Genomic DNA, 57671 nt, shown 5'->3' on the forward strand with positions numbered 1-57671 from the left:
AGCGAAGGGCTGCGGTGGTCGGCGATACTGTACAAAGAGTTGAACCTCTCGCTGTGCCTCTCCACGGGGGTACACACCCATCTGGATGTGCTCAAAGCGATCATGAGCGGAGCCGACGCGGTGCAGATGGCCTCGGCGCTGCTACGCCATGGAGCCGGTCATATCCGAAACGTTCTGGACGAGCTGCATGAGTGGCTGGAAAAACACGAGTACGAATCGATTGCGCAGATGAAGGGATCGCTCTCGCTCCATCACTGCCCGAACAAAGCGGCATATGAGCGGGCCAACTATATGCAGACGCTACAGGAATACCGTACCTAGCTTTCCGAATAGCTCAGTCTCAATCCGTCCTCGCTCATCACAAACCCGTGAATAGCAATTTTCCCCTCATGGACGAGCCTGTGGTGCTTTGAACACAAAGGTATTAAATTGTAACGGTGATTCATCCCAAAATGACCGATCGAACCGCCATCATCGGCGTTGGCCTGCGGGACGATATGGTGGACTTCATCAACCGCCTCTTCGCACAGGGCGCATTTGGTAAGGTAGAGCTTCGTGTTGTAGCGGCTTTTTTTCTCTCGTTTGAGCATCGAGGCTTCGTGCGTTTTGTCGGTGATCCGGCCGCGGATTTCGTACGCCTTTTTCAAGAAAGTCTCGTCCATATGGAGCGATTTGGCGAACTCCAGACCGTACAGCGTCGAACCGCTCCCGGATTTCAGTTTTCGGTCGTACACGAGACGATCGCTTGCTTCGTCGTAATAGACCCCCAGATGCAGCAGCACGATCCCCTTGGCTTTCTGGATTTCGCTTAAGTTTGAGAGCTGGTGCAGGTGCGTCGCGAAGATGAAGAGGCTGCCGATTTCGCGAAGTTTGAGGATCGCGCTGGCGACGATGGCGAGCGCCGATTCGGTTTCGGTGCCGTGGCTGATCTCGTCGCCGAGTATGAGGGTGTTTGGGGTCGCACGGTTGAAGATGTTGCGCAGTTCCAGCATCTCGACCGCAAACGTCGAAAGTCCCTTGTAGAGATTGTCTTTGGAGACGATGCGTGTCAGGAGCTTGTCGATCGGGGCGAAACGGAGGCTTGCGGCAGGGACGAAAAACCCCGCCTGTGCCATGACGACGGCAAGGCCGATGCTCTTCATCAAAGACGACTTCCCGCTTGAGTTGATCCCATAGAGCAGCACCCCTTTGACATCATCCCCGCCGCTGGCCTCGATCGTCGTGTGCTCGTCGAAATACTGGGTTCCCGCTTTGCCCAAAAAGAGGTCGTTGGGAACGAATATCCCGTTCTCCTCGCGCGATTCGATCAGCGGATGGCGCAATCCCACCGCTTCGATAAACGCCTCTTTCGCATCGGTGACGAGTTCCGGGCGGACGTAGCGGTACTGCGCAGCACATTTGGCACTGCTGAGGGCAACGTCCAGCACCGCCAAAAATCCGATCAGGTGTTCGATCGCGTGCGAAAAACGCCGTTCGATCTGCTCCAGCTGTTCAGCGTAGCGTTCCCGTACCTGTGCGAGCATCCGCGATTTGGCCCCCGCGTTCTCGATCGAGAGCTCGTCCAGCAGCGCCGAAGAGAGCTTCACCGACGTTTTGAGCTTGCGTACCTGAAAATCGCGGAAAAAATAGTGCTCCCCTTCGAGCGTGAAGAAGCTGTTGTAGAGCTGCTCTTCGACGCTCACGTAGCGGTTGCGCGTCATCAGCAGATGATACCCCTCGCTCTCGAGCCATCCGAGGGACGCATACGGTCCCCCTTCCCCTTCGAAAAAAGTGCCGATGTGCTCGATAATGGCGTGCAGTTTCGTTTCGTTGGAACGCTGCAATGCTTCGAGGGCGTCGATGGCGGGATCGATCCCTTCGTTGAACAGGTTCTCGTCCACCTGATCGCGCCGAAACTTCGCGCACGTCTCGATGGCAAATATTCGGCGCAACTCAACGCCGCACTGGACGCACTCCTGTGCGCTTGATCTGTCGTACGTAATCCCCAGTTTTTTCGCCTCATCGAACAACGCTTCGGCGGCACTGAGCGATGCATGAAAATAGGCCAACTCGTAGGGATGCAGTTTCCCCAGCTTCAGCCGCCGCAGTATCCGCTCGAGGTCGTACACCTCTTTGAGTTTCGTCTCCAGCGGCGCGATGTGCAACTGCATCTTTTCGATCAGGTCATAACGCTCTTCGAGCAGTTTGGGATCGCAGACGGGATTGAGCAGCCGTTCGCGCAGCAACCGTTTTCCCATCGCCGTGGAGGTTTTGTCGATGAGTTTGAGCACCGTCATCTCGTCCGCGTCGCGGGATATGATCCCGAGCTGTTCGGCCGCGTTGTTCCCCAGATACATATAACGCGCCGTCCCCAGAAACGTCGGGCGGTTCATCTTCTCGATGATCGCGCTGTCGTGATCGATGATCACGTTGATCAGCACCCCCAGCGATTCGGAAGCGTACGGGAAACGCTCCAGATCCAGATACTCGATAGGGCTGAGGAGAGAGCGGATCTGGTAGATACGCCCGAAAAGCTCGTTTTGATAGTCGATACGAAGCCGTTTGTCGTTGAGACTTGCGCGATGGTGCGCATTGATCTCCAGATAGCGCATCACTTCGTCCGTATCGATCATCGCGTCGCAAAACGTCACAACGACTTCGGAGGTCTGATAGCTTTGCAGGAGGGTAAACACTTCATCCAAGGCGTACGTTTTGTCCTCACGCGTACCGTGTATCTCGTTGATGAGTGTTTTGCCCGTACCAACGTCAATGGCGGCGTATCCGACCGAATAAACGCCGTGGTTTTGGTCGATCAGGAGTGAGGCGATGTAGTTTTCGCTTGCTTCGGCGATGTAGTCGAAGTTCGTCCCCGGAGAGATGATGTTGGAGATATAGCGGCGGATGTGCGGCGGTTCGCCCTGCTGGCGCACCAGAACGATCGTGTATTTTTTCGACTGCACGAGGCGGCTGAGATAGCGCTCGATCGATACGGTCGGAACCCCCGCAAGCAGCGGGTTTTGGATGGAATTTTCAAGAATGGCTTTGTTTTTACGGGTGAGCTGGATATTGAGAAATTCGGCAACTTCTTTCGCCTTGCCGATCTTCATCGCTTCGTTGTTGACCTCGTACACCTCGAAAAACGATCCCACTTCGATAATCACGAGGGTATCGGGGCCGTATTTGGCTTCGCACGCCGCCTGCAGGTCGAAATAGATTTCGGAGAGGAGTTTGGATTTATCCTGTAACAGCGCTCCGATCTCTTCCGTACTCATCCAGACTCCGCGTAAAAAAGTATTCTATTATAACGGAACGGGGCTAAAAGGTCTCTAATGGATAAAAAAAGTATGCGGGGATTCCCGCCAAAGCGGGAAAAGAAGATTTTAGAAGAGAATCGTCATATTGACGGTTGCAGTCCCGCCGTTTGCCGGATCGGCACTTGGCCACTGTGCAGTAGCATCTGTCAATGCGGTATCCGTCGCAGTAGTCCGTCGTGCATCACCGAGACCTGCATCAGCAGTGCCGTCAACCATCGTGTCGATAGCAACCGCTACATCTGTAGGTACGGCTATCAGCTGAAATACATTACGATTATTGCCGTTGATACTCTGAGCACGCAAGGTCGCGGTGGTTGGGGATGTGACATATTTCCCTTCAACACTGTAAGAGCCTGAATTTCCCGTATTCGTAACCGGAACATCCAGACCGATTTGTGCCAATCGAGTTTGGACGGTTGTTGTCGTCGAAAGATCAATCGTCTCACGGAGTCCATCTGCTGTTCCGGCACTACCGTTGTTAGCGCCATCACCCAATATCTGTCCGGTTCTGTCCTGATACTGGTTCGCAGCTACCTGCCATGTTTTTACAAACGTATTGTAAAACTTCTTTTGCTTGGCGCTGTTGATCAAATCCGTCCCTTTAAGAACGCCTCCGATGATAAGCCCGATGATGATCAATACGATCGATAATTCTACAAGTGTAAAACCTTTTCTGTTCATGAATATCCTTTCATTACTGTATATTTTTTATTATATCGAGTATTTTCTTTTTTTTTCAAGCAACCGGGGTGAAAATCATTGATTTCCCATGGCCCCGATCAGATCGTACATCGGCCCCATCAGGCCGATCATCACCAGCGCCATAAATCCGCCCACCAGTATGAGAACGACCGGTTCGATCACCTTGCCGATATTTTCGGCGTAATAGTCGACTTTTTCCTGATAATGATCGGCAACGAGTTCGAGCTGGGAATCAAGATTGCCCGACACTTCCCCCACTCCCATCATCCGGATCATGAAAGGGCTGAAAAGAGAGGTATTTTTAAACGCAACGGAAAGCTGCAATCCGCGCGAAACATCATCATGAGCCCGCTGAAGCGCTTCTTGAAAGACTTCGTTTTTAACGTTGTTTTTGAGAATTTCCAATGCGTTAAACAGCGGAACCCCCGAAACCAGAGACAAACGGAGATATTCGGCGACAAAAGCCATATTGAATCCCGAAATGATTTGCTTGATCACCGGGATTTTCAGAATATAGCGATCGGTATGAAACCTGACTTTTTGATATTTTGCGTGTATGACTTTAAAAAGGATGACCAGAACGATCAATGCGCCAAAAAGATACCCAAGATAGTTGGAAAGAAAATCCGATGAGGCGATCAAAGCAAGTGTCAACGGAGGAAGAACGACGTTCATCTGCTTGAACAGATCGGTCATTTGCGGCAGAACATAAAGCATCCACACGAGCATCGCCGCGGAAACGGTGGCAAATGCGAATGAGGGGTAGATAAGGGCCTGTTTTGCTTTTTTCTTCAAGCTCAGCGTCCGCTTTAAAAATTTCCCTCCGCGCGCGAGAGTCGCTTCGAGCTGTCCGGTCTCTTCACCGATTTGAATCAGATTGACGATCATCGTTCCCAGCGTTTTTTCATACGGCCTGAAGGCGGATGAGAGCGATTTCCCGCTTTGTATCTCTTCGCCGACCGCAATCATCATTTTTTTAAAATTCGGGTTACTGGCATCTTCGGCCAAATCCATCAATCCGTTATACAAAGGAAGGCCGGATTTAACCACAAGATGGAGGCTCTCGATCAGTTCAATCACCTCTTCGGCGGTAATTTTAACCTTTGCTTCGGGGATAAAACGGGCTAAAAAAGAGGGAACCTTGCGAATACGCAGCGGAACGATCTGTTGGGTAGCAAGATGTTTCAACAGCAGGCTTGTGTTATCGGCCTTAAAAAGACCGTAAGAACGTCGATGATCGCTATTGAGACTTTCCACCAAAAAAAGCATTACAATACGACCCGATCCACTTCTTTAAAAGTCGAAATCCCTTGAAGGACTTTGATATGACCGTCATCGCGCATGGTGGCCATGCCATAATTACGGGCCGCTTTCAAAAGGCTTTGGGTAGTCGCACCATCAACGATCATCGATTCGATTTCATCGTTAATCTCCAGAATCTCGATAATTGCCTGACGACCGGAATAACCCGTGTGGTGACATCGTTCACATCCGACAGCTTCATATACGTGCTGGGCAGGATACGCATGAATCAGCGCGGTAGCAACACCTTTGGCTGCTAAATCTTCTTCGCTGACTTCGATAGGCGTTTTACAATACGGGCAAAGTTTTCGTATCAAACGCTGAGCGATAATCGCCAGAAGTCCGGAGCCGATCAGATAATTCGGGACGCCCAAATCGGATAATCTGGGAATGGCCCCCACGGCGTCGTTGGTATGCAAGGTTGAGAGGACAAGGTGCCCGGTGATGGAAGCGCGGATGGCAAGCGCCGCCGTTTCCGTATCCCGGATTTCCCCGACCAGCATGACGTCGGGGTCTTGTCGCATAAAAGAGCGCAGCGCCGTATCGAACAGGTACCCCGCTTTGCGGTTAACCTGCGTCTGTTTGACGAAACTGAATCGATATTCGATCGGGTCTTCAACGGTCAGGACATTTTTTTGCAGCGGATTGATTTTGCGAAGGGCCGAATAAAGGGTCGTCGTCTTACCGCTTCCGGTAGGTCCCACGACCAAAATAACGCCGTAAGGTTTCGAAAAATGGTGCCCGATTTTCTCGACGTTTTGTGCCGTAAATCCCAACTGAGAGAGTGAAAACAACGAGCTGTTGCGCCCCAACAAACGCATGACAATGTTTTCCCCGAAATTGGTAGGCATCGTCGAAACGCGCAAATCAAATTTTTCACTTAGAAAATCGTACGAAAACGCACCGTCTTGCGGACGGCGCTGTTCCGAGATATCGAGTTCAGCCATGATTTTGACCCGTGCGGCAATTTGGTGATGTACCTCGATCGGTATGGAAAAATAATGACGCATTACCCCGTCAATCCGATAAAAGACGTGCGTCGCCGCCCCTTCCGGCGTAATATGGATGTCGGTAGTCCGCTCTTTGACGGCATTGTTAAGCAGCAAATCGACAAGCCGCACAATATCGATCGTCAGTTTGTCCGCGGCTTTTTTGGCGAGGGATTGGATTTCGGCTTCGATCGGATGGGAAAGCTCTTGATAATACAATTGGGCGAAACGGGAAATCTTGTTTTTGTCGGCAATGACATAACGTATCTGCTTGCGTGTCTCTTTGCGCAGATAATCGAGAGTCATCAAGTCGTTGACATCCTGCGTTGCGACGACAAGCGTCTCTCCTTCCAGATAAAGAGGCAGTATAAAACGCGTCTGGGCAATGTTTTGAGGGACCATAGCAATCGCTTCGAGGGTCGGAGAAATCGTATCCAGATCGATAAATTCGAGTTTGCTTTGGATAGCGATCGCTTCGCCGATTTCATTTTGGGTGACGAAATCGAGGTCGACGAGGATTTCTCCCAAAAATTTAGGATTGACTTTTTGGACGTCAAGGGCGACGTTGATCTGCTCGTCGGTGATAAAGCCGAGTTCTTGGAGGAGAATTCCGATGGGTTTATTAGGCTGCATTATTTTATCCTATTTCTTTGGACATGATCGTTCGCATCTTTTTATTTGGCTGCGACTTCCGCCCGCCGCGGCACAGGCATCGAGACATTCTTGCCGCGTAACCGTTCCCGAACCGCCGCCCCCGCCGCTGCCGCTGCCGACCGGCGCACTGATGACAAGCAAAAGGGATTTTGTGTCGGTCGCGGTACCGTTCGTAGCGGTAAACGTTAGCAGATAATTATTGGCTGACGTAGGCGTACCTGAAACGGCGTTGGTCGCAGCGTTATAAGAGAGTCCGCTTCCTGCCAGACCGCTGACGGTATAGGCACACGGAGCTACGGGCGGAGTTGTACACGCGGGGGTTCCTCCGGTTGTCACAACGGTGGGATTCAGGGCGTAGGACGTTCCTACGGTTCCTACCGGCAGCGTCGTGTTGATAATCTGGAATCTGTTGGTCTGACAATCCGTCAGTGATTGCAATTCTCCCAGCGTCACGGAAAGATACAAGTCATCATACGGCTCCGGACGATTTAAAACCGTCGTTTCATCATCGATGTTTTGGGTATTCCATTGATGAAACGTGATCACATCTCCGGTTCGTCCCGTCTGAACGTTAAAATTTTCGCCGGCTACGGCAAGCACAAAGCCGATATTGGCGGTGGTGACCCCGTTGGCATCGACTGTCGACAACGGCGTTGTTGGCGTATCGCACAGAGCCGTTTGCAACTGCGCGTCGGAGTTGTAAAACATGGGGATATTTCCTGGCCCCATGAGATTCATATTCGTGAATTCGGCATCTGTCGGAAGACGGCTGTTGTTGATGGCAAAAGCGATAATGGCCTCTTTTGCCGACTGCAGCGTATCTTTGGCTTGGGTGGCGCGGGCTTTTTCATTCATCATTTTGAGCACCTGAAACGCTCCTCCCGTGAGCAACCCGATAATAATCAGCACGATTGAGAGTTCTATGAGAGTAAAACCTTTTTTCATTGTCATCTCCTTAGGGTTTGGATGCGCGTTTGCGCGATGAGCCGCAGTGATTCGAATTCGCTTCCCAGCTCGGCAAGCTGCGTGTAGAGATAGAGCGCCTGGTCTCTCTCCCCCCGTATATCGGCACTGCGGGCATAGGCATAAAGAATATGGGGATTGGACGGAGCCGCATTGTAGGCCATTTTATAAAACGTATGCGCCCGTTCGAGGTTTTTCTCCTGTTCGAAGAAATAGCCGCAAACCATTGCCAGACGGCCGCTTTTATCATACATCAGATGCGGAGACAAAGAGGTGTAAAGGTCGCTGCGCCCTGCTTCCAGTGCCCCTATGCCGTACGCGTATAGGTAATCGTCGACCCCCCGTTTCCCCTCGATCTTTTTTTCCAGCAAGGCAAAAGAGCCTTCGCGCCCGTACAGATACGCGAGGTTGAGAAGTATCTGGCGATCTTTCAGCCCCGCGGCATCCATCATTTCGTAATACACCGTTGCTTGGGTGAAATCCCGCTGTTCGTAGGCCCTTTGGGCATCCAGGATCAGACGGGTCTGATCGTGTCGGCTCAACGTCGGTACGGCTTCGCTGATGTTCGCACGTACGGGTACGCTCGGCTCTTCTTTTTTCAAAGGCATCGAGGGTGAGGGCGCGGCAGCGGCAGCAAGTTGAATCGGTTCGGCGGTCGTCGAAGGGACGATAAAGGCGTCTTTAAATCCCGCTTTTTTAAAATCACGGCTGATCCACGGGAGAATGCGTGGAAATTTGTCATTTTGGTAGCGGACGACATAACGCTCTTCATTTTGGTAAATGCCGACATGATGACGATAATAGGCGGGTACTTTTTGAAGCACGGCAAGAGCGGCCTCCATCGTTTGGGTCACACTGAGCTGAAGCGATTGGTAAGAGCTGGGAGACGACTGCGTGCTTGCATCCTTGGAACCGAACGCGAGAGTATCGGCTCCCAGCGAAGTGATGAGGGCGAAGCTCAGCAGGATGAAACGTTTCATTGCTCTACCATAGTGAGCTTAAGTAAAATAACGAGTTCGCGCTTTTCGTCTTTTTGATACGTACGCGAAAAAAGAGCTCCGAGATAGGGAACTTCTCCCAAAAGGGGGATGCTCTCGCGTTGATCTTTTTTGATCGTATTCATCAGACCTCCGATAAGAACCAAATCGTTATTGCGGGCATAGATAATCGTCCCGGCTTCTTTGATGCTGAGGATAGGTGCATTCGCCACTTCTTCAGGGACGGTATCGATCGTTCGGGTAATCGTTTTTTCGCCCTCTATCGTAGAGGTAACCGGAACGATGTTGAGGATGATCTGCCCTTCTTCGGTAATATTGGCGGTAACACCGAGCGACAGCCCGTCCAGAACGTCACGACGTGTGTATTCGTAAATAGCGGGGGTGATGGTGGTGCCGGTGGTGGTCGAAGGGGTCACTTCCAAATCCCAGAACGGAACAAGTTTTCCCGAGGTAAACAGGGCGGATTGGCCGCTGGAGACTTTGATACGGGGGTTCGAAAGCGTTTCCACATCTCCGGCGGTATCGAGTGCGTGCATGACGGCATTGAGATGTTTGTCGCTGTACGAAAAGGTACCCGCTACCGCTTTAGACAGCCCCAATGTCTGAGAAAGGGTAAAATCGCCGATGGCTCCGGGAAGCGTATTCCAGTCAACCCCCAGTTCATGTTCGTCATTCAAGACCACTTCAAGAATTTTAGCTTCAATGAGCACCTGCCGGGAAGCGCTTTTTTTGATTCTTTTAAGCATGCTGTCGATGTTGTCCAGCGATTTTTTGGTATCGGTAACGATGAGGGTTCCGGTAAATTTATTGAGGGTGTATTTACCGTTTGGAGAGAGGGTTTCTTTGACATTGGCTTCGATCTGCTTGTAAAAATCGTTGGCTTCGATCGGATTTTTATAGTTTAGGGCAAATTTTCCGCTCACCCCCGATGCTTTGGCATTTTGACCCAGTATATCTCCCCCGAGTGTCGAATCAAACGAACTTTGGGTATGGATATAAGGGATGGAAAACGTTCGCTGAGTGTATTGTTGGACATAAAGCATATTGTTTTTCAGGGTATACGAACATCCCGACAGCTCCATCACGGTATCCAGCGCGTCTTCAATCGGCGCCTTGTCCAAGGTCAGGGTGATGGTCGTGTTGGCATCGACGTCACTGTTAATGATCAGATTGAGACCAGCATTTTGTGCAATGATATAAAGGACTTGTCGAAGATTGGCATTTTCCGCCCCCATCGAGATAGTTTTTCCGCTGAAGGGGGAAATGCTATGGTATACGCTGGGCAGTACCATCGGCGGCGGCGGGATATTTTTAGCCTGTTCGTTAAAAAATTTAATCTCGGACGAAGCCGAAGCCTTCTGAGCCGTTTCCGAAAGTTTGTCCGGATGCGTCGGCGGTGACTTTGTATAGCATCCTGCCAGAAAAACACTCAAAAGCAATCCGATGCTTAGTGAAATAATTTTATCCATTGTATACCTTTATCAGTTTGGATGCTCACGCTGTCTTTTTTTACATGAAGTAATTTTACCCCATTGATGCTTTCGCCAACGTGCATAATTTGATTGTTGATAATGGCCGTCTGCTGGTCGGGGAGTATCATCTGAACACTCCATTTCACAGCCGCCAGAGCCTTGAAATCCCCACCGCTTGCAGGAAGCAGCGGCGGCGGCAAAAGCGGCAATGACGATTCCGATGGAACAGACGGCGAGGAGGAGAGTGGCTCGGCAAACGGCACAAACAAACGTTCACTGATCCAAAACCGGTTTTCATTCCGAATTTGAATCTGCTTCAGAAGAGAAGCGTATTCATTTCGATGCTCGGTCAAATAGCGATACCGCTCCCCTTTTTCCTGCAGTATTTTTGTCGATTGTTGTCGGGCCGGCTCAAAAAAATGCTCGAGGGATGCTATAAGCGAATCGCTGAACAGCCATACACCGCTTGCGACGACAAAAGGAGAAACAAGGAGTACAAACGATTTAGTGTCCAGATGCATTCGCTTCTCCCTGTATCGGCTGGATAATCGTCAGTATGCCGTGGATCGTTCCCTCTTCGATATTGAACTCTTTAATCTGTATGAAGCCGCGATCATATCGAAGCGCTAAAAAACGGTCAATATCGTCTTGATTATTCGGGGTAAAGTCAAAACTGACATCCATTTTGGCAGATGTATCGTAATAAATAAATTGAGAGACGCCGAAATTGTATCGTTGTGCATACTGATCGTAAAAACGGATCATATCAAGTTCGGCGTCGCGTTTAGTGAGCGGCATGGACGAAAAATAGGGAATGACCACATTCTTCAGCCATTTATTGGTGTCGTTCATGTTTTGCAGCTCGCGGATATGATCTCTGTAGACTCCGGTAATCTGTTCCGCTTGAAGGCGCTTGGCCTCAAACCATTCGACGGAAGCCGATGACAATACGGCAATGACGAGCAAGACGAATGTTAAAAGCCATCGCGTGATCATCGGGACACACCTTGAGCTTTTTCACCGATTTCAAGCGTCGATTCGAAGACAAGCGCGTTGTAATCTGTTTTATACAAAGAGGTGAACTGCGCATTTTTGATCGCACTGACTTCATGTTTGAATTTTTTTTCAAACAAATACAGATCCATCAGACTCTTGCTTTTATGTTTAAAATTCAATACAAGAATCCCGCTGCCGTTATTTTCATTATACGTCAGAGTATTCGGTTTGAGCAGATTCAAGACATTTTCCAAAGGGAGCAGATCATCGATGAAATGCTCATGCAGCGGCGTCAGACTTTTGAGTTGTTCGGTTATCTCATCGAGCTGCCGTTCATTCAGCGTCTCGGTGTTCCGAAGTGTTTGCGACAGTCTGGATTCAGTAAGTTTGTATTGATCGAAACTCTCCTGATAGCCATGATAAGCACTCAATCCCTGAAACAGCGCATACAGCATAAAGACGAAAGCGACCCCTGCGGCAATAAGGCCCCCCGTATAAAATTCGTGAGCTGCTTTGACCCGATCCGGGAGAAAATTCATCGATTTTGGAAGGTAAAGACTCCCTATTTCAAGAATTGCATTTTGGGCATTGTATTTGTCCAATCCCCGAACCATCAACGTCGGAGCTAAAACCGTCACGTTCAAGCGCGTCGCCATTTGGAGCTGGACGGTTGCCGCTTTTGCATCGGCAATCGTACCGGACAGAGCAATAAACTCAAAATTGACTTCACGAAACTGTTGATGGGCGTAGGCAACCGTTCTACTGATGTCACGGATTTGCTCCGCAACCCGGTCGATTTCATTCTCAACGGCAATCACCCCTGTCCGGTAAAAAAGAAGCACTCCGTCGTCTACGGCGACAATAAGATTCTTTTGCTCGCTCGTATACACGCAAAGGTAGCTTCTGCCTTGAAATATCTGCTCAGAGAGGGCAAAAAGGGCGTAAGGCTCCGTGGTAATCTGTTGAAGGTATTCGAGGTTGGGTATGGCGGCAATAGCAGAAAGAACTTCGTGTTCATAGAGTCCTTCGTACCGATGGGTAGCACTCTCGCCCGTAGCATCCGTCGATGTACCCAGGCACTTCAAGATAAGTTTGTCGTGGATGCCGCGTTCGTCCTGAATTCGTGCATTGAGCGCGCTTTCAATCGTCGCTTCGTTCGTGATCACCGAAGGCAGCGTCACCGATTCTTCAACGACATTATCGTTTGAAAAGAGGAAATAAATCTTTTTTTTCTTGGTTAAATAAAGAGCCAATTCACCGGGTTCGGCAAATTGTCTGGGCGGCTGAAACGTGACTCCCCCCCGTTTTTCGTACACATCAAAAACCTGAATGAGATCATCAACGGGACGAACAACGGTCAGTCTATTCACACGGTTCCTTTATAGGGTAGCACAGCATAGTTGTTTGTAGTTGTTTTGATCATTTATTATACCGTATAAGGGGAATGATTTCTACAAGTACACTCTATTACTGAAATATAAAAGTTAGCCAGAGAGTTTAATGCATTGTCAAAATATGATAGAAAACGATAATGGTTTTCCCCTGCGCTTAGGCAGAGGAAGAGAATGGAGATTAAATACGTGCGTACGAAACGCTGATGCAGGCATTGAGTGCAGAAAGCTCTTTGAGGGTTTTGTCGTTGACGGCGGAGTCAACGATGATGACCGCCAACGCTTCGCCGCTTTTGTTGCGCCCGAGGCGGAAGTCGGCGATGTTGACATTGTGTGCGCCGAGCAAGGTTCCCACTTGGCCGATAACCCCAGGAACATCGGTGTTTTTGAAGAGGATCATGTTCCCGGTCGGTTCGACGTCGACGCCGAAACCGTTGATATCGACGATACGTTGTACGTCGTCATTGAACATCGTCGCGCTGATCTCGATCGCTTCTTTGTCCGTTGTAATTTTAACGGTGACAAGGTTTTTATACACCGGGCTTTCGGCAAGTTCTTCGGTCTCGATTTTGATACCGCGTTCTTTGGCGATAAAATCGGCATTGACGTAATTGATCGTTTCGCCCGACGTTTCGGCCAATGCACCGACGGTGACGAAAGTAGCCAAAGACGAACGGTATTCGGCGATTTCGCCGCGGCCGCTGACTTTGATCGATACGATCGGCGCTTTGTTCATTTGTGATGCGAGGAAACCGATTTTTTGAACCATTTCAAGGAACGGTTTGACAAAAGACGGGATTTTGGTCTCGTCGATCGGCAGGTTCAGAGCGTGCGGGTAAGCAATCCCTTTGGCCGCTTCAATCGCGTGCTGCGCCGCTTCGACGGCAATATTGTACTGTGATTCGAACGTATTGGCACCGAGGTGCGGAGAAACACAGATGTTGTCCAGATCAAGCAGTTTGTGATCCGTTGCCGGCTCTTTGTTGAACACGTCGATCCCTGCGAAACGGATTTTCCCCGATTTGAGACCGTCGTAGAGGGCGTCTTCGTCGTACAGTCCGCCGCGTGCGCAGTTGATAAGAACGACGCCGTCTTTCATTTTGGCGATTTCGTCCGCACCGATCATTCCGACGGTCTCTTTGTTTTTAGGCGTGTGGATCGTAATAATGTCGCAGCTGAGAATATCTTCGAAATTCGTCGTATATTTGACTCCGACATCGGTCGCTTTGGACGGGTGGATATACGGATCATATGCGATGACGTCCATTTCGAACGCTTTGGAGCGAATACCGACGCGGCTACCGATGTTACCGAAACCGATAACTCCGAGTTTTTTCCCTTTCAGCTCATACCCGTACCATTTTTCGCGTTTCCAGATACGCTGATTTTTGAGGTGGTCGTGAGAGTACGGAAACATACGCATGCATGAGAGCATGTGCGTCATTGTAAGCTCCACCGCAGCAATCGTGTTGGCGGTAGGGACATTCATGACGATAATCCCTTCTTTGGAACATCCCGGAATATCGACATTATCGACTCCTACGCCGGCACGGACAACTGCTTTGAGTTTCCCTTTCACGGCGTTAATAAATTTGTCGTCAACATCGGTAGAGCTACGCGTAATAGCTACATCGGCATCTTTAATAACGTCCAACAAGGCCGTTTTATCCATGTCGGCAGCGAAAATCATTTCGACCTGATCGTCGCGGCGAAGAATATTCAGCCCTTCTTCATGGATATGGTCACATACGACAATTTTATATTTTTCCATTACTTTTCCTCTGTATAAGGCGACAGCGTCGCCGTGATTTGGTAGGTTTTTAGTTTTGTTACAAGAGATGCGAGTGTGTTCTGGTCGTTCGAATCGACCAAGAGGGTCATCGCGTCACCCTCTCTTTGGAGAAAATAGGGAAGCGCTTTGTTATGAAGCTCCTGCTTGACGCAAAACAGCTCATATGAATCTTTAAGCGGTACCGTAAGACGGTAATTTGGAACCGAAGGAGTTTCTCCGGCATCAAGTACCAAATGCACTTCGTTCACCGGATAAAAATATCCTTTCTCCTTACTTTGGGAGAAACGTTCCAGCCAGCTTGATTCTTCTGCTCCGGCATTGCCGAAGGATACATCTTTCCCTTCCGCCGAAAAACGTTCCGATAAAGGAACGGACGGATTGATTTGAACCATAAAAATGACAATAAACGCGGCTACCGCTGCTGCTATTAGAGGAAACAGCCAGTAGGTAAACCGTCGCATCGTACTTATTTCAATTGGTCTTTGATCAAGTCACCAAGACTGTTCGACTCGTCATCGTTGATTTCGTTGAGCATTTCCTGGTCTTTGATACGCTCAAGTTTTTTGACCGAAAGACGGATACGATCGCGTTTTGCATCGATTACCAAAATCGCCGCTTCGATGGTTTGACCGATTTGAAGCTCTTCGGGATTAAGCGGATAGAGGTCTTCGTTACGGATCAACGCATCTACTCCGCCTTCGAGAGAAACGAATACGCCGAAATCTTTGACATCACGGACCGTTGCGTTGACGACGTCGTTCATTTTGTGTTTCATGGCAAACTGATCGATCGGGCTCTCTTCAAGCGATTTACGGTTCAAAGAGATTTTTTCGTCTTCGGCATTGATTTTCGCGATTTTGACTTCGATCTCGTCACCGATTTTCAACGTCTCTTTGCATTTGACGTTTTTATCCCATGAAAGATCTTGATTGTGCAGAAGTCCTTCGACTCCTCCCACTTTGACAAACGCACCAAAGTCGGTCAATGACGTAACAGTCCCTTTGACGACGTCGCCTTCTTTGCATTTTTTCATGAACTCTTCAAACGGTTTAGGCTGAAGGCGTTTGTACGAAACGCGCAATTTATGCGTTTTCGAGTTGATTTCGATAACCTCTACGTCGATTTCCTGACCGAGAGTCAAATAATCTTTCGGGTGTTTGATGTTTTTATCCCACGTGATTTCGGAGATATGCAAGAACCCTTCGATGTCGTTTCCTAGGTCAACGAACACACCGTACGGCTCGATATTGCTGACGGTAACGGTAATGGTATCGCCCTCATCCAGCGCTTCTTCGACTTCTTTCCACGGATCAGGCTGAACCGCTTTGATCGACAATGAAAGGTGGCGTTTGTCTTTATCGTACGCAATCGCTTTAACCGTTACTTCATCACCCTCTTTATAAAGTTTTGAAGGGTTAACCGGTCCTTTGTAGCTGATCTCGTTGTAATGAACCAGCCCGTCGATCCCGCCGACATCGACGAACATCCCGTAACTGGTGATCTTTTTGACGGTCCCCTGGATGATTTTGCCCTCTTCCATCAATGCGTCAATCACTTCTTTTTTGCGTTTGCGCTCATCGTTGAACAGTTTGCGGCGTGAAACGACGATTGACGCTTCTGCAGGATCGATTTTGACGACCTGTGCTTTGACCATTTTGCCGATGACGTTATCCGTCTCTTTAAACGCCGCCAATGAACGAGGAAGGAAGAAATGGACATCGTCCGCTTCAAGAAGATATCCCCCCTTATTTTTCTTGGTCACGATTGCATCGACGATGACCGATTCGAAATCTTCTTTGTGCGCATTGATGAATGCAAGAGTTTTCTCTTGTTCAAGCACTTTTTTATACGAAATTTTCGGACGCTCGTTGTAGTGTCCTGTAATCATTACCGTAATTTTTTCACCGACGTTGAAAAGAAGTTTTCCTTCTGTATCGCGGATCTCGTCCAATGAAAGAATCCCTTCGAGTTTTTCGCCGACGCCTACCAACGCGCGGTTGTCACTCTCCTGGATTTCTACAATTTCACCTTCTGTGATGCGAGTCGATTCTTGCTCTTTGAAAGACGCCTCTAACATCTCGGCAAAATTTTCTTCTTCGAATGCTTCGTTATCGAAAGCCATACCTAATCCCTTGTAACTAAAAATTGGCTGATTATAGCGAAAAAATGCTTGGATTGAGTTTAGAGAAAGAAGCTGAAAGGCTAGGCATTTGCCAGAAGATTGATTTTTTTGACAACGTCGTCAATGATCCAGTCGGGAGTTGACGCTCCGGCACTGATGCCGCAAAGCTCTTTTCCCGCGAACCAATCGCTTTGAAGATCGTCTTGGCTTTCGATGTGGTAACTGTCGGGGCAGAACTCTTTGGCAATAGCATGAAGCTGCTTGGTATTGGAAGAATTTTTTCCCCCGATGACGATCATCACATCCGCTTTTTTGGCCAGTTTTCGTACCGCATCCTGATTGTCGAACGTTGCATTGCAGATCGTATTAAAAACACGTACCTCTTTATGCGTAGCCATCAGTTTTCCGACAATTAGCTGGTAATCTTCGATTTTCCGGGTTGTCTGCGCGACGACCGCCACTTTTTCGCGCAATCGGAGAGCATCGATTTCATCGGGGCTGTTGACGACAAAAACGTTACCGACGGCGTAACTTTTAACCCCTTTGATCTCCGGATGCGTTTCATCGCCGAAAATGACGATATCGTACCCCTGCGCGCTCATCTCTTCGCAAATCTGCTGAGGCTTGGTAACGTAAGGACACGTGGCATCGACCACGTTGACATTGCGTTCGTTGAGCACTGTCAGTTCCTGCTTCGGGATGCCGTGCGTACGAATAACGGCGGTATCCCCCGCTCTAAACGTATCAAGATTTTCACTCAAAGCGACATTGAAATCGTTTTTCAGACGATCAATCTCGTTGGCATTATGGATCAGCGGTCCGTAGGTGGCCGAATTGCGGTTATCTTCGGCGATTTTGATCGCCCGTTTCACTCCGAAACAAAATCCGTAACTCTCGGCCAGTTCTATTTTCATCGTTCACATTTCCCGCATTGGCTTAACAGTTCAAAAAAATTGGGAAACGAGGTATTGATGCAGTCAACATCTTCGACCTCCATCCCGCATTTCAGCCCGGCAATCAAAAAACTCATCGCGATACGGTGGTCTCCGTAGCTGTTGACGACAGCGCCTGCAAGTTTTCCGCCGATGACGGCGTAACCGTCGGGATACTCTTCGGTTGCGATGCCGCAGAGGTTGAGATTGTCGACGACCGTTTTGATCCGATCGGATTCTTTGACCCGCAGTTCTTCAGCGTTTTTGACAACGCTTTTCCCCTCGGCACAGGCCATGGCGATGGAAAGAGCGGGAAGCTCGTCGATCAGCCAGGCGATGTTCTCTTCGACCGTGACCGCTTTGAGCGGCGCGTATTCGACGCGGATATTTCCGATCGGCTCATAGCGCTCGTCCGTCAAATCGTAACTGATCTTGGCACCCATTTTTTCCAGCACTTTAAACGCTTCGATACGGGTCGGATTGAGTGTCACCCCCTCGATCAGCGCGCTTGATCCCGGGATAATCGCCGCAGAAACCGCAAAGAAAAAAGCGCTCGAAGGATCTGCCGGAACGCGGATATCAAGCGGACTTAGAGGTTTTTCGAGAGGCCATATCTTCGTCTCAAGACCGTTAATCTCGATGCGTGCTCCCATTCCCCGAAGCATCCGCTCGGTGTGGTCGCGGCTAAGTTCGCTCTCGCGGAACGTACATACGCCGTCCGATCTCAGAGCCGCCAGCATCATCGCACTTTTCACCTGTGCGGATGCAACAGAAGAAACATAATCAAATGCTTTAAGCGACGCCCCCCGGATCGAGAGAGGGGCGAGATCGCCGTTATTACGCCCGTCAAGTTTCGCACCGATAGAGCGCAGCGGCTGTGTCACCCGTTTCATCGGGCGACGCTTGAGATATTCGTCTCCCGTCAAGACAAAATGCCCCTCGGCAGATGACAAAAGACCGCAAAAAAGTCGCATTCCCGTCCCGGAGTTACCGCAATCAAGGATTTCAGAAGTCTCTTTGATCCCGTTTGACCGGACACGGATAATTGATCCGTCATCGTGGATTTCAGCTCCAAGATGACCGACGATTTTGAGCGTATTGAGGGTATCCTCGGCCCGCAAAAAATTGTCGATCCGGCTTTCTCCCTCGGCTAAAACGGCAAACATCGCACACCGGTGAGAAATTGATTTGTCAGGAGCAATCGCATTGCTGGAAAAAGCAAAGGATCGAGCGGGATAGACTTTTGCTTTTGTCATCGCAAACTTACTCCGAGTTCTTCATTCAGGCCGTTCAGAACCCATTCCATCGCGGCGGTAATATCCTCTTCTTCGAGGGTTTTTTCGTCCGACTGGAGCACGAAGCGCAGCGTCAAACTCATTTGATCGCCCAGAGCTTCAGAGACATAGCGGTCTACAGGGTAAAATCGGCGCACCTGTTGGGATGCATGTTTCTCGATCACCGATTTGATTGTCTCATACGATATGCTTTTCGAAACAAGCAAACTCAAATCACGGGAAGATGCCTGATATTTCGAATACGGCTGTGCCTGTACCAAGCCATACGGAAGACTATCGGTGTTCAGCTCGCACACAAACGTTTGAGCAAGGTCAAACTCTTGTTCGATATTCGGATGGATACGGAATAATTCTCCCGCTTCCCGGCCATCGATCATCACCTTTGCGCACATATAAGGATGCGCCAGAGCATGCGTCGGCGTATGCGGCAGAAGTTCAAACGAACCCGCCACATTTGAAATCAACTGGACGAATGAAGCAAAATCCGTATTTGAGGGTTTGCCTGCATTAGAGACTTTTTCTCCTTCCATGGCTCCCGAAACGATAAAACCGAGGCGCTTGGATTCGTTGCGCCGCGGGTCAAAAACCATCCCTGTTTCAAACAACGCGATTTTTTTCTGATTTACTTTCACGTTTGCCGATGCCGAGTTCAAAAGTCCGAGCAACAATGTCGGACGAAGAGTATCGAACGTTGCCGTAATCGGATTGAGCAGCTCTTTATCCTCTTCCGTACAGACAAAGCCGTATTTTTCAAGTTGAGCCCGCTCGTTGAATACAAAATGAACGGACTCATAAAAACCGCTTTGAGCGGCACGGTGACGATACATTCGTGTTTTACGGTATTCGTTCAGATCCTCTCCCATGCGGTTCGCTTCAGAAAAATGAAGCGGTTTGGACGGGATATTGTCGATACCCACCATGCGGACGATCTCTTCGACAATGTCTTGTTTGTTAATGATGTCATGACGAAACTGCGGGATTGAAATGGCAAACGTCGATCCCTTTGGTTTTCCGATCTGCATTCCCAGATTTTTGAAAATCTGGGTAATCGTCGTTTTGTCTACGTTCATGCCGATAAACGCTGAGATTTCTTCCTCGCTCATGCTGACGATACGCGGTTCGTAGCTTGAAAGCAGCTCGATATTTCCGCCGTACACCTGCGAAGACGAAAACTTCTCAAGCAAACTCATCGCATAGCCGATCCCCATATCGATTTTCGGTTCGCTTCCCCGAGACGTGCGATAGTAATGAGGACAGCTCGGAACTTTTTTCTCACCCATTTTTTTGGAAACGATATCGGGAGCAATGTAACTGGCTTCGATAATCGCCAGTCCTTCATTCTGCGTGAAATGGGCCTCTTTTTCCTGAGAGACACCGATAACGGAGACTTTTTCTTTCCCGTACAGCGCCGCATAGCCGTTTTCATCGGTATCAAGCGTAATCATCCCTTTGGATTCCTGATCGCCGAATTTTTCAAACGGATAGGCGCGTAAAATAACGCCGGTGCTGTGCGTCGCATAAAGCAATACCGCATCGACCGCGGTTGCATACGCCCCCTCGATCAAAGCCAACCGAAGCGTCAATAAAAACGGAACGGGGAAATCTTTGACATCTACCGCACCGAAAAGTAGATCTGCTTCAAACGTTTCGTTGTGATGCAGCTGCAAAATACGCCCGATTCCCAAACGATCCTGATTTTCGTTTTTTGCACACTCGCGCAACGGGCGGTTCAATGCCGCGCGAAGATCACGGGCAATACCGCGGATGCTGAGACAATCGCCGCGGTTAGCGGTCAATTCGATCTCGATCAAATCATCATTGAACAGAGGATATTCATTAAGGTTTTTGCCCAATTCCAATTCCCCGATGCTCGCATCAAGGATCATGATCCCCTCACCCGTTGAGGGCAGTCCCACCTCTTTGCTTGAACAAATCATCCCTTCCGAGGCAACGCCGCGAAGTTTGGCTGCTTTGATTTTCAGGCCGCCGGGAAGTTCCGCGCCGACCGTTGCCAAAGCGATATGGATTCCGGCCCGTACATTGGACGCGCCGCAAACGATTTGGCGGATACCCGAACCGATGTTAACCTGGCATACGCTTAGTTTGTCCGCATCGGGATGGCGTTCGCATGTTTCGACGTAGCCGATTACAACACCGTTAGGAACGAAAAGAACCTCATGACGGTCTACTTCAAGCCCGATGGAGTTGAATGTTTTCAGCAGCTGATCGGTCGTTACGCCTCCCAGATCAATCCATTCGTTTAACCAATTTTTTGTAACGATCATCTAAACTGCTCCAATAATCTCGTATCTCCTTCAAACAAGGAGCGCAAATCACCGATCCGATGGATCAGCATCGCGAACCGCTCGACACCAAGGCCGAATGCGTAGCCGCTGACGTTCTCATAACCGACCGCTTTAAAAACGTTCGGATCGACAATGCCGCACCCGAGGACTTCAAGCCAGCCTGTTTTCGAACAGACACGGCACCCTTCCCCGCCGCAGAAAATACAGCTGATGTCCACTTCGGCCGAAGGCTCCGTGAATGGGAAAAAGCTCGGACGGAAACGGACTTCTACATCCCCGAACATCGTCTTGAGGAAATCTTCGAGAATGAATTTGAGATTAGCAAACGACACTTTTCCGGCCTCTTCGACGACAAGTCCTTCGACCTGATGGAACATCGGCGTATGGGTCAAATCGTAATCGCGGCGGAATACGGCACCCGGAGCGATCATGCGGATCGGCGGTTTTTGCGAAAGCATCGTACGGATTTGAACCGGAGAGGTATGGGTACGCAGCAGCATCGAATCTTTGAAGTAAAACGTATCCTGCATATCACGTGCCGGATGATACTTCGGAAGATTCAACGCTTCGAAATTATGGAAATCGTCTTCCACCATCGGGCCGGTCTGAACCGAAAAGTTCATCGCCAGAAAATATTCCACGATCCGGTCCATCGTCTCCATCACCGGATGAAGCGACCCGCGCTCGCTGGAAGGCGAGTAAAGACTTACGTCAATGGCTTCCGCTTTCATCGATGCTTCGAGGTGTTCCATCGCCAAAAAAAGCTTCCGGTCGAGCAACAATGCGTTCAGTGCCTCTTTGTGGATATTTAATTCTTTGGCAAAAGATCCTTTTTCCGCATCGGAAAGATCTTTCATCCGGGCGAACTCGGCGTTCATAACCCCTTTTTTCCCGAAAACGGCAATCCGAATCTCTTCGATTTTATCAATCGTATCGGCCGATTTTATCGCGTCATACCACTCTTGCAAAGCAGTGTCTCCATCCGTAAGTGAATTCTAAAAACAATCAATCATAACCATTTTGAAAAAAAATGGGCAATTTTTAGAGATATTGTAATCTAATCTCTTTTATAAACAGCTTCAAAGCGGGATTCATCTCGGAAACTTGTGCTACAATGAGAAGAAAAAAAGAGGCTTTAATATGTGCATTTTTTGCAAAATCAGCAACAAAGAGATCCCCTCCAATCCGGTAGCCGAAAACGAAGAATTTTACGCGTTTCATGACATTAATCCCAAAGCTCCTGTCCATGTGCTGGCTATCCCGAAAGCCCATTATGACAGTTTTAAAGAGATACCGGGGGACGTTATGGGAAGAATGGCGACCTTTATGCAAGACGTTGCCAAAACGGTCGGAATTGATGAGAGCGGCTACCGCATCATCAGCAACATCGGAGACAACGGCGGGCAAGAAGTCAAACATCTCCATTTCCATATCCTTGGCGGTGCGAAACTCAAATGGGGCCATTTCGCCGACGCCGATCCGAAAGACTTCTTTTAACCCTTGTTCCCGGCCGTTTCCAAACGGCCTTTCAAAAGACAATTGACCGCATTTTCAAGCTGTACGCGGAGTTCAGGATTCGTGATCGTTCCCGAGATTTCATCAAAATTTTCCATAAAACTCGGAACAGACACGCTCGCTTTAACGCAGCCGCCGAAATGGGGAGCCGATGCGGTAGCTATGCCGAGCACCGTCGATGCCCCTCGAGCACCGGGCGAAGTGGCCAATAAAACCATCGGCTTGTTTTGAAACACTTTCGAGTCAATACGCGAACACCAATCGAATAGATTTTTGTATGCTGCGGTATAGGCACCGTTATGCTCGGCAAAAGAGATAATAAGTCCATCGCTTTGGGTGATTTTGTCAAAAAAGTCTTTTGCCAGCGGCGGGTGACCCAGCTGCACTTCCCGATCCACGCTGAAAAGCGGAAGTTCGTAATCGTTAAGGTCCAGAATCTCGACTTCGACATTGCGAAGCAAACCGGCCGCATACGTTACTAACTTTTTATTGATCGAGTTTTTACTGCTGCTGGCCGCAAATGCGACTACTTTCATCGATTCTCCTTTGGAAGAGATACCATCAAGTCAAGCTTAAGCGTTACATCCTTGAAGCGAACCGAAATCAACGCTGCTCCCGCCGCCGCTGATCATCTTCTCGTTTTCGCGGATCGTCTTGCCGTTATGTTTGATCGTGTACGTGATGACGACACTGTCGCGAATCGTGTTGATTGTCGAGCAATACGTTTCCAGACTCGCCATGACCCAGCGCGCTGCAAGGGTATCGTCGGCATTGGAATCGAAACGGTATTCGAGGTGCAGGGTATTGAATTTACGCGGTGCCGTCTCATTGCGCACGACTTCGCCGTCCACTTCGAGATTTTTGACTTCATACCCCTGCTTTTGCGGCAGCATGACGACGTCGGTGGCGCTGCAGGAAATAATGCCGCTCAGAAAATATTCGATCGGCGAAATTTGAGGGCAGTCGATGATAAAACTGCTTTTTTCTGTTTTCGCTTCAAAACGCATCGCATCCTGATGTGAAACGGTTATTTTCATTTAACATCCTTCAAAAAATGATCAAAATACATGATCTGCTCGAGTGTACGGACTTCCGCCGTTCCGCCTTGCGACGTTCGGGCGTTCATCGAATGCTCGATGGACAGATACCCGCACACATCGTCTTTGATACGGTTATCGATCGCATAAAGCTCTTCGTACGCGATTTCGCTCAGATCGATTCCCAGAGCTTCGGCACGGGCGACGGCGCGTCCGGTGATATGATGCGCTTCGCGGAAAGGAACGTCGCAATGCTCGACTAGGTAATCGGCCAGATCGGTCGCAGAAAGATGTCCAAGCTTGCACGCACGGGCCATATTCTGAGGTTTGACCGTCATCGTGCGAAGCGCTTCGCGAAGGATTTCAAGGGAGATTTCGATCGTCTCGACGCTGTCGAATACCCCTTCTTTATCTTCTTGGGTATCTTTGTTGTACGCCAGCGGAAGCCCTTTCATGACGGTCAAAAGCCCCATCAGGTTGCCGTAAACCCGCCCCGTTTTACCGCGAAGCAGTTCGGGCACGTCAGGATTTTTTTTCTGCGGCATGATCGAACTTCCGGTCGAATACTCGTCTGAAAGTTCAACAAAACGGAATTCATAGCTCGACCAAAGAATAATCTCTTCGGCAAGACGCGAAATGTGCATCATCAACGTTGAAATGTTAAATAAGATTTCCAATGCGAAATCGCGATCGCTCACCGTGTCGAGGCAGTTAATACTGACACTGTCGAATCCAAGAGTCTGCGCGGTCATTTCGCGATTGATGTTATGAGGAGTCCCGGCTAATGCCGCACATCCGATCGGAGAGATGTTATTGCGTGCCGCACTGCTTTCGAAGCGCTCGCAGTCGCGTTTCAACATCGATGCATAGGCCATCAGATGAAAAGCAAAATTGATCGGTTGCGCGTGCTGAAGATGCGTCATTCCCGGCAGAAGCGTGGACGTGTGATCACGGGCAATGTCGACGATGACGGCCATGACCTCTTTGATCTGCTCGATGATCTCGCGGTTTTTACGCAAGACATAGCGGCGAAAATCAAGTGCAACCTGATCGTTGCGGCTCCGCGCGGTATGAAGTTTTTTTCCCGCTTCTCCGATGATTTCGGTCAACCGTTTTTCGATCGCCATATGAAGGTCTTCATCCGCAATTTTCCATTCGAACGAACCCGATTCGATTTCACTCAAAACCTGTGCCATCCCTTTTTCAATCGCCTGAAGTTCATCAGAGGTCAAAATCCCCTGCTGGGCCAGCATCTGTGCATGAGCAACGGAACCTTCGATATCTTCGCGATAGAGTTTCCGGTCAAACATGATCGACGCATTGAACTGTTCCAAAAGTTTTGACGCATCTTGTGCGAAACGTCCGGACCACATTTTTTTCATACAATCTCCGAGTCTTGATAAATAATGCGTATTTTAGCGAAGTTTGGTTTAGAAGAAAGCATGAGAGCGGGGCACTTTCGTGCCGGAAAGATTAATTACAGGCGGGAACGTTGCCGCTGTCGGATGCGTATTCCACGAGAAAATCTTCGATATGCCGGGCATTTTTTGTGAAAGCTCTGCTTTTAAAATATTCCCACGAATTCGTCGCTTTTTTTGACGAGAGATGGATATCGGCAAGTTTTTCGCCTTTATTGTCCATCAGTTTTCCCCATGTCCGCTGTTTCTTGGAACCGGCAAATTCCTGTCCTCCGCCGTGACACTCTTTGCACGATTCGATGTAAATCTTTTGCCCTTTGTAGGTGGCTGCGCTCAGAACTGTCGAACCGGCTAAAAGCATGAAAACAGCTGTAGCGTATAGTGTGCGCATCGGAATTGCTTATCCCTGTTAAAAAAGATTTAAATTAATACTACATTACTAATTATAATAGAATGCTTAGAGTTGGAACTTTTCTTCCCGTTTCGGATCAAGGTCCCATACTCCGATGGTTTTCAGCCGTTCGACAACCGAGGGAGTGCACTCGACATCACCCGGCCATTCCCGTTCAAATCCGTCAACCGCCGTTTTCGTCGTACCGTCTATCGCGACAATCGAATCGCTTCGATAGAGGTCGCGTTGCGCGTCCAAATTATTGCTCACCCTCCAGATCAGCATATAGGGATTATGGATGTCATTTTTGGCTTCATCGACAAAAACGACGATCCGCAGATAGCGTTTCAACTCCTCAAGCGCAGTGAAACATTCCCGAATCGAACGGTTGAGTTTACGGACGCTGATCACCGTGATCGGATTGGCCGTATGACGCATATACTGAGTCACGTTTACCGTTTCGGGGATCAGTGCGGAGAGTTTTTCCAGCAAGACGGCACTTTCCAGAGAATCGGGTGCTTCGATTGTAAGCGATGCGGTCAGATCGATCCCCAGTTTCCCTCCGACCAACGCTTCAGGGCTGGAGTGATCAAGCGCGTCCGTGATCCCCTCGGAGACAAACAGGCACTTAGGATGGAAACGATTAAGCGCATAGGTGACCAGCGCTTCGTAGTTGTTCAGCTTCGGGGCATCCTCCCCGAAGAAAAAGGCGTGTTTAACAAAACTCATCTGCCCCGATCCCCAGAAAATATGCATAAACTGCTTGGCGTGCCCTTTGTAAAGTGTCTTCATCTTAGCCAATATCAGATTGTGGAAAACACCGTTTTCGGGCATGTGGTAATCGATCAAATCGGCCGCATTGGTTTTCAGCAGCGGCAAAAAGATCCGTTCGGTCGCCCATCCCATGTATTTGTCTTCAAGCGGCGGTTTGCCGACGACGGTCGCCAGATAATAGGGATTTTTACGGCTGGTTATCGCACTCACGTCCAGTACCGGATAATACTCTTGGAGGGTGTAGTACCCCGTATGATCGCCGAAAGGCCCTTCCAATGCCATTTTTTCGGGATCAACCCACCCTTCGATGACGAAATCGACATCTTCGGGAACAAACAGCGGTGTCGTAATCGATTCAACCAGTTTCGGACTCTCTTTTTTGATAAGGCCGTACAGCAGCAGTTCATTTACCCCATACGGCAACGGAGCGGTTGCGCACCACGTATAGAGCGGATCGCCGCCGATGGCGATCGAAACCGGCATTTTTTTGCCGGCGCGCTGGTATTGATCGAAGAAATGGGACGAGTCTTTATGAATCTGCCAGTGCATCCCGAGACGGTGCTTATCATAAACCTGCAGTCGGTACATCCCCAAATTGACGACATCGCCGTCAAGACTTTGAGTATATACCTGCCCCATCGTGATGAACGGCCCGCCGTCTTCTTCCCATGTCGTCAATATCGGAAGATCGTACAGATTGGCGTCATCTCCCTCTTTGACAATTTCCTGACAGCTTCCCCGCTTGGGAAGTTTTTTAGGGAAGATGTCCTTCATGGCGAACAGATCGCCCAGCATTCCGACTTTTTCTTTGAAACTTTGCGGCGGCTTCATGTGCAGCAGTTTTTCGATCTCTTCGGCTACCCCTTCGACATCACGGCCAAAAAGCAGTTCCGTACGCCGATACGAACCGAACAGATTCATCACGACGGGAGTATCGAAACGTTTGCCGTTTTTACGGTCAAGCGGATGGGTGAACAGCAGCGCTTTGCCGCCGTTTTCCTTTTTCACCTCGGCATATGCCAAATGGGGGATTTCAAGGTAAATATCCATAGGCTCGCTGATGACACGAAGTTCATCGTGCGATTTGAGCAGATCGATCGTCTTTTCCAGCGTCATTGATTGGCCTCGTTTGCCATCGCTTCGGCACGTTTGAGCAATTCCAATGCCCCTTTCTCGATCAGACGCGCCGCCATTGCTTCGCCGACTCCTGCCGTTTGATCTTTGGAAATCGTGATTGTATCACCCATCGTTTCGCTTCCATCCGGCATCCCCAATGTTGAGCGGACAATCACGTTGCCATCAGCCTGCACCCGCGCGCTTACGCCGATGGGAACCTGACAGCCTCCTTGCAGCGTATCGACGAATCCGCGCTCGATGGTCGTTTCGATGCGGCTGTTCCGATCATCGAGAAAGCGGGCGATTTCAAGAACCCACGGCTCGTTTACCGTTTCGATTCCCAAAGCACCCTGCCCCATCGCCGGAAGCATCTCGTCAAGCGAAATCGGATAAAAATGGTTGACCGATTCGTGGAGGCCCAAACGGTTGATCCCCGCTGCGGCAAGGATGATCGCGTCAAATTCTCCTTCTTTCAACTTGCGGATACGGGTATCGACATTTCCGCGCAAATCTTTGATAATGAGATCAGGACGTTCCAGCGCCAGCTGCATCCGGCGACGTAACGACGAAGTTCCGACAACAGCACCTTGCGGCAATGACGCAATATCGGGATATTTTTCGCTCAGCATCGCATCACGAACATCCTCACGCACCGTAATCGCTGAAAGCAGCAATCCCTCAGGCATAACCGTGGGAACGTCTTTGAGCGAATGGACCGCCATCTGTGCTTCACCGCGGAGCATCGACTCTTCGATCTCTTTTAGAAATAACCCTTTTCCCCCAATTTTGGCCAACGGAACATCCAAAATCTTGTCACCCGAGGTGATGATGATTTTCAGTTCGACCGAAACCTCGGGAAAATTCGATTCGATGACCGATTTGATATGGTTTGATTGCCATAGGGCTAGTTTACTTCCGCGGGTCGCGATGGTCAATTTTTTCATCGATTATTTAACCTTTACTTCTTTATATTTCATTTTTTTAGGGTCTTTTTCGCCGTTAAAAAAGACGGTCGGTGTTCCGGACACGATCATATCGGCGGCAACCTTTCGGTCGAATTCAAACTGTTTGGCTACAGAAGGACGTCGGATATCGCCGGTAGAGACTTTTGCACCCGTTGCCTTGTTGAACGCATCAAGAATTTTCTGCTCGTTTTTCTCGTTTGCATCAATATCGACGGTATAAAGTTTCATGACGGCATTCTTCATCCCCTCTTCTTCCGCAACAATAGCCGCTTTGGTCAACGTAACCGCCGCAGGATGCAAACCGGCCAGCGGGAGATGATAATAATAGACGGCAAACGTTTTGGGATATTTCGCCATATACGATAGCGCTTCAGGAACATAACGGCGGCAAAACGGACACAACGGATCGGAAAAAATGGCGACTTTATGGGTGGCATTCGCGTCTCCGCTGATACGGTTTTCTTTGGTATAAAATGCCGCGTTGAAATCAGGAGTCACCGTATCGTTATAGCGCATTCCCGTTTTCAGGTTCACAAGTTCCGGCGCGATAATATCGCCGTTGACGAAATACGTGCCGTTTTGATTGATCCGGCGTTTTTCATTCCCTTGTTTGACATCGGCTTCGATGCTGATAAAATAAGCCTGCCACCCGCTCATGGAAGGGACCGGCTTTTTGCCGTTGACTTCTATGTTCAGGTTGCTAACGGCGGGATTGTTTCCGATCCCTTTTTTCAAAAAAGCAACGACTTCCGCATCGGTGGCGGCAAAAACACTAGCGGAGAGTAGGAGTATCGTCGATAATTTCGGCATCAATGACATATTCATCCTTTTGTGGTGGGGTTGGTGGCTCATATTTTCGCCCAAAACGGTTAACGAGAAACGAACCGAATAAAGAAAACAGTAATACAAGTCCGATCAGATCGCTGACAAAGCCGGGAACAATCAGTAAAAAAGCGCCCAGAAGAGTCATTATATTACGATTTGTAAATCCTTGCACGTCAATCTTACGCATCTGCAACGCATACAGGTTTTCAGCCAGCGTGTGGCGGAAGTTTAGGAGAACGAAAATGCCCACCATAGCACTCCCGACAATCTCCAAAAAGGTTGCCATCCCCCCGATGCGGGTAGCAATGTCAACCGTAACGATCACCTCTGCAAAGAGGTAGATCAAAAAATAGATCATTGTACGAGTTCCCCGATGGTATCGATTACTTTATCCGCATCCACGGTAATCATCTCGCGCGTACTGCGGATCATGATCTGCACCGAACCGTTGTCGAGTTCTTTCCCGACAATCACCGTATACGGAAAGCCGATCAGTTCGGCATCGGACATTTTGAAGCCGAAACGCTCTTTACGGTCGTCCAGAATCGTTTCAATGCCTTGTTTTTGCAAAGCCTCATACAGTGTTTCAGCGTAGGCAAGATGCGCCTCTTCTTTGACGTTCGATACCATGACATTCACCAGATACGGTGCCGTCGAAGGGGTCCAGATGCACCCGCGATCGTCGTGGTGCTGCTCGATAACGGCGGCGACCAGACGGCTCACCCCCATCCCGTACGTTCCCATGATAAACGGCTGCGAGCGGCCGTTCTCATCCAGGAATTCCGCTTTGAGCGGTGCGGAATAAACGGTCCCGAGTTTGAAGATATGACCGACTTCGATCCCTTTGGTATGAAGCAGTTTTCCGCTGCAGTTCGGACATCCGTCCCCTTCCTGCACCGCGGCGAGATCGGCGAAATGGGCCTCGTTCATGACGCCTAGATCAACGCCGACAAAATGATAATCCGCTTCGTTGGCTCCGCAAATCATTGCCGTCGCATTGCGGGTATCATTGTCCATCACGATGCGTATTTTGTCCTGATCCAGCGGCCCGATGAATCCCGGAACCAATCCGATCTCGCTTAGTTCTGCTTCGCTCGCATCGACCAGATCGATTGCCCCGACGCTGTTACGCGCTTTGACCTCCTGAAGTTCGTCGCACCCGCGAAGGAAGAAACAGACCAGTTCGCTCCCCTCGGTATAGACGGCACGCAGAACGACTGCTTTGAGGGTGTAATACGGATCCGCATGAAAAAACGCGCTCAAATCATCGATCGATTTGATCCCCGGCGTTTTAAACCGGGCGAAATCGGCTTCAGGGGCGGCAGGAATATCGGTTCGCGGTGCGCGGCGGGCCGCTTCGACATTGGCACCGTATTCGCACGTATCGCACACTGCAAGCGTATCTTCACCGCTCTGGGCCAATACCATCAGTTCTTTGGAGCCTGTCCCGCCGATGGCTCCGCTGTCGGCTTCAACAATCCGGAATTTCAGCCCCAGTCGTTCCAGAACCCTTTTGTATGCCGCTTCCATCGCGTCAAATTCACGATCAAGGTCTTCGGTGGAAGCGTGAAAACTGTACCCGTCTTTCATGACGAATTCACGAGCGCGCATCAGTCCGAATCGGGGACGTGCTTCATCACGGAATTTGGTTTTGATCTGATACACGTTCAATGGGAGCTGTTTGTAGCTGGTGACCCGGTTGCGGACGATATTGACCATCATCTCTTCGTGGGTCGGCCCCAGAACAAACAGATTTTCTTTACGGTCACGGAAACGGAGAAGTTCTTTGCCGAATTTTTCGATACGGCCGCTCTCTTCCCATAGTTCGGCCGGAGTAACGAAACTCAGATCGACTTCAAGCGCGCCGCATGCAGCCATTTCTTCATTGATAATCGTCTCGATCTTTCGAAGTACCCGTTTGCCGAGCGGCAAAAAGTTGTACAAACCGCTGGCGACCTGAGCGATAAACCCGGCGCGTGAGAGATAGATATGGCTTGGCAGCTGGGCATCTTTTGGGGATTCTTTGGTGGTTGGGATATAGGCTTTGCTAAAACGCATCATTTTCCTTTCGTGTGATAGGTGCAGGACTTACGGGAGAGATCGGATCCCTCATCGTTTTCCGTTAAAAAATTCATCGATTCGATCAGGGCGTCTACTTTTAAAGGATCGGAACCGTCGCGCATCCTCTGGGCAAACGGGTGCAAGAACCGCTTTAGCGTCTGGATCGCGGCTTTGCGGACGGCGTGTTCGTATTCTTCGGGGATATAACCGTTTTGAATGACCCTTGAGGCTTCGGCATCCGCCGCTTCTTCGGCCCGTAAATAGAGGCTTTTGATCAACGGCTCGATTGAGAGGGTTTTGAGCCATTCGAAAAACATGGCGACGTGACGGCGGATGATCACGTAGGAGACTTTGGCTTCATCTTCGCGCAATGCAATGTTCTCACTCACAATTTCCTGCAAGTCATCAACGTAATACAGAGCAATGTTCCAGTTCGAGGCTTCGCATTCGATATCGCGGGGTACGGCCATATCAAACCAGTGCCGCCGGAACGGAACGGTTTTGACCATCTCTTCGGTGATGATCGGCTGAATCGAGCCTGTCGAGGTGAAGAGCAGTTCGTATTCATTGATAGCGTATGCGATCTCCTCGAACGACCGAACGCGGGCATTGCATTCACGCGCGATCTCTTCGGCTTTTTCGAACGTCCGATTCATCATTGTCACATCCACGCCTTGCGCGCTCAAATGTTTGCAGGTGATGACCGACATTTCCCCGGACCCGATAACGAGTGCTTTTTTCCCCTCAAGATTTCCGATGCTCTCCTTTGCCTTGGCAACCGCAACGCTGGCAACCGAAACCGGTTTCGAGGAGATATTCGTAGCATTGCGTACCTCTGCGGCACATTTGAACGCAAAATTCATCGCACGGGAAATTTTTTGAGCCGAAAACCCTTTTTCGGCAGAGAGTTTAAACGCGTCTTTAAGCTGCCCGGCGATCTGTGTCTCCCCAACAACCATCGAATCCAGCGAACTCGCAACGCTGAAAAGGTGATGGATACACCCCTCGTCGTCAAAAATATCCCCCCGTTCATGAAGCTCGTCTCGGCTGAGTCCCGAACGCGCCGCAAGAAGGGAAAAAATAGCCTCCGTCGCTTCTTCGGTATTGTTACAGCTGCAGAAAATCTCCACCCGGTTACAGGTAGAGAGGAGCAGCGATTCGCTGATGGCATCGTGACGTCCCAGCACCGCCAACGCATCGAGTTGGTCGGATTCGTTGACAAATGCCAGTTTTTCCCGGATGGCGAGCGTCGAGTTTCGGTGCGAAAAGCTGACGATAAGATAGTGCATCAGTGGCTTCTTTTGAGAACGGTTTCGATGATGGCATGAAGCGGTACGTCATCGCCGACGGCCGCAATCGCTTCATCGCACAAGGTTTGAGCATAGGCATACGAACGTTCTATGACGCCGTGTTCGTTCATTTTGGAGCGGATCCACCCTTTTTCTTCATCGCCCAACACTTTCGCATGAAAGGTTTTAAGGCGTTCCTGATCCGAAACATTCAGGCTCTCGTACAAATCGATATAAGGGAGCGTCGTTTTTCCCTCCACAAAATCGTTCAATGACGGCTTGCCGAGCGTCGCCTCGTCGGCGGTAATATCAAGGATATCATCGACGATCTGAAACGCCAGCCCCAGGTTTTTTCCGTACGTTGCGTACGCTTGCGCATTCTTGTCGGCCAAAACGGCCGCCGAAAATGCGGCCGCTTCGATCAACGTCGCCGTTTTGAGATAGAGCATTTTGAGATAAAGGTCTCGGTCGGTATTAAACGCATCGGCCATCTCGACATCCATCATTTCCCCGACAGAGAGACGTGTGACCGATTCGGCAATACTGCGCGCGATAGCAGGGTCAAAAGCGGTAAGTTCGCTGAACGCTTTTGAGTAGAGGATATCTCCAAGCATAATAGCCACTTTGCTGCCGTGAGTTGCATTAACCGAAGCAACGCCGCGGCGCAGCATCGCTTCGTCAATGACATCATCATGCAGCAGGCTCGCCGCATGAATCAACTCGACAATCGCGCCCAAAAGCGGAGCGTGAGCTGCCTCGGGAGCTATCGTCAATATCAGCCGCGCACGAAGCCGTTTTCCCCCTGAAAGTTTTGCAAATAATTCAGCCGCCTTGGGATAACCGACTTCGTCGACCAGCTTGGCAATGAGTGTTTCTACCTTTTCCAACATCCTCTAAATCACTTCTCCGTTAAATACTCGAGCTCTACACGCTTCTCTTTATCGATCAGCAACAGATCCATTCGCGCCGTTTTTGCCCCTTCGTCAAACTGTTTGAACACGATAATGACGTAGGGAGCATCTCTCTCGTTTTTTTTGGCCGGGAGCAACCGTTTTCGAAAGCTTTGATTGGTATGTGACGCATACAAGATATGCTGTCCCACAAACCGATCAAAATTTTCATGAACGACCAATGCCTTATCGGTATAGAGAGTCCAGCGAAAGCTGAGAAGGCGTTCTTGCCCTTCCCCTTTCACCAGCACTTTAACCGGCTGATCCTTTTGGAGCGTAAAGCTTTTCGATTCTCTCCATGGGGCGGCATACAGCCAAATCGCCGATATCGCCAGACATGCAAAGAATTTTTTCACTGAATCTACTCGTTTTGGGTCAATACGTTTCCGACCGATTCGATGTAAAGATTTTTTGTCATGAATTCTACCTCATCGGCACGTTCGAACAAAGCACTTTTAATGACACGGTCGATTCCCTCTTCACCGTAGTGTTCCTGCATCAGCAATTCCAAAACAGCCATACGGTTCATAACACGTTCCAATTCGGCATGAACCAAATCACGATTGGCATTGAATACGATGTCCAGAAATTTGCTTTTGGGCGAACCTTGGAAAATATCGTCTTCGTCTTCGAACAAATTATACATGGTATCCTCCAAGTGCATACCGAAATTGTTTCGGTATTTGGATCGCGATTATACCACCACAATTCTTAGTTGATGCGATGGACAATACGCGACAGGGAAAATTCAGAACTGCGTATCCAAAATCTCATTTTTGTATTTGAGCGCTTCGACTTTGGCCTTGATCAGACGGTTTTCTTCCATCAGCGCGTCATGCTCGTGACTCAATGTCGATATTTCCCGGCTTTTGAAATAGATTTGGGTATTGATAAAGATTTTGGGAAATACAACAATCAGAATCAAAAATACTCCGACAAATACATTCCGCAAAAAAAGCAGCCCCATCGAATCATCCGGGGCGATGATCTCCCGCGTTTCTTCTAAAATATCGTGTTTATCGCTCATCGTTGAATCTCGAATATCCGTAGTTTTGCGCTTCGGCTTCGGGGGTTGGATCGCAATTCATCCTCTTGGGCACTCAACGGTTTTTTCGTGACAACCTTGCCGATCGCATGATTGTTTCCGCAGGTGCAGCGCATCGCTTCAGCAGGACAGATGCAGTTCTTCGACCACTTCGAAAAACGGTTTTTGACGATCCGGTCTTCCAGAGAGTGAAACGTGATAATCGCTACGCGAAGCCGACGGATTGAGGAAAGCTCGACCGCATCCAGTAGCCGTTCCAATTCCCCCAGCTCATCGTTGACTTCGATTCGAATAGCCTGCATCACCAATGTGGAAGGATGAATTTTTTTTCCCTTCGGCATCAGATGGAAAATGGCATTGGAGAGTTCTTTCGCCGATCCGAACGGCCGGCGCTGAACGATTGTTTCGGCGACGCGGCGGGCATTGCTCACTTCCCCATACTCGCGTAAAATGGTCTCAAGTTCGCTTTGCGAATAGGTATTGACCACTTCTGCCGCGCTCAGCGGTGCATCAGGGTTCATCCGCATATCTAGCGTATCGCTCTCGTACGAAAACCCCCGTTCGCGTTGATCCAGTTGAAGTGACGAAACTCCGATGTCGGCCAAAATGCCGCAGAGTTCTTCTCCCCGCTCGGCAATTACCTGTTTCGCAACGTCTGAAAAGCGGCCCCGCCGGATTTCGGCCCGTTTGCCGAAAGGCTCAAGTCTGCGCGAAGAAAATTCAATCGCCGTCGGATCCTGATCGATGCCGATCAGCGAAACCTGCGGGTAACCCTCCAGCAATAATGACGAATGGCCGCCGTACCCCATAGTGCAATCGACTATAATCCCCTTCGTGCAGGGCGCAAACGCGTCAATCACTTCACGGTACAAAACGGGGATATGGGGGATCTCCTGCACACTGCTTCCTTCGGGATTTTTTGGGCCTTATACTACCCTAAGCTCACTAACATATCGTTTAAAATCACTCATAACACGGGTGACCGTCTTTTCTTTGCGCCAAATCAGACGAAATTCCCGTTCGAACCGGTGGGCGGTGATTTGGGCCTCAAACATTTTCTTTTGCGCAAGCTCGTCGGCAACACTTAGTTTCGGCAGGCATGAGAGCGCTTCTTTATCGTGGGTCAGATACCGTTTAATCGCCTCGTTGTGTTCAAATTCCATGTCGATATTCAGCTCTTTATCGATCGGGGCGATCTGTGAGAGAAAAATTTCGCGGGTTCCCGATCCCCTCTCTCGCAATACCCAGCGTTTGGAAACCAGTTCGTCAATATAATACGCCCTTTGCCCCAAGGCGGGATCGCTCCCCACAACCACCAGCTCATCACTCATAAGACGCAGCGACTCGAGATCATTCTCTTCGAATTTTCCTTCGATAAATCCCAAATCGCAGATGCCGCTGCGCACCATCTCGATGACGTCGGTGCTGTTAGCCGTTTTAAGAGACACCTTTACCGTAGCGTTTCGGGTACGATAATCACCGATCCACTGCGGAAGCAGGTAGTTGCTGATCGTAACACTCGCTGCCAGATGCAGATGCCCTCCACTCGATTCAGCCCGAAACGTCTCAAACAGACGATGCGACTTTTCGACGATCTCTTTGGCATGATCGTAAAAATAACGCCCGCGTTCATTCAAAACCAGCCGCTTTCCGATCCGCTCGAACAGCTCTTCGCCCGAATCTTTTTCCAGTTCCCGTACCGCCATGGATACAGCCGAAGGGCTCATCGCCAGATGTTCAGCGACATCGATGACCCTTGAAGACTCGGACAAAGCCACAAAAATTTCCAGTTGGCGCAGTGTAAACATCTCTTTTGACCCCTCTATTGTGCACTATTATATGCTAAAATCCTTTTCATGGACAAACAAAACTTGAAACGCCAGCTTGCCGCATTCGCGCTATCGATGTTCCGAAAAGATTTTTTCGGCATTTATCACGGCTCTCTTTCGGCCAAGCTCGATACCAATCAATTCACGATCAATACGAAAAATGCCATTTTCGACTCCATCGGGGAAAACAGCCTCATCGATCTGTTTTACAACAAAGACTACCGCTGGAAAGACGCCAGCATCGACGCATCAATCCACCACGGTATTTACCGACAGATCTCCGACGCCAAATTCATCACCTTTACGATGCCCCCCTTTACAACCGCCTTTTCGCTTAACCACAGCATCATCATCCCCAATGATTATTTCGGCTTCAAAGAGTTTGGCAAAATCCCGATCTACGACCCTAAAAAATTCGACGACTGGTACGAACGTGCCGTCAGCGAGATTCCGCAATATTTTCAGCAAAACAATACATCGATCATGGTGATACGCGGATACGGTGTTTACGCCTTCAGCCGCGACATCCATTCAATGGTACGGCAGCTTTCCATCCTCGAGCGCAGCTGCCGCATTCTGATGCTCGATCATTCTCAAGCGCGGTTAGACATCGACTGAAACCGATGCAATCGCCCCTTCTATCGCGTCAAAAACACGTATTATTTCGCTTTCGGTAATCACATACGGGGCCATGACATAAATAACGCCCCCTAACGGCCGGATCAAAACGCCCCGATCGAGACAGAACTGGTGGATTTTCAGCCCGATCCGTTCTTTGGGGTCAAATCCTTCCAGCTCAATCGCGGCGATCATGCCGCATTGGCGTACTTCTTTGACCTGTTTGAACCGTGAAAAGCGTTTAAGCTCTTTGGCCACCAGGCCACTCATGCGGCGGTTATTTTCTATAACACCTTCCGTTTCAAAAATATCGAGCGTTGCGTTGGCAGCGGCACATGCGAGTGCATTCCCCGTATAACTGTGTGAGTGCAAAAAAGAACGGACGGGATCGTAATCACAATAAAACGCCCCGTAAACGTCATCCGTCGTCAACACGACCGATAACGGCAGGTATCCTCCGGTAAGTCCTTTGGAAAGCGCCATAAAGTCGGGGCTTATCCCTGCTTGTTCGCAGGCGAAAAGTGTCCCCGTCCGACCGAATCCGACTGCGATTTCATCGGCAATAAAATGGATGCCGTTTTCTTCGCACAGACGCTTCGCCTCGGTCAAAAAACGGGGATGATACATTTTCATCCCCCCCGCGCACTGCACCAGCGGCTCGACGATCAACGCCGAAATCTCCGATCCCCTTTCGCGCAAAAGCGCCGCGAAAGCCTCTGCCGCTTCTAGAGCCGCTTCAATGCTCTGATCCCGCGGTGTTTGGGTCTGTACGGAACGGATCAGCAGCGGCTCGTAGGTCTCTTTGTACAACGCCACATCCCCGACCGCCAACGCCCCCAGAGTCTCGCCGTGATAGCTTTCCGAAAGCGAGACAAACAAAGGGCGTTCGTCTCCCCGGTTACGGTGAAAATGGTAGCTCATTTTGAGGGCTACTTCAATGGCACTGGAACCGTTGTCCGCATAAAAACATCGCGTTAGCCCTTCGGGGGAAAGTTTGACCAGCCGCTCGGAAAGCCGCACAACCCCTTCGTGGGTAAACCCGGCCAAAATCACGTGTTCAAGCGTTTCGAGCTGTTCTTTGATTTTTTGGTTGATGTAAGGGTTGGAGTGACCGAAGAGGTTGACCCACCAACTGCTGATTGCATCGATGTAACGGTTGCCCTCGAAATCCTCCAGATACACCCCTTCCCCTTTCGCTATCGGAGTCATCGGAAGCGTTTCGTGATCTTTCATCTGCGTGCACGGATGCCACAAAACTTTCAAGTCACGTTGCGCCATTTGGATATTATTCATGGAAACCTCTCATTTTTGGGTTATAATGTGATAACACGCGTTAGCCGGAGTCTCTTTTCATCCAAGTTTAATGGTAAACGCAATAAAATATCTGAATTCTACAACAGGACTCTTTAATGATCACATGGATGCAGCGCCACCGCAAATACCTGGTCGTAACAATCTGGATTTCTACGATTGCCTTTATCGGTGCAGGGTTCGTCGGATGGGGGCAATACAGCTACGGAGACAAAGCCGGTGCGGTTGCCAAAGTCGGCGATAGAACCATCACCGCCGAAGAACTTCAGAAAAGCTACAGCAATCTTTTCAACCAATACAATCAGGTATTTCAGGGAAAGATGGATGAAAAAATGGCTCAACAGCTTGGTCTTCAGCGCCAAGCTCTGCGGCAGCTTGTCAATCAGGCCTTGGTACTCAACCTTGCCGATAGTTACGGGATGGTCGTCAGCGACAAAGAACTTTCCGATGTCATCCAATCGCAACCGATGTTTTTCAACGAAGGTTCCTTTGACAAAGCCGTGTATGAAAAAGCTCTTTCGGACAACCGTATGACCAAAAAAGAATACGAAGAGTCACTGCGCAAAGAACTGTTGATCCAAAAAACCCTCTATATGCTCGCATCCAACAGCAGAACGTATGAGACGAAAACGCTTACCAGCGCTTTAGGCGTGTCGGACAAAATCAGCTATAAATTGCTGACCCCCGAAATGGTCAATCTCACCGAGAACGAGGCAGGGCTCAAAGCCTTTTGGGAAAAACGCAAAAAAGAGTTTAAAACCGAACCTGTTTATGAAATCGCATACGTCCGTCAAGCTTCCCTTTCCCTTGCGCCCGACGAAAAACAAATCAGCGAGTATTACGAGGCGAACCGCCTGACATTCAAAGACGCGGCGGGAAAAATCATTCCCCTTGCCGATGCACGCAGTATGATCATCGCAGCATTAAATGACAAAGCGACCGAGAAAGAAGCGCTGCGCCTTTATATCGATTACAAAAAAGGTCAGCTTAATCCAGCTGTTACCCCTGAAAAAACGGCCGTTACCGCTTCGGCCTCCGCCTTCGATGCCAAATTGACGAAAGAAATCATGGCACTAACGGAACAAAAGCCGTACCTTAAGCCGCGTAAAGCAGGCAACGACTACGTCATTGCCAAACTTGAGAAGTTCATTCCCGCACGCACCAAAACATACGAAGAGGCAAAAACACAGGCTAACATTCTTTATACGGCGGAACTCAAAAAAGAGAAACTTCAAGAACTCGCCAAAAACAGCTACCGCTCGTTCAGCGGTATGACTACCGATTTTATTACCCGCGCCGACAGCTCTGCATTACCGGGTTTAACGCAGCAGGAAGCGTCTGAATTCCTCTCCAAACTCTTCACTTCCAAGCAAAAACAAGGTTTTATCACTTTGGAGAGCGGAAATGTTATAATCTATAACGTTTTGGAACAAAAGTTGCTTCAAACAAAAACAATTGCAGATGAGACAGCCGTTGCGAAACTGAAAGGGGATGTATTGGATCAAGGACTGATTAAAGTACTTGAGAACAAATACCCGGTTGAAATCTATGTGGAAGGGATCTGATTTGAAACGAACCGTTTTAGCCATCGATATCGGCTCGACAAAAGTTTGTGCCATCATCGCAGAAATCGATGATGACAACAGCGCACAAATCATCGGAGCCGGAATCGCAAAAGCACAGGGGCTGCGAAAGGGAAGCATCACAAACATCGAGCTGGCCAGCAAGTCGATCAAAAGTGCTCTCAATGATGCCAAACGTGTTGCGGGGACCGAACTGCGCAGTGCCGTTGTATCGATTTCCGGAGCGTATACCAAAAGCCTTAATTCAAGCGGTATCGTCAATATCCCAAATAAAGAAATTACCCTAAAAGAAATCAACCGTGTTATGCATACTTCATTGTATAACGCCAACATCCCTAATGAATTCGAAGTGTTGCATGCTCTTCCGTATAATTTCAAAGTAGACGACCAAGATTTCATCGAAGACCCGCTAGGGATGAATGCCGCACGGCTTGAAGTCGAAACGCACATCATCACAACCCAGAAAAGCAACCTGAACAATCTGCGCAAAGCGGTCAAAGCTGCCGGTGTCGAAGTCGAAAGTGTCGTGTTAAGCGGCTACGCATCGTCCATCGCCGTACTGAATCAGGATGAAAAAGAACTCGGTGCCGCCGTTGTCGACATGGGTGGGAATACGAGTAACATCGTCATTCATTCGGGTCATGCGATCCGTTACAACGACTTTTTGGGAGTCGGCTCAAACCACATCACCAACGATTTGTCGATGGCGTTGCATACCCCTCTTCAAACGGCCGACAACGTCAAAATCAGTTACGGTTCTTTGTACGCTCCGAGCAACGACCTGATCGAGCTTCCGGTAATCGGTGACGAGAGTGCGACGCACGAAGTCTCGCTTGAAGTGGTGCATAACGTTATTTATGCACGGGTCGAAGAAACGCTCATGATCATTGCCCAGTCGCTAGAAAAAAGCGGCCTTAGAGAGCAAATGGGAGCCGGAGTCGTCCTCACCGGCGGTTTTACGAAAATCGAAGGTCTGCGCGAACTGGCAGTCGCTATTTTCGACAACATGCCCGTACGCCTAGCTAAACCGAGCGATATGGGGGGATTATTCGACACCCTTAGAGATCCTTCCTACTCGGGTGCCGTCGGTCTGGTCAAATACATGGCCAACGGCTATACCCCATATGAAATCGACGTCAACAAACGGATGCGTCACGCAAGCGAAGAGCCTACGACTCAACCGCAGATTCAATTCCACGAAGAGGTGCCGGAATTTGACCTTCCTGCCGCCACTCCTCCTTTGCAGCCTGAACCGGCTAAGGAAGAGAAGAAGGCGGATGTGTCAAAAATGGTTAACATCGGATCCAATAAGCCGGTCCAAAACGACCAACCAAACCCGATTGCCAAGTTTTGGAATTGGGCAACTCAACTTTTTTAATCACGTCAAGGAGCAAGCATGGAACCATTTTCAATTGAAGAATCAACAACTCTCACAGGAGCCCGTATCGTAGCGGTCGGTGTCGGCGGCGGCGGCGGCAATATGATCGGCTTCATGCTCAAAGAGCAAATCCCGGGCATTGAGCTGATCATGGCCAATACCGATGCACAGGTGTTGGAGCAGGGAAGCGCGGCAAGTAAAATCCAGCTCGGTGCCAAATTGACCAAAGGTCTGGGTGCGGGAATGAAACCCGAAGTCGGCAAAGAATCGGCGCTCGAAAGCTATGAAGACATCGCTCGCGTGCTCGAAGGCGCCGATATCGTTTTCGTTGCCGCAGGCCTCGGCGGCGGTACCGGAACAGGTGCGGCTCCGATCATTGCAAAAATTGCCAAAGAAGTAGGTGCTTTGACAATCGCGGTCGTGACCAAACCGTTCTCATTCGAAGGAAAAAAACGTCTTAAACTGGCGGACGAAGGCCTCGAAGAGCTTAAAAAAGAATCCGATTCGATCGTCGTCATCCCTAACGATAAGCTTCTCTCGATCATCGATCCGAAACTCGGGATCAAAGAGAGCTTTAAAATCGTTGACAGCGTTCTTGCCCGTGCCGTAAGCGGTACATCGGGCGTCATCCTCTCCAGCGGTGACAACGATATCAACCTTGACTTTGCCGACCTTCAGACCGTCATGAGCCACCGCGGACTCGCGCTTATGGGCGTAGGCGAATACAAAGGGGACAATGCGGCCTACGAAGCAATCAAAAACGCCATCGAATCTCCGCTGCTCGACAATATGTCAATCAACGGTGCGCTGGGAGTATTGGTTCACTTCAGCATGCACCCTGAGTTTCCGTTTATGGAACTCTCTGCAGCGATGGATGTCGTCCATAACAGCGTCGATGACGGTGCAGACGTTATCTTCGGTACGACGACCGATGCCAATCTGCCGCAAGATTACATTCGCATCACTCTGGTAGCGACCGGATTCGAGAAAAAAGCTTCTGCCGGAATCAACAACTGCGAATTTGAAAACAAAGAAGCGGTTGCCGCTACCGCCGCTGTTGCCAAACCGCGTGTAGTCGCCCGCCCTGCCATGGTTGCCAACGGCGATTACAGCGAAGACTTCCTTGACGTTCCGACGTTTATGCGTCAGCAAAGAGACTAAACACTCTTTCCATGCTCTCTTTTGACAAACTCATGAAGGCCAAAACGCTCCTTGGCCTTCATGATAAAGCTACCCTCTCTGAAATAAAAACCCGCTACAAAACCATGATGCACCAATGGCATCCCGATAAACATCCCGATGATCCCGACGGCGCCCATGCCATGAGTACCCAGATCAACGAAGCCTATGCGACGCTCATAGAGTATTGCGAAAAATACGAATACAACTTTGATGAAAACTTTTTAAAAGAGCAGACCCTCACCCCGCAGGAGTGGTGGACGAAGAAATTCGGCGGACGTTAATGAAATGCGATAGGTCCCTCGGAGCGGGCGTGGATAAACTGCTGAACAACCTCGTTCGTTGAATTTTTAAACGTCTCTTTGTCTCCCGATTCGACGATTACGCCATCAAACAGCATCGCATAACGGTCTCCTGCTTTAAAACTCTCATTGACATCGTGACTGATCAGAATGGAGGTCATATTGATTTCGTCGCGCAAGCGGCAAATCATCTGCGTGATGAAATCGCTGGTTACAGGATCAAGCCCCGATGTCGGCTCGTCGTACAAAATCACTTCGGGTTCGAGCGCGAGCGTACGCGCCAGCCCGACCCGTTTGCGCATCCCTCCGCTCAGTTCTTCGGGATAGAGCGATTTGACGATTTCGGGTTTGAGCCCTACCATCGATATTTTTTCATCGATTTTATACTCAAGCTCTTTCGGGGTGAGTTTTTGGTGTTCGATCATCGGAAACGCCACGTTGTCGCGGATGTTCATGCTGTCGAATAACGCGCCGTTTTGAAACAGGAATCCGACCTTCGTCCGAACGGCACGCAAAGTCGTCTCATCGGCGTTATCCACCCGGATACCGCCGACGGTAATCATTCCGCCATCCGGCTTAAGAAGACCGACAATATGCTTGATAATCGTCGATTTACCGCCCCCGGAGACGCCGAAGATAACGGTCGTTTTGCCCTTCTCGATCTCAAGGTTGACCCCGCGCAGGATTTGGCGTTTGCCGAAGCTTTTTGTCACGTTCTCGAAACGGATCATCGCTTCACCGCCATCAGATAAGCCCGGCGTGAGAAAAGAACCAAAAGCATCAACAGAAGAATTTTAAAATCGAGTTCGCTTGCCTTGTGAAGCGCTTCGAAATTATTTTCCATCGTCGCTTCTTCGCCCATTTGCTGATATTCGAGGATTTTTGGCGTATAAACGGCACTAAAGAGCAGAAGCGTCCCGACCGATCCGAGCGCGCTCAGGATCGCGATTTTGTCAATTTGCATCACTTTGTAGCGGGAGAGTTCGTAGACAGTGATGAGCGCCGCCATGATGTAGCCCCAATAGCTAAAGCGGCGGAAAATCTCACCCATGATTTTTCCTTCTTCATAACGCGACAAAAGCGGTACGCTCAAAAAAAGTTCGGAGTGAAAAACGACAGCGGCGACGAAAATTCCCAATACGGCTACGGCACCGGCGGTCATACCGACCAGCAGCAAATAGGTAACATCTATAACAGCTTTTTTATTCATGAATCGCCTTTAGCGTAAATCCCCGGTCGAATCCGGCCAGATCGGTATAAAATTCCAATGATTGTACCGCAAAAGATTTGAGATATTCCTGCACTTTAAGCCGTTGGTCATACCCCATTTCGCAAGTAAAAATCGGAATACGGCGCTCAAATACCTCATCGAGCAATGCCCGGATGATTTCATCCCCGATTTCACCGCCGAACAGCGCGTTTTGCGGCTCATACGACAAATTGCTTTCAAGCGGCACGTCATGGGCGATATAAGGGGGATTGGAGACAAGCAGATCGATCGGTTCGTCCACACAGGAAAGCAAATTGCCTTCGCGCAGTTCAATCCTCCCGTTCAGACCGAAAGAGTCGATGTTTCTCCGTGCGACCACTAGCGCACGTGGGGAAATATCGACGGCGATAAAACGGGCTTTGGGCAGATGCAGCGCCAGAAGAATGGAGATAATTCCGCTCCCTACCCCTACTTCGACGACAGTCATTTCACTTTCGGGATCAACGCGTTTCAGCACTTCGTCAACCAAATGTTCCGTTTCGGGACGGGGGATTAAAGCCCCTTCATCAACGTAAAACTCCCGAGAGTAAAAACTGACACGGTTGCTCAGATATTCAAGGGGTACGTTACGCGAACGTTTGTCGATCCATTCGCACAGCTTCGGGTCGGTTTCGTCGATCAGATCATCTTGATGGGTAATGAAATAGAGCTGATCTTTGCACAGATAGGCCATCAACAGCAACTCCGCCTCCCGGCGGGGGGCTTCAACGACACCGCACAGCGCTTCGGTGATCTCCTCGTGAAGCTCTTTCAGTCGTTTGGACATGGATCGCTGTACCCTTCGCTTGTCTCGACGCGGATATCCGCACCCAGCGCTCTAAGCCGCTCGATAACGGGAGGATGGGTCGTATGGAAAAAGCGGTATAGAGGATGCGACAGCGGAAAACTTTTATTTTCACTGACGAGCTTTTTCAGAGCGTTGACCAGATGTTCGGCACCGCCGAGTTCCGCACCGCTGCGATCCGCCTCGTATTCGTTGTGACGGCTCATCAGACCAAATAGCGGCATGATGAAAAAGCTCACAACCGGCAACAGCAGTATAAAGAGCATCATCACAATATGCGGGCTGTGGGCGACTCCCATTTCCAGATAGAGAGATTCAGGCACGTTGCCGAACAGCGCAAACATCCCAAACAGCATCATGCCGACCATCGCAATGTTTTTGTACAGATCGCCGTGCGCGAAATGTCCCAATTCATGCCCCAAAACGGCAATCAATTCGGATTTTGAGAGTTTTTGGATGAGGGTATCGAAAAGGATGACCCGCTTGGATTTTCCCAAACCGCCGAAATAGGCATTGAGCCGTGCGTCGCGTTTGCTGGCATCGCTGATAAATACGCCGCTGCTGACAAATCCGGTTTTGGCCATCAGCTCTTCGATGCTGTTTTTGAGTTCGGGATCTTCCAACGGCGTTACCTTGTCAAAAAAGAGCGCCCGTATCGTCGGGAAAAACATATTGATCGCGATGACGACCGTCATAATAAAGGCAAAACTCCACACCCACCAGTGCTCGCTCGAACCAATGATCGATGCGACACCCCAGACGACAAGCGATCCGAAAATAATCGTCAACAAGGTACTTATCAGTGTATCCTTGATAAATTGTCTCCCGCTGGAACGGTTAAATCCGAAACGCGCGTCAATTTTGAATTTTGCATACCATCCCAACGGAAGCATTACGAGTCCGTTGATCAAAATAAGCCCCATCACGGCACCGATAGTGTGGAACGTTTCGTTCTGGCTCATCATAGCACCGTCCAGCCACGCGACCATCCCGCCGATCCAGGCCAGAAAAAGCCCATATTCGATAAAGCCTTCGAGCATTGAAAGCTTCTCTTTGGCTACCGCATACGCCGCCGCGTCACGGTATTCCTTTTCTCCCATCAGCACAGCTGCTTTGCGTTTCATCTGATTGATGTAACCGATCTGCATTACGCTGACGTAAAGCCGAACCACTATGTAAAACGTATAGATACCGATAACGGTCGAAATCATAAACTTCCTTGTTTCAAAAAAAGCAATTCTACCATTATTTCACCGGTACTTTTCCGATACTTTCCTCTACGCTTATCGTATCGTTTACATCGCCGTAATAGTATTTCGCACCGACTAAAACAACTCCGATCATCAATCCGATCACAATGACCATCCAAACAATCCGTTTTTTCTCACCTTTGAGGGTATTGTAGTCCTCAATTGAGTTGAGGGTAGGTTCATTATCTTTCATAAAACGCCTCCTTGTTGCACATAACAGATATAGTAACCATCTTACCCTACAATCAGTTAACAAACCGCTCCTAAAATGACGATTTAAGTTTTTTTATTGGTTATTTTTATCGTCACTATGTCCGCATTTTCAAAGTATAGCTCAGCGGCACGGTGATTCGAACCGATTTGGGAGGTTTAGGAAAATAGAGCGCTGTCTTGCGGATCAGCGCTACCGCATCTTCATCGAGAATCTCATACCCGGAGCTTCCCGCTATCACAATGTCTTCGACTTCTCCGTTGTGCTTGAGACGAAACGAGACTTTTACGTTCCCTTCCTGACGGAGACGTACCGCATTGTTTGGGTACTTTCGGTTTTTGACGAGAATATCGCGGATGGTTCCCAGATGATCTTCCATATATTGCTCTTCAACGTTAACAGACTTTGGGGCCGGCGGTTGAGGCTTGGGAACAACGGGTTGTTGAAGCGGAAACGGTTGATCGGCCTGCACGGCAACAACGGGCTGAACAGTCTGCACAGGGACATTATCGATGCCCGGTGCAGATTTGTGCGGGACGGATACGGGGGCCGGTTCATGAATATTCCGTGCCACAGGTTCGCCTGAGGACTGCTTAACGGTCTGTTTAAGAGCAGTTACGTTCAATGAGCGTTCTGTCGGTCGTTCAGACGTCTGTATCTCTGATAAAGTATTGAGCGAGAGTTCCAAGACAACTTCATCTTCCTTTTCCTCATCAGGCAGAATCATCAGGGCAAAAGCCGCCGTCATCAGACCTGCATGAAACAGCACCGATATCAGAAAAGAGTGTTTCAACTTCATGGTTTTCTCTTGGTAACAATGGAAATTTTCTCGATCTTTTGGAGTTTAAGTTGATCGAGAATAAAAATAAAATCATTGAAAAACGCTTTTTGATCCCCCAATACGCTTACACTCGCATCGCTGCCGAGTACGGCGATTCGGGATACCATTTCATCCTGCGATACTTCGGCCCCGTTCCAGAACATCGAACCGTTCTCATTGATTGCGATCTCGATTTTCTGCGGCTGCTGTATCGCACTTGATGCTTTGGGCAGATCGAGTTTGATCGCCCCCGAAGCGACAAACGTCGAAATGGTCAGGATAATGGCCAACAACACAAGAACGACATCGATCAAAGGAACGACATTGATCCCCTCTACCCGCTTAAGCGCGCGCATCTTCCCACGCTCCCATCAATAAATCCATCTTACGTAGACACGCACTGTAAATCATCATTGACGGAATGGCGACCAATAGCCCCAAGGCCGTTGCCTTGAGAGCCAGCGAAAGTCCGATAACGACTTGAGACGGCTCCATGCCACCGCTTTGGCCGATTTCGTAAAACACGACCATGATCCCCGCGACCGTTCCGAGAAGTCCCACATACGGAGCATTTGAACCAATGATCGAGATAGCTGTCAGATGATTAGACAATTCGGCTTCTGCACGATTTTTAGTCTCAAAACGCTCTATGTCCACCGAACGGTAATAAAAAAAACGCTCGATTCCATACGCAAATGCGACAACACTCATGATCCCCAAAATTCCCAAAGTCGAGTAATCGACTACCGCCTTCAATTCTTCCATTGTATTTTCCTTTCTTGATTTACGTATCGGCCCATGTCCGAAGGAGATTGTGATAGATGCTCGTCAGTTTGACCGTATCCTCATCATCTCCCAATCGCTCGCGAAATGCCATGATCGACATATCCAGATCAAACAGCAGCCTTCGTCGGTCGGTCTCTCGAATCATGCTCTCCAGCCAGGTAAAGCACGAAATACGTGCTCCGCGCGTGACGGGTTCAACCCGATGGACGCTAGAGGACGGATAAAGCACCATATCTCCTGCCGGAAGTTTGACGATTTGTGAACCAAATGTGTCCTCGATAACCAGTTCGCCTCCGTCATATTCGTCAGGATCGGAAAAAAAGAGGGTAAAGGACAAATCACTCCTCACCCGCTTTCCGCCGCCTCGCATTGTACGGATGGCGTTATCAACATGGTTGCCGAACGTGTTAAATTCGCCCGTGTAACAGTTAAACAACGGAGGAAAAATCTTTTTCGGCAATGCCGCAGTGAAAAACAATGCGTTATTGCTTAAAGCATCCAAAATAATCTTTTGAAGGGCAATCGCCGCATCGGAATCTTCAGGGAGCTGGAGATTGTTTTTTGCCTTTGCCGCCTGCGTGCCGCTGGTAACATTGCCGTCCACCCACGCAGAGGAAGCCAGTATCACACGGCACTGTGCAACCTGCTCCGAGGTGAGGACATTGGGTATATGGAGTAACATTGTTGTTTCCTTTGCCTAAGTTTTGATCTTGAAACATCGACAATGCTCCAAGATCAAAACTCCCCAAAAAGGGAGCCGTGATTTTTAAAAGAATTTATAATCCAATGTCATCTGAACGGTTCGCCCGGTTCCGGGGATCACAAATCCGCCGTTGATGTACGCTGATTCATAATACGTGGTATCCAAAAGGTTTTTCACGTTTAACTGGACCGAATAGTTTTTTAGAGCATATGCAATCATCGCATCGTAACGGATGTAACTCGGTGCGGTATTAGGATTAAAGACGTTGGTCGGACTTTCGTTTGCATAACTGTAAACGGCCCGATCACCCTTGCCTTCCAATCCTCCGCCGATTTTCCAGCCGCCGCCAAGTTTATAAGTTGTCCACAGATTGAAAGTATAATCCGTCGAATTCGGCGGTTTTTGACCGATGTACATATCATCTTTGCCCGGAGCGACTTCATCGACTTCCGGATCCATGAGTGCCACACCCGCGAATACATCCCAATTATCGGTGATCCGTCCTGCCGCTTCCAGCTCAATTCCATCGGTATGACGCTCTTTTGAGAGGATGGGATTGCTGGAAGCACTCATGACGTCAGTGTTGCGTTCCCACTCTTTGATCGTACGATAAAGGGCTGTACGCAGCGAGAGGTCACCGTCAAAAAGTTCAAATTTGGCACCGAGTTCATACGTTTCGCTTCGTTCAGGATCGTATTTATTTGAAAAAGAGTACAAATCTCCCGTCGTATTGAACGAATTATTCCACGCGAGGTAATAATGTTGCTGCTTACTTGGCTGATACGACAATCCGGCACGATAGCTCATCTCGTTAAAACGGAGTTCTCCGTTTTGAACCATATCCGCTCCGCTGTAGTAATCCATATTCAGCCAGTCTTTGCGGAAACCTGCCATCACTTTCCAGTTTGGTGCCACTTCGACGATATCTTGTGCATAGACCGCCAAGGTACGCCCTTTGTAGCCGCCGCTGATGTTGCGTTCTTTGTTCCCGTATATCGCTTTATACGCTTCCGGAAGCGTTGAACCCGATTCCAATGAATTCGGCAATTGAGCCGTCCATGCCCCTGTTGAACTCGTACGTGAATAGATAATCCCGTTACTTGCGACATGCCTTCCGGTAGCAGCGTCCGGTAATCCGTTCGCCGGTCCGTTTGCATCCGTAATATTCGGATAATACGATGCTAATCCGTCATGTCCCCAGCGGGTTTGCTCTTCACGCAAAAACTCAGTCCCGACCAATGCTTCATGCTCTAATCCGAATGCTTCAAATTTCGTCGTAAGATCGTTTTGCCACGTATCGGTTTTCTCTTTCGCTCCGTTGCCTTTGGAACTTCGATTGACCGAACCTGTGGCAGCATCATAGCCGCCTGGCGCTATTGCCCAGTTATCACGCAGATAATCGGCGTGTCGGACAACGGAGCGCAGCTGCGTGTCTTTGGAAAATTTGTGGGTGTAACTCGCGGTTGTGATGTTGACACGGTTGTCTTCATAATCATCCGTAAATCCGTAGAATACTTCATTTCCTACATCGGCCGGTCTTTTCGTCGCACTGTCGAACGGAACACCGTAGTCGGGAGTGATATGTGTTTTCAAATAATAATGCGACAGGCTAAACTCATTATCGGTGTTTAACCCAAACGTAATCGTCGGAGCAATACCGACGGTTTCATTATAAACATCGTTACGGGTACTGCCCGAATCCATTCCCATCGCATTGATGCGAAATGCCGTTGTGTCATTTAACATTGCATTGATATCGGTAGAAGCGCGTTTGTATTCTTCAGTGCCGACAGTAATGGAAAGCTTTGCGAAATTTTCTGCTTCCGCATCTTTGCTCACCTGATTGATAACACCGCCGGCTTGACCGCGACCGAATAGCATCGCTGCTCCGCCGCGCAGAACATCGACCGATTCAAGGTTAAACGTGTCCCGGTTGTACTGGGCTACGTCACGGATACCGTCAAGATACAAATCCCCAAAAGTATAAAACCCGCGAAGATTCATGTTGTCGCCGATACGACCTCCTTCGGCAGCATTAAATGTTAGCCCCGAAACATTACTCAGCGCCTCTTTGAGGGTAAATTCGGATTTGTCGTGCAGCAGTTCTTTGGTCACTACGGTAATCGCCTGCGGCACGTCATGTGCAAGCTGCCCTGTTTTGGCCGTTTTAGAAATTCCCGGCTGATAACGCGGCAATTCAATCTCGACGGTCTCTTGGATATCGATCGATTTGATCGTTGCGTTGGAATCGGCAGAATCTGCCAACAATGAACTCGCACTCATGCTTAGAAGCATTGCCCCGATCGGAAGAGTACGAGAAGTAAAAAAACGATTATGGTAGGCCATTGGCACTCCTTAAGTTTAGGAAGTGGCTGGCTACTGGCTTATGTGCGGTGGCTGGCTAAAATTAAAGCTTAGAAAGAATATTAATAATTACTTTCATTTTCAGAAATATAGCAAAACACCCTCTTTTTGTCAATATTAATAAGCGATATTATTTATATTAGATGCTGTTTTTCAGTTTTATTATAGATAAGGGCGATTACCAGCGCCCTTCGAGTGTGATGAGAATGTGCGGTTCAGAGTTGACACGATCCGTTTGGGTTTCCACAAGCGAGCCCGAAGCATACCGTTTCGTCGTCGTTTCAATCGTTGTTCCGGTCAGATTTTTGAGGTTCACTCCGGTTTTGAACGTCGAATCAAGCCGCTTGGTTGCATACAGATCCAAGGTTCCGTACCCTTTTTGCGATTCGGCTATGCCGTTCTCGTCCATCGGATCGTCATACCCCCCGACGTAACGGTATGCCGCTCCGTACGTGAGCCGGTAAACGCTCAAAGTATGGTCGATACCGACGTTGTAGAGATAATCGTTCGTCGCTTTGATCGGACGCTTGGAATCATTCAGAGTAAGGGAGGAATTTTGAAACGTCGCGTTCCCGAAAACTCCCAATCCGTTCACAAAGCCGCTCAACGATTTTTTCAGTTCGAGTTCAATACTCCACAATTTTGCTTCTCCCGCATTATAAGGACGTTCGACATAACGTCCGCCTTCCAGCGTGGTCAGTTTTTCAATCTTATCATCAATAACACGGTAAAATCCGCCGATGCTGACGATCCCCTTGTCCTCGAAGAAATGTTCATAACGCACTTCGTAACTGAGCGCTTTTTCTTCTTTGAGGTTGGTGTTTCCGCCAACATCGGGATGATTCAAATCATTGAGTTCCAACGAACTGTCAACAGTGTCGGAGAGTTCATCCAAACGCGGCAATTTGACCGTTTTGGCAATGCTGGCACGAATATTGTCATTCGACGTCAGCCGATAAAGCAAATGCATGGATGGGGCAAAATAATCCAGATGGGACGATGCGCCGAAATCTCGGGACACGTATTCGTATCGGATTCCCGGAGTTAAAATCGTATTCTCTCCGACACTGATCTCGTCTTGTCCGTACAGCGAACTTTTGTCCTGCCGCAGACGCTGATGCTCATTCGAGGTTTCGATGCCGCTGTTCAGGATGCGGATATCCTCTTGTTGGGTAAGACGTTTGAGTTCCGCGCCTGTTTTGATGAAATGCTCACCCTGCGCACGCGAATAACTCCCTTCCGCTCCCATAACGCGAAACAGACTCTCATCGTATTGAAGCTGGGTGCCGGAACGGTTCTCGCCGTCCGAATCGTTTTGGTGATATTTGAGCTTCCACTCCGCAAGCTCCGTCCCCGAGATATGGTGCTGACCCGAAAGTTTCGTCCAAAGCATAACCCCATCGCTCTCATCACGATTGTGGATAACATTGCCGAGGATTCCGTTCGTATAAATGCGCTCGTCGGAGGAGCTTTTAGCATCGTTTAATCCTAACGACGCATCAAACCCGTATTTTGTTTTCGCGTTCGGAGCGTAGATCAGCTTGGTGTTCAGGCTCAGCGCACGGAAACGTCCCTCTTCGTCGGTTATTTTCTCCGAAACCGATGGAGGTTCGTCAATATGCGTAGACGAATCGTCTTTGTGAGTGTTATCGGCATAGGTAGCGTTGAACAGATACGAAAGATCACCGTTTTTCCCCTCCCGTTGAGCGAATACCGAAGCCATCGGCTGTTCATTGTAGATGCCTCCGGTCACTTTTGCGATCGTTTTCCCCTCGGATGCAGGCTTTTTTAGTACGATATTAACGATCCCCCCCATCGCTTCGGCCGTGTATTCGGCCGAACCGTTGGTCATCACCTCGATCCTCTCAATCATATCGGGAGATATCTGTTCAAGCGGGCTGCCCCGCCGCTTCGAAGTAGCCGATACTTCTTCTCCGTCTACGAGGACTTTCGTGTACCCTTTGCCGGGAGAACCTTTTTTGCCTTTCCCCTCCGGGATCGTTACGCCGGGCGTACGCTTCAATACCTCAAGCGCATTCATATCGCCGTACTGGGTCAGTTCTTCGCCTTTGATAATTCGCTTTGCAATCGAGTTCTCTTTGCGTTCTTCAATGACGCTGTAGTGATCTTCGACTTCGATTTTATCGAGCTGAAGTATTTCCTGTGCGCAAATAAGTGAAAAAGTACAGGTGTAAAGGATAAGGGGACGTAGCAATAAGATTCCTTGGACACGGCACTTGCCGTGCCGTCTATTTGGTGAGGATCAGTTTATTACCCTTGGTAATTCGTAATACATAGACATCATTACCGTGGACAATTTTGATCGAGATGCTGTCTTTGAACAGCTCTTTGGACTCAATAACGATGTTATTATACTCTGTTGAGGATGAGCTTTCAGCAACCATTGAATCTCCTAACATGGGCAACCTTTACTTAGAAGGCGATGAATAAAGGTCTTGGGAGAAACAGTTTTGGGTTCATTTGTTTGCATTAGATATCTCCTGATGACTGCTTTGGTAGCTGTTGCTACGGATAATACCTTCGACCATCTGCCGGATCTGGCATTCGCTGCATCCGCTGAGCCCTTTGACGCACAAGAACGGAATGTCGCATTTTTTGGCTTCCCGTTTGAAATGGTTCATTGAATTATGTTTCAAAAAATCGGTCAGCATAACAACCATGTCCGTATTTTGAGGAAGCTGTTTATGGGATGTAGAATTTCGACGACTGTCCCAATGATGCGTTTTAGTTGCTCCCAGTGTCACTAACAATGCTTGAAGCCGCGTGATTTTATCGCCGCCTATGATAAGAACCGACATACAATGTTCCTTTATTGATAATTTATATCAAAATACTACACTTCATATCCTTAAATATTTATGATATTGATAAACAGTATCGTAAAGTATGCTTTATAATTTTTGATTTTTTCGTTATGATGATTGCACTATTCGTTTGTTTAACGCTATCTTCAAAGTTGAAGCGGAACGCGAATGCGGCTATCTGCACGGATTTGCTCCCTCTTTCGGGAATGAGGAGACAATTATGAAAGAACTCTGCAAGCTCAACAAAAACGAGCTCACCGCCCATCTCAAAAAAATTATCAAAATCACTAAAAAGCCGAAATTTATTTGTACGAAATGCGCCCGCGCGGCAAAAGAAAAAAAGTATCTGTGCAGTCCGGAAAAGATGTAGAAGAAAGGAATGTGCCCACAGACTCTTTGAAGTGTGAAAAAAAAGAAGGAGTGAGCACTGGCGGAATTATACACGATAAAACTTATCGGATAGATAAGTTTTATCTTTATTTTGGAGTCGGAAGTTCTGTTTATTTCGAAAACATCTCGTAACGGTACTGCGTCATCGGGGTCTCTTCGCGGTTACCCCACTCTTTCATCGAAGCATCGTACAATCGGACGTTTTTATACCCCAATACGCCGCTGAGGACGAAATAGTTATACGACGTCTCAAGTCCCCCGGTACAATAGACAAGCACCTCCTTGTTCTTATCGAGCTTGTACCCCTCTTTGAACACCGATTCAAGCGTCGCTTTGGGTTTGAGAAGGTAGTCTTTGTCTACCGAATAGTTCCATGAATAACTCATACCGCCTTTGATGTGGCCGTTGCGTTTTACCGTCGGGGTCGGAGTGATCCCCAGATACATATCGCTTGGACGGGCATCGATCATCGGAAGCTTTCCGAGTTTACTCTTTACATAGCCGATATCGGCGATTTTGGATGCATCGGGATTGGCCTTGAAAGCCGTAGGGGCGATCTTGCTCTCCTCGGAGGTCAGCGGCAACTGAGCATTTTTCCATGCTTTGATCCCACCGTCGAGGATTCCGACATTTTTAATACCGTGATAGTTTAAGGCCCAGTAGATGTAGCTCGTTTTGAGCAAATCTTTCGGTTCGTTGATCGGAGCGTACAAAACGACTTCCGTAGAGCTGTCGATGCCCAGACGGCGAATTTCTTTTTCGATCTCGCTTACAGGACGTATGGAAAGAAACGTTCCGTTATCAAAACGCCATGCGCCGATACTCGTGTGGGCAGCGCCGGGGATATGTTCCAGTGTATAACTGTCCCCGTCGGAGACTTCAACGACACGTACGGATGGATTATTCAGATGCGCACCGAGCCATTTGGCGTTCGTTAACGGCTCGACCGCCAACAGTGAGAGCGCAGCGGCCATCAAGGCAAACACTATTTTCATTTTTGTTCCTTTGGAAAAAATTCCTCAATAGTAGAAGCTTTTCACTTAAAGGATAATTTTTTTCCTTTGTTAATTTTCGATTCACATAATTTACTTTTCTGTTACCGAAAACGGACTATTATGACAGTATGAAACACGCGTACTTTATTTTCCTTGCATCTTTGCTGGCATTGAACAGTTGGGCGGAGGATTCCGTCTCTTTGCTTTCCGAAGAAAAACAGACAATTTTGCGTCTGCAAAAAGAGGTCTACGATGCCGAACATGAAAAACTTCGCACCAACTGGATCGCTCCGCTAAATCTGGAGGGCAGCTACAGTTTTGACAAAAGTGCGCAGGGAGATTACCGCAGTACAACCGAAAACGTCTCTGCCTCCATTAATCAGGATATTTTCCGCTCCGGCGGAATCACCTATCAGATCGCTTACGCCGATGCCAAAAAAGAGCGGGAAACTCTCTCGAGGCTTAAAGAAATCGCCAACCTCAACGAACAGCTTTTTACCGTCTTGCTGAGTTACCGAAAAACGCTTTATCAAAAAGAGCAGAGCCTGCAAAAGCTCAAAAATTACGAAATCGAAATTTTCATCAAACGCCAACTCTTTGAAGCGGGAAAAGCCGACATCACCGAACTCAATAATGCGTTGATGGACAAGAGTACCGAACTTAAAAATCTCGTCTCGCTTGAATACACGATGGCCGAACAACGCTTCGAAATTGCCAAGATCAGCGATGTGGATCCCGCATCGTTTGAGCTGCCGCGCTTTGAGCTGATCGATGAAAAATCGTATATGGACGGTCAGTTCGATCTGCGCTACACGCATGCCAACACCCGAACCCTGCGTTACTCGTACGATGTCACTACGACCGATTACCTCCCCTCCGTTGCTCTAAACGCTGCATTAGGGTACCAAAACTACGATCCGATCAACCGCGCAGGCGATTATGACGGCCGTTATTACAGTACGGGCGTATCCGTTACGCTTCCGCTGACGTACAACGCATCCGCCGCCATCCAGGAAGCAAAAGCGACCTATCTCAAAGAAGCGGCGGCAGCAGCCGACAAACAACGTGAAATCAGAGCCGGATACGCGCAATCGATAGAGAAAATCAAAAGCTACCGTTCAGCAATTGCCATCACGAACCAAAACCTCTTGCTTTATGAGGATTTGATCAAAGCGATCCGTTCGGGGGTCGATGCGGGGACAAAAACCGGATACGACCTGCAAACCCTCCAAAATTCCAAAACCATTGAGGAATACGATCTCAAGATCAATGAGATCAACATACAAATCGAACTGGCCAAACTCCATTTTTCTCTCAAACCTTCCAAGGACCTGTGATGAACCCTTCTACCGATACGATCGAAAATACCCTTGGCCTCAATGCCGCTGCCAAACGTCCGCTGAAAAAATATCTCATCGTTTTAGCGGTTATTCTGTTGCTCCTCGGGGCCGGTGTCTGGGTATGGACTCAGAACAACAGCCGATCCGAAATCGAGTACGTCACCGCACCCGTCGACATCAAAACACTGACGACAACCGTTTCGGCAACCGGGAACCTCGAGCCCACCAATACCGTCGAAGTAGGAATCGAAGTCTCCGGCACGATTGAAGACGTTTTGGTCGACTACAACGACCGGGTCAAAACAGGACAGGTCATGGCACGGCTCGATACGACAAAACTGCTCTCGGCCATGACCGGTTCCAGAGCCGCGTTAGCCCGATACCGGGCAAATATCGCCGAAGCCGAAGCATCTTATCTGAATGCCAAAAACGAATGGGAACGGGTGCGAAAAATGTCCGCAGCGACACAGGACAACTACCCTTCGCGTCAGGAAATGGACAATGCCCGCACGTCAATGGAGAAAAGCGCGGCCCAGGTTTCCGCCGCTAAAGCGCAGGCCGATCAGGCATCGGCCGAACTGAAAACCGACGAAGAGAATATCCGCAAAGCAACCGTTGTTTCCCCGGTGGACGGCATCGTATTGGAGCGCAAAGTCGAACCGGGACAAACCGTCGTAGCGTCGATGCAGACTCCGGTGCTGTTTACGATGGCCGAAGACCTGACCGTCATGCAGGCAATCGTCAGCGTCGACGAAGCCGACATTGGGGAAGTCAGAGAAAACCAGAAGGTAGAATTTTCCGTCGATGCTTACCCTAACCGTACCTTTTCAGGCACCATCACCCAGTTGCGCCTGAATTCACAAATCGTAAACGGTGTCGTCACGTACGATGCCGTTGTAACCGTCGAGAACAAAGACCTTTTGCTCCGGCCGGGAATGACGGTTACCGCACGCATTGTTACCGGCATGTACGGCAATCAGCTGAGCATTCCCAATGCCGCTTTGCGTTTTACTCCTCCCTCGGAAAAAGACAACGGCGTAAAAAAAGCGAAAACGATGACCGATAACACCCTCCGACACGTCTGGGTATTACGTGAAGGAACACCGGTAAAAATACCACTCAAAGTCTCCCGAACCGACG

57 protein-coding genes and 1 pseudogene (1 of these 58 running past the window's edge) are annotated in these 57671 nt (G+C 49.1%); 10 read left to right on the plus strand and 48 right to left on the minus strand.

What is annotated here, in order from left to right; all coding sequences use genetic code 11:
- Window positions 1-321 (plus strand): annotated as a pseudogene (locus JU82_RS10700) (dihydroorotate dehydrogenase-like protein); the annotation flags it as partial.
- On the opposite strand, the gene JU82_RS10705 reads toward JU82_RS10700, so the two are convergent.
- From JU82_RS10705 to pheS, 17 genes are all read right to left on the minus strand, one after another.
- Window positions 318-3251: an HNH endonuclease gene (locus JU82_RS10705; protein WP_037950514.1), complete on the minus strand. Its 2934-nt coding sequence runs from the start codon at window positions 3249-3251 to the stop codon at window positions 318-320. The pseudogene JU82_RS10700 and the gene JU82_RS10705 overlap by 4 nt on opposite strands.
- Before the next feature lie 108 nt (window positions 3252-3359).
- Complete coding sequence (locus tag JU82_RS10710; protein WP_294892868.1) at window positions 3360-3974, minus strand: prepilin-type N-terminal cleavage/methylation domain-containing protein; 615 nt, start codon at window positions 3972-3974, stop codon at window positions 3360-3362.
- Window positions 3975-4049: 75 nt separating this feature from the next.
- Window positions 4050-5252 carry a type II secretion system F family protein gene (locus JU82_RS10715; RefSeq protein ID WP_294892869.1) on the minus strand — a complete coding sequence of 401 codons (1203 nt, stop codon included), beginning with the start codon at window positions 5250-5252 and terminating at the stop codon, window positions 4050-4052.
- A gap of 11 nt (window positions 5253-5263) precedes the next feature.
- A complete protein-coding gene (locus JU82_RS10720) occupies window positions 5264-6919 on the minus strand; it encodes a GspE/PulE family protein (protein ID WP_037950520.1) in 1656 nt (551 codons plus the stop codon).
- A 9-nt stretch (window positions 6920-6928) separates the two neighbouring features.
- Window positions 6929-7885: a prepilin-type N-terminal cleavage/methylation domain-containing protein gene (locus JU82_RS10725; protein WP_294892871.1), complete on the minus strand. Its 957-nt coding sequence runs from the start codon at window positions 7883-7885 to the stop codon at window positions 6929-6931.
- A 2-nt stretch (window positions 7886-7887) separates the two neighbouring features.
- Entirely contained in the window at window positions 7888-8883 is a 996-nt protein-coding gene (locus JU82_RS10730) for a hypothetical protein (protein WP_037950522.1), read from the minus strand.
- Window positions 8880-10370, minus strand: coding sequence for a type II secretion system protein GspD (locus JU82_RS10735; RefSeq protein ID WP_037950523.1), 1491 nt, complete (start codon window positions 10368-10370; stop codon window positions 8880-8882). Before JU82_RS10735 ends, JU82_RS10730 begins: the two co-directional genes overlap by 4 nt.
- Window positions 10349-10894 (minus strand): hypothetical protein, encoded by a 546-nt coding sequence (locus JU82_RS10740; protein ID WP_037950525.1) that lies wholly within the window; start codon window positions 10892-10894, stop codon window positions 10349-10351. The genes JU82_RS10735 and JU82_RS10740 overlap by 22 nt, the downstream gene beginning before the upstream one ends.
- Entirely contained in the window at window positions 10878-11369 is a 492-nt protein-coding gene (locus JU82_RS10745) for a hypothetical protein (protein ID WP_037950528.1), read from the minus strand. Before JU82_RS10745 ends, JU82_RS10740 begins: the two co-directional genes overlap by 17 nt.
- Complete coding sequence (locus tag JU82_RS10750) at window positions 11366-12739, minus strand: hypothetical protein (RefSeq protein ID WP_037950530.1); 1374 nt, start codon at window positions 12737-12739, stop codon at window positions 11366-11368. The genes JU82_RS10745 and JU82_RS10750 overlap by 4 nt, the downstream gene beginning before the upstream one ends.
- Before the next feature lie 202 nt (window positions 12740-12941).
- On the minus strand, window positions 12942-14531 hold the full coding sequence (serA, locus tag JU82_RS10755; protein ID WP_037950533.1) for a phosphoglycerate dehydrogenase: 1590 nt from the start codon (window positions 14529-14531) through the stop codon (window positions 12942-12944).
- Window positions 14531-15013 (minus strand): hypothetical protein, encoded by a 483-nt coding sequence (locus tag JU82_RS10760; protein ID WP_037950536.1) that lies wholly within the window; start codon window positions 15011-15013, stop codon window positions 14531-14533. Before JU82_RS10760 ends, serA begins: the two co-directional genes overlap by 1 nt.
- Before the next feature lie 5 nt (window positions 15014-15018).
- Window positions 15019-16674 carry a 30S ribosomal protein S1 gene (locus tag JU82_RS10765; protein ID WP_037950539.1) on the minus strand — a complete coding sequence of 552 codons (1656 nt, stop codon included), beginning with the start codon at window positions 16672-16674 and terminating at the stop codon, window positions 15019-15021.
- Window positions 16675-16754: 80 nt separating this feature from the next.
- Complete coding sequence (locus JU82_RS10770; RefSeq protein ID WP_037950541.1) at window positions 16755-17588, minus strand: 4-hydroxy-3-methylbut-2-enyl diphosphate reductase; 834 nt, start codon at window positions 17586-17588, stop codon at window positions 16755-16757.
- Window positions 17585-18862 carry a 3-phosphoshikimate 1-carboxyvinyltransferase gene (gene aroA / locus JU82_RS10775; protein ID WP_037950544.1) on the minus strand — a complete coding sequence of 426 codons (1278 nt, stop codon included), beginning with the start codon at window positions 18860-18862 and terminating at the stop codon, window positions 17585-17587. The genes JU82_RS10770 and aroA overlap by 4 nt, the downstream gene beginning before the upstream one ends.
- Complete coding sequence (gene pheT / locus JU82_RS10780) at window positions 18859-21186, minus strand: phenylalanine--tRNA ligase subunit beta (protein ID WP_037950547.1); 2328 nt, start codon at window positions 21184-21186, stop codon at window positions 18859-18861. Before pheT ends, aroA begins: the two co-directional genes overlap by 4 nt.
- Entirely contained in the window at window positions 21183-22175 is a 993-nt protein-coding gene (pheS, locus tag JU82_RS10785) for a phenylalanine--tRNA ligase subunit alpha (protein ID WP_037950551.1), read from the minus strand. The genes pheT and pheS overlap by 4 nt, the downstream gene beginning before the upstream one ends.
- A gap of 172 nt (window positions 22176-22347) precedes the next feature.
- Between pheS and JU82_RS10790 the strand changes: the two genes are divergently transcribed.
- Entirely contained in the window at window positions 22348-22704 is a 357-nt protein-coding gene (locus JU82_RS10790) for a histidine triad nucleotide-binding protein (RefSeq protein WP_037950553.1), read from the plus strand.
- Here JU82_RS10790 and JU82_RS10795 read toward each other — a convergent pair.
- The 16 genes from JU82_RS10795 to JU82_RS10870 form a co-directional block, all read right to left on the minus strand.
- On the minus strand, window positions 22701-23258 hold the full coding sequence (locus JU82_RS10795; protein ID WP_037950559.1) for an NAD(P)H-dependent oxidoreductase: 558 nt from the start codon (window positions 23256-23258) through the stop codon (window positions 22701-22703). The two genes, JU82_RS10790 and JU82_RS10795, sit on opposite strands and share 4 nt — an antisense overlap.
- 36 nt (window positions 23259-23294) lie before the next feature.
- A complete protein-coding gene (locus JU82_RS10800) occupies window positions 23295-23759 on the minus strand; it encodes an OsmC family protein (RefSeq protein ID WP_037950561.1) in 465 nt (154 codons plus the stop codon).
- Window positions 23756-25141, minus strand: coding sequence for an argininosuccinate lyase (gene argH / locus JU82_RS10805; RefSeq protein WP_037950564.1), 1386 nt, complete (start codon window positions 25139-25141; stop codon window positions 23756-23758). The genes JU82_RS10800 and argH overlap by 4 nt, the downstream gene beginning before the upstream one ends.
- A 91-nt stretch (window positions 25142-25232) precedes the next feature.
- Window positions 25233-25568, minus strand: coding sequence for a cytochrome c (locus JU82_RS10810; protein ID WP_037950566.1), 336 nt, complete (start codon window positions 25566-25568; stop codon window positions 25233-25235).
- A 66-nt stretch (window positions 25569-25634) separates the two neighbouring features.
- Complete coding sequence (locus JU82_RS10815) at window positions 25635-27452, minus strand: menaquinone biosynthesis decarboxylase (protein WP_037950703.1); 1818 nt, start codon at window positions 27450-27452, stop codon at window positions 25635-25637.
- 2 nt (window positions 27453-27454) lie between these two features.
- Entirely contained in the window at window positions 27455-28402 is a 948-nt protein-coding gene (gene hemC, locus JU82_RS10820; protein WP_037950569.1) for a hydroxymethylbilane synthase, read from the minus strand.
- Window positions 28403-28405: 3 nt separating this feature from the next.
- Window positions 28406-29242, minus strand: a complete 837-nt coding sequence (locus tag JU82_RS10825; protein ID WP_037950570.1) for a DsbA family protein — start codon at window positions 29240-29242, stop codon at window positions 28406-28408.
- Complete coding sequence (locus JU82_RS10830; protein ID WP_037950572.1) at window positions 29196-29606, minus strand: FxsA family protein; 411 nt, start codon at window positions 29604-29606, stop codon at window positions 29196-29198. The genes JU82_RS10825 and JU82_RS10830 overlap by 47 nt, the downstream gene beginning before the upstream one ends.
- Window positions 29603-31306: a proline--tRNA ligase gene (locus tag JU82_RS10835; protein WP_037950574.1), complete on the minus strand. Its 1704-nt coding sequence runs from the start codon at window positions 31304-31306 to the stop codon at window positions 29603-29605. Before JU82_RS10835 ends, JU82_RS10830 begins: the two co-directional genes overlap by 4 nt.
- Window positions 31306-32598 carry a glutamyl-tRNA reductase gene (gene hemA / locus JU82_RS10840; protein ID WP_037950577.1) on the minus strand — a complete coding sequence of 431 codons (1293 nt, stop codon included), beginning with the start codon at window positions 32596-32598 and terminating at the stop codon, window positions 31306-31308. Before hemA ends, JU82_RS10835 begins: the two co-directional genes overlap by 1 nt.
- Window positions 32598-33488, minus strand: coding sequence for a polyprenyl synthetase family protein (locus tag JU82_RS10845; RefSeq protein ID WP_037950580.1), 891 nt, complete (start codon window positions 33486-33488; stop codon window positions 32598-32600). Before JU82_RS10845 ends, hemA begins: the two co-directional genes overlap by 1 nt.
- An 8-nt stretch (window positions 33489-33496) precedes the next feature.
- Window positions 33497-33904 carry a hypothetical protein gene (locus JU82_RS12130; RefSeq protein ID WP_294892881.1) on the minus strand — a complete coding sequence of 136 codons (408 nt, stop codon included), beginning with the start codon at window positions 33902-33904 and terminating at the stop codon, window positions 33497-33499.
- A gap of 5 nt (window positions 33905-33909) precedes the next feature.
- Window positions 33910-34194 carry a DUF2018 family protein gene (locus JU82_RS10855; protein WP_037950582.1) on the minus strand — a complete coding sequence of 95 codons (285 nt, stop codon included), beginning with the start codon at window positions 34192-34194 and terminating at the stop codon, window positions 33910-33912.
- Between the two features lie 102 nt (window positions 34195-34296).
- Window positions 34297-34575, minus strand: coding sequence for a hypothetical protein (locus tag JU82_RS10860; protein WP_037950585.1), 279 nt, complete (start codon window positions 34573-34575; stop codon window positions 34297-34299).
- The gene (gene rsmH, locus JU82_RS10865; protein ID WP_037950586.1) at window positions 34572-35492 is read right to left on the minus strand and encodes a 16S rRNA (cytosine(1402)-N(4))-methyltransferase RsmH; all 921 of its coding nucleotides are present in this window, start codon (window positions 35490-35492) and stop codon (window positions 34572-34574) included. Before rsmH ends, JU82_RS10860 begins: the two co-directional genes overlap by 4 nt.
- A gap of 27 nt (window positions 35493-35519) precedes the next feature.
- Window positions 35520-36401, minus strand: a complete 882-nt coding sequence (locus JU82_RS10870) for a LysR substrate-binding domain-containing protein (protein ID WP_037950588.1) — start codon at window positions 36399-36401, stop codon at window positions 35520-35522.
- 48 nt (window positions 36402-36449) lie between these two features.
- On the opposite strand from JU82_RS10870, the gene JU82_RS10875 reads away from it, so the two are divergent.
- Window positions 36450-37040: a class II aldolase and adducin N-terminal domain-containing protein gene (locus JU82_RS10875; protein ID WP_037950590.1), complete on the plus strand. Its 591-nt coding sequence runs from the start codon at window positions 36450-36452 to the stop codon at window positions 37038-37040.
- Here JU82_RS10875 and JU82_RS10880 read toward each other — a convergent pair.
- On the minus strand, window positions 37026-38333 hold the full coding sequence (locus tag JU82_RS10880) for an adenosylmethionine--8-amino-7-oxononanoate transaminase (protein WP_037950592.1): 1308 nt from the start codon (window positions 38331-38333) through the stop codon (window positions 37026-37028). The genes JU82_RS10875 and JU82_RS10880 overlap by 15 nt on opposite strands.
- 116 nt (window positions 38334-38449) lie before the next feature.
- Here JU82_RS10880 and JU82_RS10885 point away from each other — a divergent pair, with 116 nt between their 5' ends.
- From JU82_RS10885 to JU82_RS10900, 4 genes are read left to right on the plus strand one after another with little or no spacing between them, the layout of a single operon-like run.
- Complete coding sequence (locus tag JU82_RS10885) at window positions 38450-39916, plus strand: peptidylprolyl isomerase (RefSeq protein ID WP_037950595.1); 1467 nt, start codon at window positions 38450-38452, stop codon at window positions 39914-39916.
- 1 nt (window position 39917) lies between these two features.
- Window positions 39918-41312, plus strand: coding sequence for a cell division protein FtsA (gene ftsA, locus JU82_RS10890; protein WP_294892883.1), 1395 nt, complete (start codon window positions 39918-39920; stop codon window positions 41310-41312).
- Window positions 41313-41330: 18 nt separating this feature from the next.
- A complete protein-coding gene (gene ftsZ, locus JU82_RS10895) occupies window positions 41331-42473 on the plus strand; it encodes a cell division protein FtsZ (protein WP_037950600.1) in 1143 nt (380 codons plus the stop codon).
- An 11-nt stretch (window positions 42474-42484) separates the two neighbouring features.
- Window positions 42485-42775 (plus strand): J domain-containing protein, encoded by a 291-nt coding sequence (locus JU82_RS10900; RefSeq protein ID WP_037950602.1) that lies wholly within the window; start codon window positions 42485-42487, stop codon window positions 42773-42775.
- Here the strand turns inward: JU82_RS10900 and JU82_RS10905 are convergent.
- The 13 genes from JU82_RS10905 to JU82_RS10960 all read right to left on the minus strand — a co-directional run bounded on the left by JU82_RS10905 (window position 42772) and on the right by JU82_RS10960 (window position 53800).
- A complete protein-coding gene (locus JU82_RS10905) occupies window positions 42772-43524 on the minus strand; it encodes an ABC transporter ATP-binding protein (RefSeq protein WP_037950604.1) in 753 nt (250 codons plus the stop codon). The two genes, JU82_RS10900 and JU82_RS10905, sit on opposite strands and share 4 nt — an antisense overlap.
- Window positions 43521-44003, minus strand: a complete 483-nt coding sequence (locus tag JU82_RS10910) for a DUF4149 domain-containing protein (RefSeq protein ID WP_037950607.1) — start codon at window positions 44001-44003, stop codon at window positions 43521-43523. Before JU82_RS10910 ends, JU82_RS10905 begins: the two co-directional genes overlap by 4 nt.
- The gene (gene prmC / locus JU82_RS10915; protein WP_037950609.1) at window positions 43996-44829 is read right to left on the minus strand and encodes a peptide chain release factor N(5)-glutamine methyltransferase; all 834 of its coding nucleotides are present in this window, start codon (window positions 44827-44829) and stop codon (window positions 43996-43998) included. The genes JU82_RS10910 and prmC overlap by 8 nt, the downstream gene beginning before the upstream one ends.
- A complete protein-coding gene (locus JU82_RS10920) occupies window positions 44814-46058 on the minus strand; it encodes a M48 family metallopeptidase (RefSeq protein WP_037950615.1) in 1245 nt (414 codons plus the stop codon). Before JU82_RS10920 ends, prmC begins: the two co-directional genes overlap by 16 nt.
- A gap of 34 nt (window positions 46059-46092) precedes the next feature.
- Window positions 46093-46290, minus strand: a complete 198-nt coding sequence (locus JU82_RS10925; protein ID WP_037950617.1) for a hypothetical protein — start codon at window positions 46288-46290, stop codon at window positions 46093-46095.
- A 115-nt stretch (window positions 46291-46405) separates the two neighbouring features.
- Window positions 46406-47107: an energy transducer TonB gene (locus tag JU82_RS12135; RefSeq protein ID WP_294892885.1), complete on the minus strand. Its 702-nt coding sequence runs from the start codon at window positions 47105-47107 to the stop codon at window positions 46406-46408.
- Window positions 47104-47484, minus strand: a complete 381-nt coding sequence (locus JU82_RS10935; protein ID WP_037950618.1) for a biopolymer transporter ExbD — start codon at window positions 47482-47484, stop codon at window positions 47104-47106. The genes JU82_RS12135 and JU82_RS10935 overlap by 4 nt, the downstream gene beginning before the upstream one ends.
- Entirely contained in the window at window positions 47471-47893 is a 423-nt protein-coding gene (gene exbB / locus JU82_RS10940) for a TonB-system energizer ExbB (protein WP_037950621.1), read from the minus strand. The genes JU82_RS10935 and exbB overlap by 14 nt, the downstream gene beginning before the upstream one ends.
- A gap of 19 nt (window positions 47894-47912) precedes the next feature.
- Complete coding sequence (locus tag JU82_RS10945) at window positions 47913-48596, minus strand: Fe2+-dependent dioxygenase (RefSeq protein ID WP_037950624.1); 684 nt, start codon at window positions 48594-48596, stop codon at window positions 47913-47915.
- Window positions 48597-48680: 84 nt separating this feature from the next.
- Complete coding sequence (locus JU82_RS10950; protein WP_294892887.1) at window positions 48681-50963, minus strand: TonB-dependent siderophore receptor; 2283 nt, start codon at window positions 50961-50963, stop codon at window positions 48681-48683.
- A gap of 196 nt (window positions 50964-51159) precedes the next feature.
- Window positions 51160-53196 carry a TonB-dependent receptor gene (locus JU82_RS10955; protein ID WP_037950626.1) on the minus strand — a complete coding sequence of 679 codons (2037 nt, stop codon included), beginning with the start codon at window positions 53194-53196 and terminating at the stop codon, window positions 51160-51162.
- A 34-nt stretch (window positions 53197-53230) separates the two neighbouring features.
- A complete protein-coding gene (locus tag JU82_RS12140; RefSeq protein ID WP_294892890.1) occupies window positions 53231-53386 on the minus strand; it encodes a hemin uptake protein HemP in 156 nt (51 codons plus the stop codon).
- A gap of 72 nt (window positions 53387-53458) precedes the next feature.
- Window positions 53459-53800 (minus strand): DUF2325 domain-containing protein, encoded by a 342-nt coding sequence (locus tag JU82_RS10960; protein ID WP_037950629.1) that lies wholly within the window; start codon window positions 53798-53800, stop codon window positions 53459-53461.
- Between the two features lie 136 nt (window positions 53801-53936).
- Here JU82_RS10960 and JU82_RS10965 point away from each other — a divergent pair, with 136 nt between their 5' ends.
- Window positions 53937-54176 carry a hypothetical protein gene (locus tag JU82_RS10965; protein WP_037950632.1) on the plus strand — a complete coding sequence of 80 codons (240 nt, stop codon included), beginning with the start codon at window positions 53937-53939 and terminating at the stop codon, window positions 54174-54176.
- A gap of 130 nt (window positions 54177-54306) precedes the next feature.
- Here the strand turns inward: JU82_RS10965 and JU82_RS10970 are convergent, their stop codons facing one another.
- Window positions 54307-55191 (minus strand): sulfurtransferase, encoded by an 885-nt coding sequence (locus JU82_RS10970; RefSeq protein ID WP_037950635.1) that lies wholly within the window; start codon window positions 55189-55191, stop codon window positions 54307-54309.
- A 128-nt stretch (window positions 55192-55319) separates the two neighbouring features.
- Here JU82_RS10970 and JU82_RS10975 point away from each other — a divergent pair, with 128 nt between their 5' ends.
- Window positions 55320-56528 (plus strand): TolC family protein, encoded by a 1209-nt coding sequence (locus JU82_RS10975; protein ID WP_037950638.1) that lies wholly within the window; start codon window positions 55320-55322, stop codon window positions 56526-56528.
- A protein-coding gene (locus tag JU82_RS10980) for an efflux RND transporter periplasmic adaptor subunit (protein WP_037950640.1) crosses the window boundary here: on the plus strand, window positions 56528-57671 show its 5' portion. Its footprint extends 77 nt past the window's final position; the window shows 1144 of its 1221 coding nt (coding positions 1-1144); its start codon is at window positions 56528-56530; its stop codon lies off the right edge, out of view. The genes JU82_RS10975 and JU82_RS10980 overlap by 1 nt, the downstream gene beginning before the upstream one ends.

This window comes from Sulfuricurvum sp. MLSB (assembly GCF_000747095.1).
GTDB lineage: Bacteria > Campylobacterota > Campylobacteria > Campylobacterales > Sulfurimonadaceae > Sulfuricurvum.

Excerpts from the sequence above, each read along its gene's own strand:
- JU82_RS10705 (WP_037950514.1), bottom strand. The coding sequence starts at position 3,251 with ATGAGTACGGAAGAGATCGGAGCGCTGTTACAGGATAAATCCAAACTC.
- JU82_RS10710 (WP_294892868.1), bottom strand. The coding sequence starts at position 3,974 with ATGAACAGAAAAGGTTTTACACTTGTAGAATTATCGATCGTATTGATC.
- JU82_RS10720 (WP_037950520.1), bottom strand. The coding sequence starts at position 6,919 with ATGCAGCCTAATAAACCCATCGGAATTCTCCTCCAAGAACTCGGCTTT.
- JU82_RS10725 (WP_294892871.1), bottom strand. The coding sequence starts at position 7,885 with ATGAAAAAAGGTTTTACTCTCATAGAACTCTCAATCGTGCTGATTATT.
- JU82_RS10730 (WP_037950522.1), bottom strand. The coding sequence starts at position 8,883 with ATGAAACGTTTCATCCTGCTGAGCTTCGCCCTCATCACTTCGCTGGGA.
- JU82_RS10735 (WP_037950523.1), bottom strand. The coding sequence starts at position 10,370 with ATGGATAAAATTATTTCACTAAGCATCGGATTGCTTTTGAGTGTTTTT.
- JU82_RS10740 (WP_037950525.1), bottom strand. The coding sequence starts at position 10,894 with ATGCATCTGGACACTAAATCGTTTGTACTCCTTGTTTCTCCTTTTGTC.
- JU82_RS10745 (WP_037950528.1), bottom strand. The coding sequence starts at position 11,369 with ATGATCACGCGATGGCTTTTAACATTCGTCTTGCTCGTCATTGCCGTA.
- serA (WP_037950533.1), bottom strand. The coding sequence starts at position 14,531 with ATGGAAAAATATAAAATTGTCGTATGTGACCATATCCATGAAGAAGGG.
- JU82_RS10760 (WP_037950536.1), bottom strand. The coding sequence starts at position 15,013 with ATGCGACGGTTTACCTACTGGCTGTTTCCTCTAATAGCAGCAGCGGTA.
- JU82_RS10765 (WP_037950539.1), bottom strand. The coding sequence starts at position 16,674 with ATGGCTTTCGATAACGAAGCATTCGAAGAAGAAAATTTTGCCGAGATG.
- JU82_RS10770 (WP_037950541.1), bottom strand. The coding sequence starts at position 17,588 with ATGAAAATAGAACTGGCCGAGAGTTACGGATTTTGTTTCGGAGTGAAA.
- aroA (WP_037950544.1), bottom strand. The coding sequence starts at position 18,862 with ATGACAAAAGCAAAAGTCTATCCCGCTCGATCCTTTGCTTTTTCCAGC.
- pheT (WP_037950547.1), bottom strand. The coding sequence starts at position 21,186 with ATGATCGTTACAAAAAATTGGTTAAACGAATGGATTGATCTGGGAGGC.
- JU82_RS10790 (WP_037950553.1), top strand. The coding sequence starts at position 22,348 with ATGTGCATTTTTTGCAAAATCAGCAACAAAGAGATCCCCTCCAATCCG.
- JU82_RS10795 (WP_037950559.1), bottom strand. The coding sequence starts at position 23,258 with ATGAAAGTAGTCGCATTTGCGGCCAGCAGCAGTAAAAACTCGATCAAT.
- JU82_RS10800 (WP_037950561.1), bottom strand. The coding sequence starts at position 23,759 with ATGAAAATAACCGTTTCACATCAGGATGCGATGCGTTTTGAAGCGAAA.
- argH (WP_037950564.1), bottom strand. The coding sequence starts at position 25,141 with ATGAAAAAAATGTGGTCCGGACGTTTCGCACAAGATGCGTCAAAACTT.
- JU82_RS10810 (WP_037950566.1), bottom strand. The coding sequence starts at position 25,568 with ATGCGCACACTATACGCTACAGCTGTTTTCATGCTTTTAGCCGGTTCG.
- hemC (WP_037950569.1), bottom strand. The coding sequence starts at position 28,402 with ATGAAAAAATTGACCATCGCGACCCGCGGAAGTAAACTAGCCCTATGG.
- JU82_RS10825 (WP_037950570.1), bottom strand. The coding sequence starts at position 29,242 with ATGTCATTGATGCCGAAATTATCGACGATACTCCTACTCTCCGCTAGT.
- JU82_RS10830 (WP_037950572.1), bottom strand. The coding sequence starts at position 29,606 with ATGATCTATTTTTTGATCTACCTCTTTGCAGAGGTGATCGTTACGGTT.
- JU82_RS10835 (WP_037950574.1), bottom strand. The coding sequence starts at position 31,306 with ATGCGTTTTAGCAAAGCCTATATCCCAACCACCAAAGAATCCCCAAAA.
- hemA (WP_037950577.1), bottom strand. The coding sequence starts at position 32,598 with ATGCACTATCTTATCGTCAGCTTTTCGCACCGAAACTCGACGCTCGCC.
- JU82_RS10845 (WP_037950580.1), bottom strand. The coding sequence starts at position 33,488 with ATGTTGGAAAAGGTAGAAACACTCATTGCCAAGCTGGTCGACGAAGTC.
- JU82_RS10855 (WP_037950582.1), bottom strand. The coding sequence starts at position 34,194 with ATGTATAATTTGTTCGAAGACGAAGACGATATTTTCCAAGGTTCGCCC.
- JU82_RS10860 (WP_037950585.1), bottom strand. The coding sequence starts at position 34,575 with ATGAGCGATAAACACGATATTTTAGAAGAAACGCGGGAGATCATCGCC.
- JU82_RS10870 (WP_037950588.1), bottom strand. The coding sequence starts at position 36,401 with ATGTTTACACTGCGCCAACTGGAAATTTTTGTGGCTTTGTCCGAGTCT.
- JU82_RS10875 (WP_037950590.1), top strand. The coding sequence starts at position 36,450 with ATGGACAAACAAAACTTGAAACGCCAGCTTGCCGCATTCGCGCTATCG.
- JU82_RS10880 (WP_037950592.1), bottom strand. The coding sequence starts at position 38,333 with ATGAATAATATCCAAATGGCGCAACGTGACTTGAAAGTTTTGTGGCAT.
- JU82_RS10885 (WP_037950595.1), top strand. The coding sequence starts at position 38,450 with ATGATCACATGGATGCAGCGCCACCGCAAATACCTGGTCGTAACAATC.
- ftsZ (WP_037950600.1), top strand. The coding sequence starts at position 41,331 with ATGGAACCATTTTCAATTGAAGAATCAACAACTCTCACAGGAGCCCGT.
- JU82_RS10900 (WP_037950602.1), top strand. The coding sequence starts at position 42,485 with ATGCTCTCTTTTGACAAACTCATGAAGGCCAAAACGCTCCTTGGCCTT.
- JU82_RS10905 (WP_037950604.1), bottom strand. The coding sequence starts at position 43,524 with ATGATCCGTTTCGAGAACGTGACAAAAAGCTTCGGCAAACGCCAAATC.
- JU82_RS10910 (WP_037950607.1), bottom strand. The coding sequence starts at position 44,003 with ATGAATAAAAAAGCTGTTATAGATGTTACCTATTTGCTGCTGGTCGGT.
- prmC (WP_037950609.1), bottom strand. The coding sequence starts at position 44,829 with ATGTCCAAACGACTGAAAGAGCTTCACGAGGAGATCACCGAAGCGCTG.
- JU82_RS10920 (WP_037950615.1), bottom strand. The coding sequence starts at position 46,058 with ATGATTTCGACCGTTATCGGTATCTATACGTTTTACATAGTGGTTCGG.
- JU82_RS10925 (WP_037950617.1), bottom strand. The coding sequence starts at position 46,290 with ATGAAAGATAATGAACCTACCCTCAACTCAATTGAGGACTACAATACC.
- JU82_RS12135 (WP_294892885.1), bottom strand. The coding sequence starts at position 47,107 with ATGAAGTTGAAACACTCTTTTCTGATATCGGTGCTGTTTCATGCAGGT.
- JU82_RS10935 (WP_037950618.1), bottom strand. The coding sequence starts at position 47,484 with ATGCGCGCGCTTAAGCGGGTAGAGGGGATCAATGTCGTTCCTTTGATC.
- exbB (WP_037950621.1), bottom strand. The coding sequence starts at position 47,893 with ATGGAAGAATTGAAGGCGGTAGTCGATTACTCGACTTTGGGAATTTTG.
- JU82_RS10945 (WP_037950624.1), bottom strand. The coding sequence starts at position 48,596 with ATGTTACTCCATATACCCAATGTCCTCACCTCGGAGCAGGTTGCACAG.
- JU82_RS10950 (WP_294892887.1), bottom strand. The coding sequence starts at position 50,963 with ATGGCCTACCATAATCGTTTTTTTACTTCTCGTACTCTTCCGATCGGG.
- JU82_RS12140 (WP_294892890.1), bottom strand. The coding sequence starts at position 53,386 with ATGGTTGCTGAAAGCTCATCCTCAACAGAGTATAATAACATCGTTATT.
- JU82_RS10960 (WP_037950629.1), bottom strand. The coding sequence starts at position 53,800 with ATGTCGGTTCTTATCATAGGCGGCGATAAAATCACGCGGCTTCAAGCA.
- JU82_RS10970 (WP_037950635.1), bottom strand. The coding sequence starts at position 55,191 with ATGAAAATAGTGTTTGCCTTGATGGCCGCTGCGCTCTCACTGTTGGCG.
- JU82_RS10975 (WP_037950638.1), top strand. The coding sequence starts at position 55,320 with ATGAAACACGCGTACTTTATTTTCCTTGCATCTTTGCTGGCATTGAAC.